Origin of the sequence: Aliivibrio finisterrensis (assembly GCF_008933155.1) — a bacterium.
GTDB classification, from domain to species: domain Bacteria; phylum Pseudomonadota; class Gammaproteobacteria; order Enterobacterales; family Vibrionaceae; genus Aliivibrio; species Aliivibrio finisterrensis.
Genome location: NZ_WBVP01000014.1, coordinates 1 through 57,671, shown reverse-complemented (window position 1 = coordinate 57,671; position 57,671 = coordinate 1). Strand labels below are relative to the sequence as shown.

General features: G+C 39.1%; 52 protein-coding genes (1 of these 52 running past the window's edge). 36 read left to right on the top strand and 16 right to left on the bottom strand.

The annotated features are described in order from the left end of the window. The 4 genes from lon to F8B77_RS12620 form a co-directional block, all read left to right on the top strand. Window positions 1-245, top strand: partial view of an endopeptidase La gene (lon, locus tag F8B77_RS12635; protein WP_151655606.1) — the final stretch only. It extends 2,107 nt beyond the left edge of the window; the window shows 245 of its 2,352 coding nt (coding positions 2,108-2,352); its start codon lies beyond the left edge, outside the window; it ends in the stop codon at window positions 243-245. 173 nt (window positions 246-418) lie between these two features. Next, on the top strand, window positions 419-691 hold the full coding sequence (locus tag F8B77_RS12630; protein ID WP_165366788.1) for an HU family DNA-binding protein: 273 nt from the start codon (window positions 419-421) through the stop codon (window positions 689-691). 203 nt (window positions 692-894) lie between these two features. Next, entirely contained in the window at window positions 895-2,751 is a 1,857-nt protein-coding gene (gene ppiD, locus F8B77_RS12625; protein ID WP_151655605.1) for a peptidylprolyl isomerase, read from the top strand. A gap of 179 nt (window positions 2,752-2,930) precedes the next feature. Then, window positions 2,931-3,236, top strand: coding sequence for a ComEA family DNA-binding protein (locus F8B77_RS12620; protein WP_151655604.1), 306 nt, complete (start codon window positions 2,931-2,933; stop codon window positions 3,234-3,236). A 116-nt stretch (window positions 3,237-3,352) separates the two neighbouring features. Here F8B77_RS12620 and F8B77_RS12615 read toward each other — a convergent pair whose 3' ends face one another. Further along, the gene (locus tag F8B77_RS12615) at window positions 3,353-4,705 is read right to left on the bottom strand and encodes a peptide MFS transporter (protein ID WP_151655603.1); all 1,353 of its coding nucleotides are present in this window, start codon (window positions 4,703-4,705) and stop codon (window positions 3,353-3,355) included. 381 nt (window positions 4,706-5,086) lie between these two features. On the opposite strand from F8B77_RS12615, the gene rfaH reads away from it, so the two are divergent. Then, entirely contained in the window at window positions 5,087-5,578 is a 492-nt protein-coding gene (rfaH, locus tag F8B77_RS12610) for a transcription/translation regulatory transformer protein RfaH (RefSeq protein ID WP_151655602.1), read from the top strand. Between the two features lie 49 nt (window positions 5,579-5,627). Here the strand turns inward: rfaH and asnB are convergent, their stop codons facing one another. From asnB to nagA, 4 genes are all read right to left on the bottom strand, one after another. After that, a complete protein-coding gene (gene asnB, locus F8B77_RS12605; RefSeq protein WP_151655601.1) occupies window positions 5,628-7,295 on the bottom strand; it encodes an asparagine synthase B in 1,668 nt (555 codons plus the stop codon). Between the two features lie 283 nt (window positions 7,296-7,578). Beyond that, on the bottom strand, window positions 7,579-9,183 hold the full coding sequence (locus tag F8B77_RS12600) for a cation:proton antiporter family protein (protein WP_151655600.1): 1,605 nt from the start codon (window positions 9,181-9,183) through the stop codon (window positions 7,579-7,581). Window positions 9,184-9,267: 84 nt separating this feature from the next. Further along, window positions 9,268-10,482, bottom strand: a complete 1,215-nt coding sequence (nagC, locus tag F8B77_RS12595; RefSeq protein ID WP_151655599.1) for a DNA-binding transcriptional regulator NagC — start codon at window positions 10,480-10,482, stop codon at window positions 9,268-9,270. Between the two features lies 1 nt (window position 10,483). Further along, a complete protein-coding gene (gene nagA / locus F8B77_RS12590) occupies window positions 10,484-11,620 on the bottom strand; it encodes an N-acetylglucosamine-6-phosphate deacetylase (protein ID WP_151655598.1) in 1,137 nt (378 codons plus the stop codon). A gap of 398 nt (window positions 11,621-12,018) precedes the next feature. Between nagA and nagE the strand changes: the two genes are divergently transcribed. Both nagE and glnS read left to right on the top strand, forming a co-directional pair. Continuing rightward, on the top strand, window positions 12,019-13,509 hold the full coding sequence (gene nagE / locus F8B77_RS12585) for an N-acetylglucosamine-specific PTS transporter subunit IIBC (protein ID WP_151655597.1): 1,491 nt from the start codon (window positions 12,019-12,021) through the stop codon (window positions 13,507-13,509). A gap of 175 nt (window positions 13,510-13,684) precedes the next feature. Continuing rightward, window positions 13,685-15,343 carry a glutamine--tRNA ligase gene (gene glnS, locus F8B77_RS12580; protein ID WP_151655596.1) on the top strand — a complete coding sequence of 553 codons (1,659 nt, stop codon included), beginning with the start codon at window positions 13,685-13,687 and terminating at the stop codon, window positions 15,341-15,343. A gap of 71 nt (window positions 15,344-15,414) precedes the next feature. Here the strand turns inward: glnS and fcrX are convergent, their stop codons facing one another. Beyond that, window positions 15,415-15,861 carry a ferric iron uptake transcriptional regulator FcrX gene (fcrX, locus tag F8B77_RS12575; RefSeq protein WP_151655595.1) on the bottom strand — a complete coding sequence of 149 codons (447 nt, stop codon included), beginning with the start codon at window positions 15,859-15,861 and terminating at the stop codon, window positions 15,415-15,417. 181 nt (window positions 15,862-16,042) lie between these two features. Between fcrX and F8B77_RS12570 the strand changes: the two genes are divergently transcribed. Beyond that, on the top strand, window positions 16,043-16,507 hold the full coding sequence (locus F8B77_RS12570) for a hotdog fold domain-containing protein (protein WP_151655594.1): 465 nt from the start codon (window positions 16,043-16,045) through the stop codon (window positions 16,505-16,507). A gap of 53 nt (window positions 16,508-16,560) precedes the next feature. Here the strand turns inward: F8B77_RS12570 and fldA are convergent, their stop codons facing one another. The 3 genes from fldA to F8B77_RS12555 form a co-directional block, all read right to left on the bottom strand. Continuing rightward, complete coding sequence (fldA, locus tag F8B77_RS12565; RefSeq protein WP_130043115.1) at window positions 16,561-17,088, bottom strand: flavodoxin FldA; 528 nt, start codon at window positions 17,086-17,088, stop codon at window positions 16,561-16,563. 58 nt (window positions 17,089-17,146) lie between these two features. Next, window positions 17,147-17,368: a DUF2788 domain-containing protein gene (locus tag F8B77_RS12560; protein ID WP_130048072.1), complete on the bottom strand. Its 222-nt coding sequence runs from the start codon at window positions 17,366-17,368 to the stop codon at window positions 17,147-17,149. Window positions 17,369-17,455: 87 nt separating this feature from the next. Then, window positions 17,456-18,232 carry an alpha/beta fold hydrolase gene (locus F8B77_RS12555; protein WP_130048071.1) on the bottom strand — a complete coding sequence of 259 codons (777 nt, stop codon included), beginning with the start codon at window positions 18,230-18,232 and terminating at the stop codon, window positions 17,456-17,458. A 94-nt stretch (window positions 18,233-18,326) separates the two neighbouring features. Between F8B77_RS12555 and seqA the strand changes: the two genes are divergently transcribed. The 3 genes from seqA (at window position 18,327) to F8B77_RS12540 (ending at window position 21,407) form a co-directional block, all read left to right on the top strand. Continuing rightward, window positions 18,327-18,875, top strand: coding sequence for a replication initiation negative regulator SeqA (gene seqA, locus F8B77_RS12550; RefSeq protein ID WP_130043118.1), 549 nt, complete (start codon window positions 18,327-18,329; stop codon window positions 18,873-18,875). A 36-nt stretch (window positions 18,876-18,911) separates the two neighbouring features. Then, window positions 18,912-20,558 (top strand): phosphoglucomutase (alpha-D-glucose-1,6-bisphosphate-dependent), encoded by a 1,647-nt coding sequence (gene pgm / locus F8B77_RS12545; RefSeq protein WP_151655593.1) that lies wholly within the window; start codon window positions 18,912-18,914, stop codon window positions 20,556-20,558. A gap of 93 nt (window positions 20,559-20,651) precedes the next feature. Continuing rightward, window positions 20,652-21,407: a Nif3-like dinuclear metal center hexameric protein gene (locus F8B77_RS12540; protein ID WP_151655592.1), complete on the top strand. Its 756-nt coding sequence runs from the start codon at window positions 20,652-20,654 to the stop codon at window positions 21,405-21,407. A gap of 111 nt (window positions 21,408-21,518) precedes the next feature. On the opposite strand, the gene F8B77_RS12535 is transcribed toward F8B77_RS12540, so the two are convergent. After that, window positions 21,519-22,808 carry a citrate synthase gene (locus F8B77_RS12535; RefSeq protein ID WP_151655591.1) on the bottom strand — a complete coding sequence of 430 codons (1,290 nt, stop codon included), beginning with the start codon at window positions 22,806-22,808 and terminating at the stop codon, window positions 21,519-21,521. Window positions 22,809-23,199: 391 nt separating this feature from the next. Between F8B77_RS12535 and sdhC the strand changes: the two genes are divergently transcribed. The 9 genes from sdhC to F8B77_RS12490 all read left to right on the top strand — a co-directional run bounded on the left by sdhC (window position 23,200) and on the right by F8B77_RS12490 (window position 33,276). Further along, window positions 23,200-23,595, top strand: a complete 396-nt coding sequence (sdhC, locus tag F8B77_RS12530; protein ID WP_208846144.1) for a succinate dehydrogenase cytochrome b556 subunit — start codon at window positions 23,200-23,202, stop codon at window positions 23,593-23,595. Continuing rightward, entirely contained in the window at window positions 23,589-23,936 is a 348-nt protein-coding gene (gene sdhD, locus F8B77_RS12525) for a succinate dehydrogenase, hydrophobic membrane anchor protein (RefSeq protein WP_130043122.1), read from the top strand. Before sdhC ends, sdhD begins: the two co-directional genes overlap by 7 nt. Continuing rightward, entirely contained in the window at window positions 23,936-25,702 is a 1,767-nt protein-coding gene (sdhA, locus tag F8B77_RS12520; protein WP_151655590.1) for a succinate dehydrogenase flavoprotein subunit, read from the top strand. The genes sdhD and sdhA overlap by 1 nt, the downstream gene beginning before the upstream one ends. A 14-nt stretch (window positions 25,703-25,716) precedes the next feature. Beyond that, window positions 25,717-26,430, top strand: a complete 714-nt coding sequence (locus F8B77_RS12515) for a succinate dehydrogenase iron-sulfur subunit (protein ID WP_151655589.1) — start codon at window positions 25,717-25,719, stop codon at window positions 26,428-26,430. Between the two features lie 110 nt (window positions 26,431-26,540). Next, window positions 26,541-29,357, top strand: coding sequence for a 2-oxoglutarate dehydrogenase E1 component (sucA, locus tag F8B77_RS12510; protein ID WP_151655588.1), 2,817 nt, complete (start codon window positions 26,541-26,543; stop codon window positions 29,355-29,357). Between the two features lie 19 nt (window positions 29,358-29,376). Continuing rightward, window positions 29,377-30,588 carry a 2-oxoglutarate dehydrogenase complex dihydrolipoyllysine-residue succinyltransferase gene (odhB, locus tag F8B77_RS12505; protein ID WP_151655587.1) on the top strand — a complete coding sequence of 404 codons (1,212 nt, stop codon included), beginning with the start codon at window positions 29,377-29,379 and terminating at the stop codon, window positions 30,586-30,588. A 151-nt stretch (window positions 30,589-30,739) separates the two neighbouring features. Then, window positions 30,740-31,906, top strand: a complete 1,167-nt coding sequence (gene sucC, locus F8B77_RS12500) for an ADP-forming succinate--CoA ligase subunit beta (protein WP_130043127.1) — start codon at window positions 30,740-30,742, stop codon at window positions 31,904-31,906. Beyond that, window positions 31,906-32,778: a succinate--CoA ligase subunit alpha gene (sucD, locus tag F8B77_RS12495; protein WP_130043128.1), complete on the top strand. Its 873-nt coding sequence runs from the start codon at window positions 31,906-31,908 to the stop codon at window positions 32,776-32,778. The genes sucC and sucD overlap by 1 nt, the downstream gene beginning before the upstream one ends. A gap of 99 nt (window positions 32,779-32,877) precedes the next feature. Continuing rightward, window positions 32,878-33,276, top strand: a complete 399-nt coding sequence (locus F8B77_RS12490; protein WP_151655586.1) for a hypothetical protein — start codon at window positions 32,878-32,880, stop codon at window positions 33,274-33,276. Window positions 33,277-33,340: 64 nt separating this feature from the next. On the opposite strand, the gene znuB is transcribed toward F8B77_RS12490, so the two are convergent. Beyond that, window positions 33,341-34,126 carry a zinc ABC transporter permease subunit ZnuB gene (znuB, locus tag F8B77_RS12485; protein ID WP_151655585.1) on the bottom strand — a complete coding sequence of 262 codons (786 nt, stop codon included), beginning with the start codon at window positions 34,124-34,126 and terminating at the stop codon, window positions 33,341-33,343. Further along, window positions 34,123-34,893 (bottom strand): zinc ABC transporter ATP-binding protein ZnuC, encoded by a 771-nt coding sequence (znuC, locus tag F8B77_RS12480; RefSeq protein ID WP_151655584.1) that lies wholly within the window; start codon window positions 34,891-34,893, stop codon window positions 34,123-34,125. Before znuC ends, znuB begins: the two co-directional genes overlap by 4 nt. An 88-nt stretch (window positions 34,894-34,981) precedes the next feature. On the opposite strand from znuC, the gene znuA reads away from it, so the two are divergent. From znuA to F8B77_RS12445, 7 genes are all read left to right on the top strand, one after another. Beyond that, window positions 34,982-35,875: a zinc ABC transporter substrate-binding protein ZnuA gene (gene znuA / locus F8B77_RS12475; protein ID WP_151655583.1), complete on the top strand. Its 894-nt coding sequence runs from the start codon at window positions 34,982-34,984 to the stop codon at window positions 35,873-35,875. Then, window positions 35,860-37,212 carry a murein DD-endopeptidase MepM gene (gene mepM / locus F8B77_RS12470; protein ID WP_425277990.1) on the top strand — a complete coding sequence of 451 codons (1,353 nt, stop codon included), beginning with the start codon at window positions 35,860-35,862 and terminating at the stop codon, window positions 37,210-37,212. Before znuA ends, mepM begins: the two co-directional genes overlap by 16 nt. 341 nt (window positions 37,213-37,553) lie before the next feature. Continuing rightward, window positions 37,554-40,796 carry an AraC family transcriptional regulator gene (locus F8B77_RS12465; RefSeq protein ID WP_244298260.1) on the top strand — a complete coding sequence of 1,081 codons (3,243 nt, stop codon included), beginning with the start codon at window positions 37,554-37,556 and terminating at the stop codon, window positions 40,794-40,796. A 605-nt stretch (window positions 40,797-41,401) separates the two neighbouring features. Further along, complete coding sequence (locus tag F8B77_RS12460) at window positions 41,402-41,629, top strand: FeoA family protein (RefSeq protein ID WP_151655581.1); 228 nt, start codon at window positions 41,402-41,404, stop codon at window positions 41,627-41,629. 1 nt (window position 41,630) lies between these two features. Next, window positions 41,631-43,907: a Fe(2+) transporter permease subunit FeoB gene (feoB, locus tag F8B77_RS12455; RefSeq protein ID WP_151655580.1), complete on the top strand. Its 2,277-nt coding sequence runs from the start codon at window positions 41,631-41,633 to the stop codon at window positions 43,905-43,907. After that, the gene (locus tag F8B77_RS12450) at window positions 43,904-44,146 is read left to right on the top strand and encodes a FeoC-like transcriptional regulator (RefSeq protein ID WP_151655579.1); all 243 of its coding nucleotides are present in this window, start codon (window positions 43,904-43,906) and stop codon (window positions 44,144-44,146) included. Before feoB ends, F8B77_RS12450 begins: the two co-directional genes overlap by 4 nt. A gap of 601 nt (window positions 44,147-44,747) precedes the next feature. Next, complete coding sequence (locus F8B77_RS12445; RefSeq protein WP_151655578.1) at window positions 44,748-45,545, top strand: alpha/beta fold hydrolase; 798 nt, start codon at window positions 44,748-44,750, stop codon at window positions 45,543-45,545. A 69-nt stretch (window positions 45,546-45,614) separates the two neighbouring features. On the opposite strand, the gene purU is transcribed toward F8B77_RS12445, so the two are convergent. Continuing rightward, window positions 45,615-46,448, bottom strand: coding sequence for a formyltetrahydrofolate deformylase (gene purU / locus F8B77_RS12440; RefSeq protein ID WP_151655577.1), 834 nt, complete (start codon window positions 46,446-46,448; stop codon window positions 45,615-45,617). Window positions 46,449-46,697: 249 nt separating this feature from the next. On the opposite strand from purU, the gene yoaA reads away from it, so the two are divergent. The 7 genes from yoaA to rnd all read left to right on the top strand — a co-directional run bounded on the left by yoaA (window position 46,698) and on the right by rnd (window position 54,302). Beyond that, on the top strand, window positions 46,698-48,659 hold the full coding sequence (yoaA, locus tag F8B77_RS12435) for a DNA repair helicase YoaA (RefSeq protein ID WP_151655576.1): 1,962 nt from the start codon (window positions 46,698-46,700) through the stop codon (window positions 48,657-48,659). A 7-nt stretch (window positions 48,660-48,666) separates the two neighbouring features. Further along, window positions 48,667-49,368: a tRNA (adenosine(37)-N6)-threonylcarbamoyltransferase complex dimerization subunit type 1 TsaB gene (gene tsaB / locus F8B77_RS12430; protein WP_130045505.1), complete on the top strand. Its 702-nt coding sequence runs from the start codon at window positions 48,667-48,669 to the stop codon at window positions 49,366-49,368. A 59-nt stretch (window positions 49,369-49,427) separates the two neighbouring features. Further along, window positions 49,428-49,727: a chromosome partitioning protein ParA gene (locus F8B77_RS12425; RefSeq protein WP_151655575.1), complete on the top strand. Its 300-nt coding sequence runs from the start codon at window positions 49,428-49,430 to the stop codon at window positions 49,725-49,727. A 20-nt stretch (window positions 49,728-49,747) separates the two neighbouring features. Beyond that, a complete protein-coding gene (locus F8B77_RS12420) occupies window positions 49,748-50,299 on the top strand; it encodes a Slp family lipoprotein (protein ID WP_151655574.1) in 552 nt (183 codons plus the stop codon). A 5-nt stretch (window positions 50,300-50,304) separates the two neighbouring features. Then, on the top strand, window positions 50,305-51,174 hold the full coding sequence (locus tag F8B77_RS12415; protein WP_151655573.1) for an alpha/beta fold hydrolase: 870 nt from the start codon (window positions 50,305-50,307) through the stop codon (window positions 51,172-51,174). 182 nt (window positions 51,175-51,356) lie between these two features. Then, window positions 51,357-53,039: a long-chain-fatty-acid--CoA ligase FadD gene (gene fadD, locus F8B77_RS12410; protein ID WP_151655572.1), complete on the top strand. Its 1,683-nt coding sequence runs from the start codon at window positions 51,357-51,359 to the stop codon at window positions 53,037-53,039. A gap of 141 nt (window positions 53,040-53,180) precedes the next feature. Continuing rightward, on the top strand, window positions 53,181-54,302 hold the full coding sequence (gene rnd / locus F8B77_RS12405) for a ribonuclease D (protein WP_151655571.1): 1,122 nt from the start codon (window positions 53,181-53,183) through the stop codon (window positions 54,300-54,302). Between the two features lie 85 nt (window positions 54,303-54,387). Here rnd and minE read toward each other — a convergent pair whose 3' ends face one another. The 3 genes from minE to minC are packed head-to-tail and all read right to left on the bottom strand — an operon-like array spanning window position 54,388 to window position 56,153. Then, window positions 54,388-54,648: a cell division topological specificity factor MinE gene (gene minE, locus F8B77_RS12400; protein WP_130086093.1), complete on the bottom strand. Its 261-nt coding sequence runs from the start codon at window positions 54,646-54,648 to the stop codon at window positions 54,388-54,390. A gap of 2 nt (window positions 54,649-54,650) precedes the next feature. After that, the gene (minD, locus tag F8B77_RS12395) at window positions 54,651-55,463 is read right to left on the bottom strand and encodes a septum site-determining protein MinD (RefSeq protein ID WP_130048201.1); all 813 of its coding nucleotides are present in this window, start codon (window positions 55,461-55,463) and stop codon (window positions 54,651-54,653) included. Window positions 55,464-55,487: 24 nt separating this feature from the next. Then, window positions 55,488-56,153, bottom strand: a complete 666-nt coding sequence (gene minC, locus F8B77_RS12390; RefSeq protein WP_130086094.1) for a septum site-determining protein MinC — start codon at window positions 56,151-56,153, stop codon at window positions 55,488-55,490. A gap of 183 nt (window positions 56,154-56,336) precedes the next feature. Between minC and F8B77_RS12385 the strand changes: the two genes are divergently transcribed. Next, entirely contained in the window at window positions 56,337-56,618 is a 282-nt protein-coding gene (locus F8B77_RS12385; protein ID WP_151655570.1) for a YcgL domain-containing protein, read from the top strand. A 3-nt stretch (window positions 56,619-56,621) separates the two neighbouring features. Beyond that, window positions 56,622-57,596, top strand: a complete 975-nt coding sequence (locus F8B77_RS12380; protein ID WP_151655569.1) for a lytic murein transglycosylase — start codon at window positions 56,622-56,624, stop codon at window positions 57,594-57,596. Window positions 57,597-57,671: the final 75 nt, after the last annotated feature.

The following is a 57,671-nucleotide window of genomic DNA, read 5'->3' as shown; positions in this document are numbered from 1 at the left end:
CAGGTGAAATTACCCTACGTGGCGAAGTACTGCCGATTGGTGGCTTGAAAGAAAAATTGCTTGCAGCACATCGTGGTGGTATTAAAACTGTCATTATTCCAAAGGATAATGCACGTGATTTAGAAGAAATTCCAGCAAATGTAATTGCTGATCTTTCTGTGCATCCAGTTAAGTGGATTGATGAAGTATTAACCTTGGCGCTTAAAAATGATCCTCAAGGTTTTAGTGTTGAAGCATCTAAATAGTGATGTGCAGCAAAAAACGTTGATATAACAGGGCTGACGAGCCGAAATGACTTGTCAGCTTATATTGATATCGCTAAGTTAAGCCTAATTGTGTGAAGATTAATTCACTCATCAAATATCTAAATATGGACTCGTTCATTAATCATTGAATGAATAATTTAAAGGGGAATACCGTGAATAAATCTCAATTAGTAGATCAAATTGCTGATAATGCTGACATCTCAAAAGCTGCGGCTGGTCGCGCTTTAGACGCTTTAGTTGAAACAGTAACAGAGACACTAAAAAGTGGCGAGCAAGTAACGCTTGTTGGCTTTGGTTCGTTTCTTGTTCGTGAGCGTGCAGCGCGTACAGGCCGTAACCCTAAAACTGGCGAAGCAATTGAGATTTCTGCTGCAAAAGTACCTGCATTTAAAGCGGGTAAAGCATTGAAAGATGCGTGTAACTAATCGAAAAAAAAGATAAAAGTCTACACAAGCTAGCGTAACGCTAGTAGACTAGAGATAGAGTCATAGGCGCATCCAATGATGCGCTTTTTTATAGTTAAATTTTTCTTTTGTTGAACTATTTTTTATTTTCACTATCAATAGAAATTGAAACACTTTCTTAGGAATAGAGTATTCCGCTCAGTGATTAGGAGTTAAGACATATTATGATGGATCGAATTCGCGAAGGTTCAACAGGCCTTGCAGTTAAGATCATTCTCGGTCTAATTATTTTCTCATTTGTATTTGCAGGTGTAGGTAGTTATTTAGTCGGTGGCAGCCAACCAATAGCAGCAAAGGTTGGTGAACGAGAAATTACTCGAAACGAGTTTGAACAAGTTTATCAAAATGAGCGTAACCGTATGCAATCACAGTTGGGTGACTACTTCTCAGCTCTGCTAGGTGATCCTGCTTATGTTGAACAATTCCGTAAATCAGTATTAGACCGCATGGTTAATGATGCATTACTAGATAACCAAGCTCAAGATCTAGGTTTACGTGTTAGTGATGAACAAATTCGTCAAGCGATCCTTTCAATGCCTCAATTTCAAAAAGACGGCAAGTTTGATGAAGAGATTTATAACATAGCACTTCGTCGTGCAGGTTTTAGCTCTGATAGTTTTGCAGAATATTTACGCCAAGACTTAGTCCGTAATCAACTAATGTTAGCTTTAGAGTCAACAGAGTTTACGTTGCCAAGTGAAGTTAATGCGCAAAATGCATTAGAAACTCAACAGCGTGAAATCAGAACGATTACTTTGAATACGGCTGAATTTGCTCAAAAAGCAGCGGTATCAGAAGAGGAAGTTAAAGAATTTTATAATGCTAATCAACAACAATTTGTTCGACCAGAGCAAGTTAAAGTTGCTTACATTGAATTATCTGGCGCTTCACTAAAAGCTCAAGCTCCAATTTCTGATGATGAAGTTAAAGAGTATTATCAAGCAAATCAAGATAAGTATTCTACGCAAGAGAAACGTGAAGTTAGCCACATTCTAATTAACGGTGATGAAGCAGATGCTGAAGCGGTTCTTGCTCGTTTAGATGCGGGTGAAGATTTTGCGGCTGTTGCTAAAGATGCATCTCAAGATATCCCGACAGCAAAAGAAGGTGGTTCTTTAGGTTGGATTGAACGTGGTGTTATCGATCCTGAATTTGAAGATGCCGCTTTCCAATTAGTTAATGTTGGTGACCACTCTGGCGTGGTTAAATCTGCATTTGGTTATCACATTATTCAATTGACTGGTGTTGAAAAGCCAACAACAAAACCTCTGGCAGAAGTAAGTGCTGAAATCAAAGCTTTCCTTGTTGATGAGCATGCAGCAGATGCATTCTATAGCTTACAAACAGAGCTAGCAGAGAAGGCATTTGAATCACCGGATTCTTTAGATGATGCTGCTGAAGCGGTAAATGTGAAAATTATAACAACTGATTTCTTCTCTCAGGTTGATGCACCAGAAGCCTTATCAAGCCAAGCGGTTTTGCAAGCAATCTACAGTGCTGAAGTGAAAGAAGATGGTCTGAACTCTGATGTGATTGAAATTTCACCTGAACATATTATTGTTGTTCGAGTTGAGGACGTCCGTGATGAAGCCGTCTTGCCTTTAGAAGATGTGAAACAAAACGTTGTAGCTCGTTTATCACAATCAAAAGGTGAACAAAAAGCATTAGAGCTTGCTCAAGGTGTGATTGCTGCTCTTAATAAGGGTGAAACAAATTACTTAGCTGATAATGAATTAAATTTCACTGAAGCAAGAATGATCACTCGTGCGGATGAATTAGCAAATGACGTATATCGTTTGCAGAAACCTGAGCAAGGCACATCAACCTATGCGCAAGTCATGGATCGTCAAGATAATCATGTCATTGTTGCGTTGGATGGTGTATTAGAGTTGGGTAATGATGCGATGATTGAGCAAGTAGCGACACGTTTACTAAGAACTCAAACTCAGCAAGATTTAACGGCAACATTAGATACCTTAAAAGCTAACTCTGATATCAGCTATCCATTATTAGAGCAGTAATCAATTTATTTGTAATTGATAAATAACACAGACGGGCCCCTTAATGGGGCCCGTCGTGTTTTTGCAACCCTCTAATGGGATTTACTATTCATATTATTTATTCTTTTTGTGATGACAGATGGAAATCGACTTTCTGAAGTATCTGATATCGATCATTTAATCAATAAAAAGGAATGCAAATGAAACGTATAATATCTTTAATCAATTCTTTCTTTCTCGTTATTATTTTATTTTCAAGCGGAACTGCCCTTGCTGAAGTCAAAGACTCAGGTAAGCACGAAGGGATAGATGTCGTCATTAATATCAACGAGGCTGAAGCAGAGGAGCTTAAAACGCTATTAATAGGAATTGGAGATTCAAAAGCTCAAGCCATTGTTGATTATAGAAAATCAAATGGAAAGTTTGTTACGGTAGATGATTTATCGAAGGTAAAAGGGATAGGCGATAAATTAGTAGAGAAGAATCGAAATCGAATCATACTGTAATAATAAAGTAAAAAGGCGACCTTAATAATTTAAGGTCGCCTTTATTTTTAATGTAATAAGAAATTATTCAAATCTACATAAATACGTGGTCATTCTTGTTTATACCAAAATAGGTATCAGTGTACTTTTTCAGCACCATGCATCCAGCGAATAAGTGGCCCTGAGATTATTAGCAATAATACACCTGAAATAGCAGAAGCAATCGCGATACCAGCGAAGATATCTAATGCACCAAGGCTTTCAACATGCGAGCCGACAACACCAGCAATATAGTTAGAAATAGCATTAAAACCAAACCATATTCCCATCATGAGTGACGCTAAACGCAATGGTGCAAGTTTAGTGACTAATGATAAACCAATTGGAGATAAACATAGCTCACCAAGAGTATGGAAGAAGTAAGCACCGACTAACCAATACATAGATGTTTTAACTGTCAGATCGCCACCTTGCTCCATGACTGCACCGACCATACAAAGAAAACCAATGGCTAGAAAAAATAACGCTAAAGCAAACTTAATTGGTGAGCTTGGCTCCTTTGGCCCCAATTTTACCCATAACATCGCAATAAATGGAGCAAGAATAATAATAAAGAAGGGATTTAAAGATTGAAACCATGCCGCAGGTATTTCAAATGAACCTAGCATACGATCAGTATATTGCTGAGAGTAGATGTTCATTAATCCACCAGCTTGTTCAAAACCAGCCCAGAATACAATGACAAACAATCCCATCACCATAATTACTTTAAGGCGATCGATCTCAATTTTACTGAGTACATGCTGTGATGTACCTGCGGCCTCAGCATTTTCTTTTGCAATGTGAGCTGCAGGACGGATACCTATGTCGCCAAGAAAACGTTGAGCAAATAGAGTCTGAATAATTAAGCTGATTACCATACCAATACCAGCTGCGGCGAACCCTGCTTTCCAGCCCCAGATCCCAGTGACAGAGCCTGAAACCACACCAGCAAGCAATGAGCCTAGGTTAATACCCATATAGAAGATAGTGAAGGCACCGTCACGTCGATTATCTCCATCTTGGTATAAATCACCAACCATGGTGGATACATTTGGTTTAAATAAACCATTACCGGCAATTAAAAAGCCAAGGCCTGTATAAAATAGAGTTTCGATAGAAAGTGGAAGCATGTTATGAGGAAGGGCTAAAGTAAATTGGCCGATAACCATTAGAAAGCCACCGATAAGTAATGATTTACGTTGACCTAAGTAATTATCAGCTAACCAGCCACCAATGAGAGGGGTGATATACATTAATGCAGTATAGGTACCATAAAGGCTTAATGCGTCTTTTACGGTCCAGTCTAAGCCACCATTAATGGTTCTGTCTGTTAAATATAAAACAAGAATGGCTCTCATTGCATAATAAGAGAAACGCTCCCATAATTCGGTTCCAAAAAGCAAGAACAATCCTTTTGGGTGTCCCATGATTAATTTGTTGTTTGGCATAGTGCTCTCTTTTTATAATGAAATTTTATTCTTCTTATATAGTTAAATTTATACGCTTTGATGATTAGGACTGCAACGTTGTACAAATTTATGTGATTTAGTTAACATATTAAGTTATTGAAATATTTAGAAACAAAAATATCATGTTACATCTTTGAGTGCTGGACTTTAAATTAATTTTGAGATTTAATTCTGATTATGTTCTTTATTTTGGTTTAATATCTCTATATATTGATTAATTTTGGTTTTTTAGACTTCTTTGATGGTTTTTTTGTATTTAACATTTCAAACGAAGGTTTTAGCTGTGATGTGCTAGCTATATATTTTTTTGAACTGAGTTGCGTGATATGCTTTATAGCAGGTTGGCTAGGTATAAAGATAATGAAAGAATGGTATTTACTCTACTGCAAGCGTGGAGAACAACAGAGAGCAAAGCAACACCTTGAAAATCAACAGGTGGATTGCTATTACCCTGAAATAGAAGTAGAAAAAATGGTAAGAGGAAAGAAAAAGCTGATTATAGAGCCTCTATTTCCTTGTTATATGTTTGTTCGATTTGATTTTGAGCAAGGACCTTCATTTACAACTGTCCGCTCGACACGGGGTGTGAGTGATTTTATTCGGTTTGGTGCTAAGCCTAAAGTTCTACAAGGTGATCTTATCTATTCACTTAAAAGTGCTGAAAAACCAAAGAATATGAAGGTTGATGAATTCCCCAAAGTTGGGCAATCGGTAGGTATTTGTGATGGTCCTTTTATGGGGGCTGACGCTATATATAAAGAACCTGATGGAGAGAAACGTTCCATCTTGCTGATTACATTAATTAATAAGAAAGTTGAGATTAAAATAGATAATACAAATATGTATTTTTAATTTAAAAAGCGCCCATCTATAAAGGCGCTTTTTAGTTCAGATACAAGGATTAGCTATAAGCTTCATTATGCACAGCTTGTACTGCACGACCTGATGGGTCAACACAATTTTGGAATGATTCATCCCATTCTATTGCTTTTGCTGATGAGCAAGCTACTGAGGGACCTCCAGGGACACATTTTGCGGCATCTTCCAGAGGGAATAGATCTTCAAATATCTCGCGGTACGCATAACCTTCTTTTGTAGTTGGCGTATTATAAGGGAAGCGGAATTTAGCTGATTCCATTTGCTGATCGGTGACCTTGGCTTCAGCAGTTTCACGTAATGTATCAATCCAGCTGTAACCCACGCCATCAGAGAACTGCTCTTTTTGTCTCCAAGCAATCGACTCAGGAAGATAATCTTCAAAACATTCACGAAGAATGTGTTTTTCCATTTTACCATTACCACACATTTTATCTTGTGGGTTTAAGCGCATAGCGATATCAATAAATTCTTTATCTAAGAAAGGCACACGACCTTCTACGCCCCAAGCTGCAAGAGATTTGTTTGCACGAGCACAATCAAACATATTTAAAGCAAGCAGTTTACGAACCGTTTCTTCGTGAAATTCTTTTTTGTTGGGTGCCTTATGGAAATATAAGTAACCACCAAAGATTTCATCAGCCCCTTCACCAGAAAGTACCATTTTAATACCCATGGCTTTAATTTTTCGACCCATAAGGAACATAGGTGTTGAAGCTCGGATAGTGGTTACATCGTAAGTTTCGATATGATAAATAACATCACGAATCGCATCTAAACCTTCTTGGATTGTATATGTCATTTCATGGTGTACTGTCCCTAATTTATCAGCAACCTCACGAGCTGCTTTTAAATCAGGAGCGCCTTCTAGACCAACGGCAAAGGAATGCAATTGTGGCCACCAAGCTTCAGATTTCTCGTTATCTTCAATACGCATTGCTGCAAATTTTTTCGCAACAGCTGAAGTAATAGATGAATCCAAACCACCAGATAAAAGAACACCATAAGGAACGTCAGTCATTAATTGGCGCTTAACGGCATCCTCTAGAGCTTGTTTAAGGTCTTCTTTGCTTGTTGGGTTATCTTTAACCGCATCATAATCCATCCAATCACGTACATAATAACGTGTAGGTTCAGCATCTTTTGAAGAGTAGAAGTGACCAGGAGGGAATTCACTAATTGATTTACAGACAGGAACTAAGGCTTTCATTTCTGATGCCACATAATAGTTCCCATGTTCATCATGCCCATGATACATAGGAATGATACCTATATGGTCACGGCCAATTAAATATTCATCTTTTTCTTCATCATAAAGAATAAAGGCAAAAATACCGTTTAAGTCTTCTAAAAGATCGGCACCTTTTTCACGGTATAGTGCTAGGATAACTTCACAATCAGAGTCTGTTTGGAAGGCGTAATCGTCGGCATACTTTTCGCGTAATTCTTTATGGTTATAGATCTCACCATTAACAGCTAAAATGTGTTTTTTATCTTCGCTGTAAAGTGGTTGAGCTCCGCTATTTAAGCCAACAATAGCAAGACGCTCATGTGCTAAAATTGCTTTATCTGATGAATAAATACCTGACCAGTCAGGGCCGCGATGACGTAGTTTTTTTGACATTTCAAGTGCTGCAGTTCGCAATGGGGTTGGATCACTTTTAATATCTAGAATTCCAAAAATCGAGCACATAAGTTCCCTCTATCTCTTCTTAATTTTTATAGTAAATTATTGTCTTGTCTACAATTTGCCATTATCACTAAAAAAAGCAACCCAGAAATACAAATAAAATCACAAATAGATAACCTAATTAAATAATATTTAATATTTTTACTGTTTTGGTGTTGGATCGTTAATTGAAGTTGGCTTTTTAAACAAAATAATGAAGAAGAGGGGGATGTTTATAAAAAATCAGATTAAAGTTTAACGTAACTCTAATCTGATCCTGAGCAATGAGTAAGTTACTATCAAGAAATTAGGATTTCATATATTCTTTTTGTTGATTAAATTGTGGGTTTAATTGTTCACTTACATGTCGAGCAAAACCACTACCAGCTTCATGGTAAATATTAAATGCAGCATCAACACCTTGTTCAATTAAACCATCTATTTGGTCATTATAAGCTGCAATAGCTGCCGTTTGACCTTGGTAATTACGTGATTGTAATTGCTCTAAAGCAAATTGATTACCTTGATGATTTGGCATTGCTAACAGCACTAACTTTACGTGAGATGTTGAAAGGATGCGTTCCCAAAAATCTGGGTCGGTTGCATCGCCAGAAATAACATTTCGACCTAAGCTCTGGTGATGTCTTGCTGATTCTTCACGAAGTTCAATACCTAAAATAATGTCGCCATACTTCTCTTTGAGCTCATCATAAGCTCCACTACCGATACGGCCCATCCCTAAAATCAAAATTTGAGCTCGTCCTGGGTTAATTAATTTATCCATCGGATTTAACCGTTCAGCGGTATGTTCTTTTAGCCAATGACGAGAGCGTTGATAAATGGAATGACCAAAGTTATTTAACGGTGCTGAGATAATGAACGAGATGGATACAGCAATGGCAATGGCCACTAATGTATCTCCAGGTAACCATCCCATTTTAAAGGCAAGACCACCCACGATAAGTCCAAACTCACTGTAATTAAATAATGTAAGAGAAGCGAGAAGTGAGGTCCGTACCCTAAATTTGAACTTATTGATGATAATAAAATACAGAAGTCCTTTAACGGGAAGCAGCAAGATCAAAATCAGCGCTAATCCTAAACCTGAAATAGTAGGGGCAGCAGATAAGCCGATATTTAGGAAGAAACAGATAAGTAAAATTTCTTTTAAATTAAAGAGAGATTTAGATAACTCAGAGGCTTTCGAGTGTCCCGCCAGTAACATGCCCAAAATAAGAGCCCCTAGATCAGGCTTCATGCCAACAAGTTCAAAGGTTCCTGCACCAGCAACAAGCGCTAAGAAAATACCATAAAGAACCAACATTTCGCCGTGACCTGCCCAATCTAATAATTTGAAAAATAGAGGGCGAAGTAGTGGCAGGGCAAATAGAGCTAATGCAGTTATCTCTGGGATTTTTCCTGTTGATGCAGTTAAAAATACAACCGCAAAGATATCTTGCATGACCAGAATACCAATGGCCAGTGTGCCATATGTGGCGTTCATCTCCCCTTTTTCTTGAAGCGCTTTAACCGCAAAAACAGTGCTTGAGAAAGAGAGAGCAAAACCAAAAAGAACTAACTGTGCAGTGCCTATATCAGCAAGCATTGTGATGCCAAGAAGTTTAAGACCTATTAATGCAAAAGTGAAAAAGAGGGTAGAAAAAACATTATGAAGCGTTGCACCTAACCAGATTTCTTTAGCAAGTAAGGTTTTTATATCTAATTTTAATCCAATAGAAAAAAGTAAAAGTGTAACGCCGAGATCTGCAAAAGTTGAAAGCGCATCATTTGATTGGAAGCCAAGAGCATGCAAACCAAAGCCAGCTAATAAAAAACCAACAAGAGGGGGTAAATTAATTTTTAGTGCAATAAAACCCATTACAAAAGCTGCAATGATAAAAAGTAACTCCATATACTTATTTTCCTAGTGGTATTCAAAAAAAAGGGTCGCTATTCGCAACCCTTAGAATGATAACACGTGAAAAGTCAGTCGTGATTATTCATCAAGTAATTTTTGTAACAATACACCATTTAGCATTGCTCGTTTCACCATAGAAAAAGCACCAATAGTTGGTTGGTTATGAAGCTCTGAAGCCACAATTGGCAAATCTTTGTGGAATGCAGTTAGTGATTGATTCTTAATACAGTTATGAATTGCAGAAAATACGATTTTGTCAGCTTGAGTGATAGCACCTGAAATAATAATTTTTTGTGGATTAAACAAGTTGATGGTCATCGCGATGGCTTTACCAAGTTGATTACCAACACGTAATAACGTTTGTGTTGCTAGCTCATCGCCATGATTTGCGGCATGACAAATATCAGACATGGTGATTTTTTCAATTTGCGAAAGACTAGAAGGATAGCCTTGTTCTAATAAGCTATTAATTCTGGCAATAATGGCTGGATTTGCAGCCACGGTTTCTAAGCAGCCGAAATTACCACATTGGCATTTATCACCAATAGGGTCTATTTGAATGTGGCCAATTTCACCAACATTACGGTTATGGCCAAGAAAAACTTTGCCATTTACAATGATCCCAGCGCCAGTACCTCTGTGAACACTGACTAAAATAGAATCATAACAATCGCGTGATGCACCAAAATAATGCTCAGCAAGAGCAAGTCCACGAACATCATTACCAACGAAACATTGGGTTTTAAATGTTTCTTTAATGAAATCAGCCAATGCCAATTTATCAATGTCGGTATTCGGCATGTATTCTACAACACCAGTTTCTGGGTTAACTAAACCTGGTAGCGTAATGCCAATAGCGATTAATTGTTTAATGATGTCTTGATTACGTGTAATAAAGTGTTGGAGTAATTGATTTAAACCATCAAGTAGTTCTTGTTGATGAGAGTAATGAAACTCGTGATATTCAGAGGCCAATTCTTTTGTTGAAAGGTCAAAAAGGCTCAGTTGAATATAGTCTCGCCCTAAACGTATTGCAATTGAATGGAAAGGGTCTGTTTCGGTAGTCAAAGAGATAGCTCTTCTACCACCGGTTGATGCTTGTTGCGCGACCTCTTTAATTAAGCCGCGCTCTAATAATTGACGGGTTATTTTGGTAACACTTGCCGGAGCAAGCTGGCTAACATCTGCGATTTGAATTCGAGAAATCGGGCCTTTTTGGTCGATTAAACGATAAACAGCCGCACTGTTTAATTGTTTTACTAGATCTACATTACCAATTTGTCCGTCAGTCATATTAACTTTGCTCGTATTGTCCGTTAACAACAGTCGCTTTTACATTGAAGTCACGATCAAAGATAGCAAGGTTAGCAACCATGTTCTTTTTGATTCGGCCAAGTTTATTATCCACACCAATTGCTTGAGCTGGGTATAACGTTGCCATACGTAAAGCTTCATCTAAAGCGATTCCAACGTGCTCAACTGTATTCTGAACTGCTTCAATCATAGTCAGAGCTGAGCCGCCTAATGTGCCATTTTCATCAACACATTTACCATCCTTGTAATATACTTTCTTACCAACAAAAATAAAGTATTCCATGTCAGCGCCTGCAGGAGCTGTGGCATCGGTCACTAATACAAGCTTTTCTTTCTTTATTTTGTGTGCAATACGGATGTTTGCATAGTCAACATGGAAGCCATCAGCGATGATCCCAGCATAAACTTCTGGTGTATCATAGATAGCGCCGACAACACCAGGTTCACGACCCACCATTGGCGTCATCGCATTAAATAAGTGTGTAGCAAATGTGATGCCTGATTCAAACCCTTGGCGAGCTTCTGCATAAGTTGCATTAGTGTGGCCTATTGAAACTACGATACCTGCTTTATGAAGGCGTTCAATATGTTCAGGGTCGTTTTGCTCTGGTGCCAGTGTTACTTTTGCGATTAGATCAGCGTTATCACACATTAATTGAATCATGTCTGTGTCTGAATGACGAATATGATCAACGCTATGAATGCCTTTTTTCATTACGTTTAGGTATGGACCTTCAAGGTGTAGACCTAATGATTGATTTTGATATTTGTTGTGGTATTCACGAGCGGCTTGGATTGATGCTCTCATGTCTTCATCAGATGATGTGATTAGAGTTGGCAGGAAGCTTGTACAGCCTGATTTTAAGTTTGCTTCGTGCATGATTTGTATGGTTTCGGCTGTGATTTGATCATTCAGCATTACACCGCCACAGCCATTAAGCTGAAGGTCAATAAATCCTGGGCTTAAAATTGCGCCATCAAGATCTTTTAATTCGATACCTTCAGGCAATTCTGTCGTTGGGCAAACGGCTTCGATCTCTGTTCCATTGATAATAACAGAGTGGTCAACAAGAACGTCGTTACCAGTATAAACTTTACAGTTTGTTAGCGCATACATAGTTGAATCCTTTGGTTATAATTTATAGTATGAAAAAATAATCACTTTTTTCGCCGAAATTTTTAAGCAAGTGAAAATAGAACTGCTTACTGAGCGGTACACTCAAGTTATTTAAATGTTACGTTCAGTAATAACAAAGTTTGGCATTTAATTAGCCAAATTTTATTCCTAATCTTTTATTCTTTTGAATGATAAAATAAGTTTTATGATCTCGCTAGCAAAAACCCCTAAATATTCCCTCCACAGGTGATAGTGATCACAATTAGCTTGCTTTTAATTTGCGGAGCGAAATTAATCCCTTACACTGACCCTGTTTATAACGAGTAGCGAAATAAGTTTATAGTAAACAAACTGCGCTGTTCAAAAAAATCTAAAATCCTTATAGGGGGAAACTAAAGGTGAATATTTTAGGATATTTTCAAAAAGTAGGTAAAGCACTGATGGTACCAGTTGCTACATTACCTGCAGCAGCAATTTTAATGGGTGTTGGTTACTGGATTGACCCGGTAGCTTGGGGCGGCAACAGTGCACTAGCAGCGTTTTTAATTAAAGCTGGTGCGGCTATCATCGATAACATGTCTGTACTGTTCGCAGTCGGTGTTGCTTATGGTATGTCTAAAGATAAAGATGGTGCAGCAGCACTTTCTGGTTTTGTTGGTTTCCTAGTTGTTACTACACTTCTTTCACCAGGAGCAGTAGCTCAAATTCAGGGTATTGATCCTTCTGCAGTTCCTGCTGCATTTAGCAAAATCAATAACCAATTTGTTGGTATCCTAGTTGGTATCGTATCTGCTGAGATCTACAACCGTTTCTCTACGGTAGAACTGCATAAAGCACTTGCATTCTTCTCTGGTAAACGTCTTGTACCTATCCTAACTTCTTTTGCTGGTATTTTAATTGCATTCATTCTTATGTACATTTGGCCTTCAATTTACGGTGGTCTAGTACAGTTCGGTGAATCAATTCAAGACATGGGTTCTGTTGGTGCTGGTATCTATGCATTCTTCAACCGCCTGCTAATTCCTGTTGGTCTTCACCATGCACTTAACTCAGTGTTTTGGTTCGATGTTGCCGGTATTAACGATATTCCTAACTTCCTAGGTGGCGCTAAGTCTATCGCTGAAGGTACGGCAACTGTAGGTGTTACTGGTATGTATCAAGCTGGTTTCTTCCCAATCATGATGTTTGGTCTACCAGGTGCAGCACTAGCTATTTACCATACAGCTAAAGTCGAGAACAAAGAAAAAGTAGCAGGCATTATGATTGCTGCTGGTTTCGCATCATTCTTTACGGGTGTTACAGAGCCACTAGAGTTCTCATTCATGTTCCTCGCTCCAGGGCTTTACGTACTCCACGCAGCATTAACAGGTATCTCAGTATTCATCGCATCATCGATGCAGTGGATTGCAGGTTTCGGTTTCTCAGCAGGTCTAGTAGATATGGTTCTTTCTACTCGTAACCCACTAGCTGTTAATTGGTATATGCTAATTATCCAAGGTATTGTATTCTTTGCAGTATACTACTTCACATTCCGCGCTGTAATCGTTAAGTTTAATCTTAAGACTCCAGGCCGTGAAGATGATGATGAAGAAGAAAGCTCAGTTCGTGGTTCAAAAGAAACTGGTGAACTAGCGAAACAATACCTTAAAGCTCTAGGTGGTCACGAAAACCTAGAAAACATCGATGCTTGTATCACTCGTTTACGTCTAACTCTTAAAGACACTAGCGTAATTAGCGAGAAGCAACTTAAAGCTCTAGGTGCAATGGGTGTGGTTAAACTTGGTTCAAACAACGTTCAAGTTATCCTTGGTCCTCTTGCTGAAATCGTAGCTGGCGAAATGAAAAAAATCCCAGCTTCTGAAGACCTAACAGCAGTTGCATTACCATAATTATTGAGTAATTAGCTCAAAATAGACAAGCCGCTCTCCTTAGAGCGGCTTTTTTTATGGAAATAAAGAAACTATTTGATTCTATATATTGAGTATTGGCGCATAATTGTGGATCATAGGGAGATATGAACAATCTGTTCTTTCTAACAATACTAATACCAATGAGGTGCTTTAGATGAGTGAAACTGAAACTCGTCCTACCAACTTTATCCGTCAAATCATTGATGAAGACTTAAAGTCAGGTAAACATTCCAGTGTCCATACTCGTTTCCCGCCAGAGCCAAATGGCTATCTGCATATCGGACACGCAAAATCTATCTGTTTGAATTTTGGTATTGCACAAGATTACCAGGGACAGTGTAATCTACGATTTGATGACACTAACCCTGAAAAAGAAGATATTGAGTACGTTGAGTCTATTAAGAACGACGTAAAATGGTTAGGCTTTGATTGGAGTGGTGATATTCACTATTCTTCAAATTATTTTGATAAATTATACGATTACGCTGTAGAACTTATTGAAAAAGGTTTGGCTTATGTTGATGAGCTAACATCAGATCAAATTCGTGAATACCGTGGTACGTTAAAAGAGCCAGGTAAAAACAGTCCATACCGTGACCGTAGTGTAGAAGATAACCTTGCGTTATTTGAACAAATGCGTGATGGTAAATTTAAAGAAGGTACGATTTGCCTTCGTGCAAAAATCGATATGGCTTCTTCATTTATCGTAATGCGTGATCCCGTTATTTATCGTATTCGTTTCGCTTCTCATCATCAAACGGGTGATAAGTGGTGTATCTACCCAATGTACGATTTTACACATTGTATCTCGGATGCGCTTGAAGGCATTACCCATTCAATCTGTACGTTAGAATTCCAAGATAACCGTCGTTTATACGACTGGGTATTGGAAAATATCACTATTGACTGTCAGCCTCGTCAGTATGAGTTTAGTCGCCTAAACCTAGAATATACGATCATGTCTAAGCGTAAGCTAAACGAGCTGGTAACTGAGAAATTGGTTAATGGTTGGGATGATCCTCGTATGCCTACGGTTTCTGGTTTACGCCGTCGTGGCTTTACTGCTGCCTCTATTCGTGAGTTCTGTAAGCGAATTGGTGTAACTAAGCAAGAGAATATGATCGAGTTTGGTTCATTAGAATCGTGTATTCGTGATGATTTAAATGAGAACGCACCTCGCGCAATGGCGGTACTTGAGCCTGTTAAAATCGTAATTGAAAACTACGAAGAAGGTAAAGTTGAGACGCTTAGTATTGCTAATCATCCTAATAAACCTGAAATGGGCAAGCGTGATGTTCCATTCACACGTGAAGTATACATCGAACAAGATGACTTCCGTGAAGAAGCAAATAAAAAGTACAAGCGTTTAGTTCTTGGTAAAGAAGTGCGTCTACGTGGTGCTTATGTTATTCAAGCGAATCGTATTGAAAAAGATGAAGCGGGTAATGTGACGACGATCTTCTGTAGCTACGATGATGAAACGCTAGGCAAGAATCCAGCTGATGGCCGTAAGGTTAAAGGGGTGATTCACTGGGTATCAGCAGATAAAGCGTTACCAGCAGAAATTCGTTTGTATGATCGTCTGTTTAATGTACCAAACCCTGCAGCGCTAGAAGATTTTTCAGAGAGTATTAATCCTGAATCATTAGTTGTAATGAGCGGTTTTGTTGAACCGAGCTTAGCAACGGCAGAAGCAGAGGCTGGTTATCAGTTTGAGCGTACAGGCTATTTCTGTATTGATAACAAAGATTCTAAGCCTGAAGCTCTTGTATTCAACCGTACAGTAGGTTTACGTGATACTTGGGAAGGTTAATGCTGACTAAGTGATTAATTGATAATAAAAAACCAGCAGAAATGCTGGTTTTTTTATGACTAAAATTTATGCTAGTAACCGTTATGAGCGTCATCATTATCAATACAATCACTAGTAATGCAGTGGCCGTATAGATATAAACTGTGGTTAGTTAATCGAACATTGTATTTTTTTGCGATCTCTTTTTGACGCTCTTCAATCATTTCATCAGAGAATTCGATCACTTTACCGCAATCTAGGCAAACTAAATGATCATGATGATGTTGAGTTGCTAATTCAAATACAGATTTACCACCTTCGAAGTGGTGACGAGTAACAATACCTGCGTCATCGAATTGGTTTAATACGCGGTATACGGTAGCAAGCCCAATCTCTTCACCAATATCGATTAATTTTTTGTATAAATCTTCTGCACTAATGTGTTGGCAATCTGGTTGTTGTAGCACTTCTAAAATTTTAAGGCGCGGTAGAGTGACTTTTAAACCGGCTTTTTTTAGTGCTTGGTTGTTATCTGACATCGACTTTTCCTGTATTGACATTCTGCATCGATTTTTTGTGCAGTTTTAATAACTTAATTATAGGGAACATTCGATCCAGTTGATACCTTATCTGTACGATCTCTTACAAAAAAATAGATGTTGATCTTTTGTTAATAATTAAATTATGATGAGGTCCGACCAGAATTAAGGATTGATCAATATGTATAAGTACTTTACCCCAAAAATTGTTAGAAGGGCACTTAATATTTGGCCACCATTTTGGGGGGCTGGGATCTCAATCGCAAATATTTCACCAAACTTTCAAGAGGTTAGTGTTATTTTGAAAGACCGATTTTGGAATAGAAATGCGAATAGAACTCAATATGGAGGTAGCATTTTTTCGATGACCGATCCTGTGTTTTCACTCATGTTAATGGGGATTCTAAGAGAAGAGTATTTTGTATGGGATAAGCAGTCAGAGATTGATTTTATTTCACCAGGAACTACCGACTTATACGCACATTTTGTGATATCGGATGGGCAGTTAGCAGAAATAAAACAAGCGACAAAAGAGGGGGAGAAGCATTTTCCACAATTTGAGGTGTGTGTATATGATAAAAAAGGAAAGGTGGTAGCAAGAGTGAATAGAACGTTATATGTGAGAAAAAAAACACAATTTAGATAATGCTCTCTATCTATTTTAAAAGATAACTAGAGAGCATTATAAGATCTAGGATATTAGTCTTCTAGCTCAGCAAGACACATTTCTTCATGGATTTGATTTACCCATGCAGTTACACGTGCTTCAGTCAGCTCTGGTTGGCGATCTTCATCAATGCATAAGCCTACGAAGTTATTTTCATCAACAAGTGCTTTTGATGCTTCAAATTCATAACCTTCTGTTGGCCAGTAACCGATGATAGTACCGCCTTTTGCCTCTACGATATCACGGATATTACCCATCGCATCACAGAAGTATTCAGCGTAATCTTCTTGATCACCGCAGCCAAAGATGGCTACCAGCTTAGTCGAAAAATCAATACCTTCTAGTTCTGGGAAGAAATCATCCCAATCACACTGAGCTTCACCGTAGTACCATGTAGGGATACCTAAAAGAAGAAGATCGAAATTATCAATATCTTCTTTACTACTTTTTGCAATATCTTGAACATGAACTAGCTTTTTACCAAGCTGTTTTTGAATCATCTTGCCAATAGCTTCAGTGTTGCCTGTATCGCTACCAAAGAAGAGTCCTACACTTGCCATATAATAAATACCTGTATTTGTCTGTATTAATTAAAAAGAGATGTTATTAAATCAGTACTTAACTAAGGCCTGTGCCTTCCCAGCTTAGCTGAATAATTCCTTTCGCAACAAAACCTGCGCACCCTAAAAAGAGAACAAGCCAAACAATTTTTCGGCCAAAAGGAGGGACATTTGCTTGTTTAAGAACATCTTTGATAGCCATACCAATAAAAAAAAATATTGAGGCAAACAGTAAATCTAAACCAATAGACTCAATGAGGTCAAAATGTTCATATAGCATGAATCACCTTTATTCTAGGTTAGCGATCGAAATCTGATCGAATAATTTGGCAAAACTATACCATAGCTTTGCTTTGGTTGGTATGGATTATCTTTTACCAACTTTTTCAATAAATCGATTTATGATTCGGTAAATGGTTTCTGGTTTTTCTGCATGTAACCAATGACCGGTACCGCTTACTATATGGGCCTTAGCATTTGGAAATTGTGCCATTATGTTATTTTGGTGCTCGGGGAGAATGTAGTCAGAATTCTCTCCTTTTACAAATAGGACATTGCCTGTGAATGGAGTGATGTTATTCCAACCAATTATATGATGATAGTTTTCCAATAAAGCAGCAACATTAAAACGAAGAGATAGAAACTCGTCTCTTTTATATAACGATTTACTTAAAAATTGACGAACACCTGGCTCTATAATGGAAGTAGCAAGTAGTGCATCGGCTTCTTTTCTCGTTTTAGGTGGCGATTGAATAACTTGGTGTAACCCAGCAAATACAGCATCGTGTTTTCGTTCAGGGTAAGAGATAGGAGCCATATCTAATACAATTAGCGACTTAATTAGATCTGGTTTTTGATCTGCTATAGCCATTGCTACTTTTCCGCCCATAGAATGACCAATAATATGAGCTGATGAGATTGATAAATGAGCGAGTAATTGGATAACATCAGATGCAAGCAAAGGGTAAGAGTGATCTTCTGAGTGGAAAGAAAGTCCATGATTACGAAGATCAATGCTGATCACTCGATATTGATTTTCGAGCTGTCGAGCAAGTAAACCAAGGTTATCTAAGTTACCAAATAAGCCATGTATTAGGATCAAAGGATCCCCATTTCCTTGTTCTTTATAGTTAAGCTGCTTCATTTTTCTTTTTTGTGATAGGTTTGTCGTAGAGTATCACGATTATACAATGTATAATCGTGCCTTCATAAATAGATTATAGAATACGAACCATATAATGAAGACAATTGAAGTAGACGAAGAACTATACCGCTTTATTGCGAGCCAAACTCAACACATCGGTGAAAGTGCCTCTGATATTTTACGTCGCCTCTTAATGCAATCATCTCCTTTAGACTCTGTTATTTCTGTATCAACACCTGTTGAAGTTCAGAAAAAAGGCATTGTAGTCAGTAAAGATGCAGGTAAAGAGACATCAGTAGATCGCGTTAAAGCGGTACGTACCTTATTAATCTCTGATGAATTTTCAGCATTAGATAAAGCAATTGATCGTTTCTTAACGGTGCTTTCAGAATTATATAAAATTGACTCAAAAGCTTTCTCTGAAGCGACAGAGGTTAAGGGAAGGACTCGAGTTTATTTTGCAGACAATCAAGACACATTGATTGCAAGTGGTAAAACAACCAAGCCTCGTGAAATTAACGGCACTCCATTTTGGGTTATCACAAATACCAATACTAATCGCAAGCGCCACATGGTTGAATTGTTGATGGAGCGTATGGGTTTCCATCATGATTTGACAGAAAAAGTGTGTGCGGCGATTTAATTTTTTGAGTCATAATTTGTCACAAGGAATCGTCAAATGGCTATACATCGTCGCGCTGGGCAAAAAGCTCAGCAAGAAGATTTACACAATATCCCAGCATTAGTTTCTAATTATTTTTTACTAGAGCCTAATGCATCTAATCCAGAACAAAAAGTGCAATTTGGTACTTCTGGTCACCGCGGTACATCTGATAAAGCAAGTTTTAATCAGCATCATATTTGGGCTATTGCTCAGGCTGTTGCTGATGTACGTAAAGAAAATGGCGTAACAGGGCCGCTTTTTTTAGGTAAAGATACACACGCTCTATCTGAACCTGCATTTACCTCTACCATTGAAGTGCTTGTGGCTAATGGTGTTGAAGTTATTATTCAAGAAGATAATGGTTATACTCCAACTCCAGGTATCTCTCATGCAATTTTAACTCATAATATTCAATCTGATAAAAAAGCAGACGGTATTGTAATCACCCCTTCGCATAATCCTCCTCAAGATGGTGGGATCAAATATAATCCGACGCATGGTGGTCCAGCTGAAGGCGAGTTAACTACGGCTATTGAAGACCAAGCAAATGCTTATATCGCGAATGAGTTGAATGGTGTGAAACGCATTGCGATCAATGAAGCAATGAAATCTGATCTGGTTAAGCAGGTGGATTTAGTGAAGCCATATATTGATGATCTTAAAAATGTTATCAATATTGATGCGATTCAAAAAGCGAATCTAAAATTAGGTGTAGATCCATTAGGTGGCTCAGGCATTGAATACTGGCGTCAAATTGGCCAAGCATTTGAGTTGAACTTAACACTCGTAAGTGAAGTCATTGATCCATCATTCCAGTTTATGTCGTTAGATAAAGACGGTGTAGTGCGCATGGATTGTTCTTCGCCTTATGCAATGGCGGGTTTGTTATCATTAAAAGATGATTACGATTTAGCGTTTGGTAATGATCCTGATTATGATCGCCATGGTATTGTAACGCCATCAGGCTTAATGAATCCAAATCATTATTTAGCGGTATGCATTGATTATTTATACCGTAATCGACCAGAGTGGAAGCCAGAAGTTGCTGTTGGTAAAACATTAGTATCTTCAGCGATTATTGATAAAGTCGTTGCTGATCTTGGACGTAATTTATGCGAAGTTCCAGTAGGCTTTAAGTGGTTTGTTGATGGGCTGTACAATGGCAGTTTAGGCTTTGGTGGAGAAGAGAGTGCAGGAGCATCTTTCTTACGATTTGATGGTACACCTTGGTCAACAGATAAAGATGGTATTCTTTTATGTTTACTTGCGGCTGAAATTACCGCGGTAACAGGCATGAACCCACAAGAATATTACAATAAACTTGCAGCTCAACACGGTGAATCAAGTTACAACCGCATTCAAGCAGTAGCAAATAAAGCGCAAAAAGCAGTATTAAGCAAATTATCTCCAGAGATGGTTTCTGCTACAACGCTTGCTGGTGATGAAATTACGGCTCGATTAACGCATGCTTCAGGTAATGGTGCAGCGATTGGCGGGTTAAAAGTGACAACTGAACATGGTTGGTTTGCTGCTCGTCCATCAGGCACAGAAGAGGTCTATAAGATTTACTGTGAAAGCTTTAAAGGTGCAGAGCATTTAGCATTGATTGAGCAAGAAGCTCAAGAAATTGTAAGCAACGTATTTAAAGACGCAGGCTTGTAATTTTTTAACATTATTAGGTTAATGGTACTTAGAGCAGCGCATGTCGCTGCTTTTTTATTATTGTCAGAATTTAAGATAAACAGGTAGGTAGTAGTGAATAATTTTCAGTTAGAGCAGCTATTAAATAAAGAACTTAACCCTCAGTTAATTAAAGATTATTGCCCAAATGGATTACAAGTCGAAGGCAAACCTGAAGTAAAAAAAATAATTACAGGTGTAACCGCTTCACAAGCATTAATTGATGCTGCAATCGAAAAAAATGCTGATGTATTGTTAGTTCATCATGGTTATTTTTGGAAGGGTGAAAGCGAGTCAATTAAAGGAATGAAAGGTAATCGTATTCGTTCGTTAATTAAAAATGATATTAATCTATTGGCTTATCATCTTCCTTTAGATATTCACCCGACACTTGGTAATAATGCTGAATTAGCACGTTTATTTTCGATTGTAAATGTAGAAGGCCTAGAGCCAACTCCTCAATCTATTTCAATGAAAGGAGAGTTTGAGGTTGCATTATCTGGTAAAGAATTAAGTTTACGAATAGAACAAGTATTGAATAGAACCCCTTTACATATCACCCCTGATGTTGATAAAGAAATAAAAACAGTCGCTTGGTGTTCAGGTGGTGGGCAGGACTATATTGAGCTCGCAGCGCAGCAAGGTATTGATGCATTTATTTCAGGTGAAATTTCAGAAAGAACAACCTATATAGCTCGAGAATTAGGAATTCATTATTTTGCCGCGGGTCATCACGCGACTGAGCGCTATGGTGTAAAAGCCTTGGGTGAATGGTTAGCGAAAGAGTACGGTTTTGATGTTGAATTTATTGATATCGATAATCCAGTGTAGATTGATATGAATAGAAATACGTTTTTTTAGCGTCGTAATAAAAAAGGTTGATGCATTAGCACCAACCTTTTTTGTTTATAAGACTAATTAATTTCAGTGTTTAAGAATTAATTATTCACGTTCATGAAGAGGTTTAAACTCACGAAGTTCTTCACCGGTGTAAAGCTGGCGAGGGCGACCGATACGGTTGCTTGGGTCACTGTGCATTTCACTCCAGTGAGCAATCCAGCCAACTGTACGAGACATAGCAAAGATAACGGTAAACATAGACACAGGAATACCAATCGCTTTTAGGATGATACCAGAGTAGAAATCTACGTTTGGATACAGTTTCTTCGATACAAAATAATCATCCGAAAGTGCAATTCGCTCTAGTTCCATCGCGACATCTAATAGAGGATCTTTGATGTTTAGCTCTTTCAGTACTTCGTGGCACGCTTCACGCATTACCGTTGCGCGTGGATCGTAGTTTTTGTAAACACGATGACCAAAGCCCATTAGACGGAATGGGTCTTCTTTATCTTTTGCTTTTGCAACGTATTCATCAATGTTATCAAGAGAGCCAATCTCTTCAAGCATACGTAAACATGCTTCGTTTGCACCACCGTGAGCAGGCCCCCATAGAGAAGCGATACCAGCAGCAATACATGCGAACGGATTAGCACCAGATGAGCCCGCTAATCGCACTGTTGATGTTGAAGCATTTTGTTCGTGATCAGCATGCAGAGTAAAGATTTTATCCATAGCGCGAGCAACAACAGGGTTTACTTCGTATTCTTCACATGGGTTTGCAAACATCATGTGTAAGAAATTTTCGGCGTAAGTCAGGTCGTTACGTGGATAAATAAACGGCTGACCGATTGAGTACTTGTAACACATTGCTGAAAGTGTTGGCATTTTTGACAGAAGTCTAAATGCCGCAATTTCACGGTGCTCGTCATTATTAATATCTAGTGAGTCGTGATAGAAGGCAGCGAGTGCACCAACCACACCACACATTACTGCCATTGGGTGAGCATCACGACGGAAACCATGGAAGAAACTTGAAATTTGCTCATGTACCATAGTATGGCGAGTCACAATATCTTTAAATGTTTCGTATTCTTCACGGTTTGGTGCCTGACCATTTAAAAGGATGTAACAGACTTCTAAATAATCAGCATTATTGGCTAATTGATCGATAGGAAAACCACGGTGTAATAAAACACCTTTATCACCGTCGATATAAGTTATTTGAGACTCACAAGATGCAGTGGCAAGGAAACCAGGGTCAAAGGTAAAGTAACCATTGGATCCTAATGTACGCACATCGATCACTTCTGGACCAATGGTTCCATCCATGATCGGCATGTCGATAGGCGCTTGTCCTTCAATGTGAAGAGTTGCCTTTTTATCTGCCATAACATTCTCCTTTTGTTATATTTTTATTCTATCCCGGATATGAGAGTGACAACTTTGTACCCATTACACGGGCTAATGTCAATTATTGTGCGCTTATGTGTGCACTTGTTTATATTTTTAATGAAAAAAAAGTTAATTTTCTGTGGTGTGATGTAGGTATTATTTATAGGTTTGTAATCAGATGTTTCACATCGTATACTGCGGCAGAGTTTCTGGTCTGTCCCTTATTCTATATAGGGTTAGCGTGATTTACATCTACTTATAAATAGAGTGCGGTTTAGTAAGTAAGCAGCATAAAGAGATGTCGCTCACAACGAAAGTTGCGAAAGTGTTAAATTTCATGTTTTTTGATAGAACAGAGGTATCTATAACAATAAAATGCTCAATGGAGCTGAGTGAGCCCCTTGTGAAAGTTAAAAAGTCAAGACCTGTCAACCTAGATCTACAAACGATCCGTTTTCCGATAACGGCTATCGCCTCAATTGTGCACCGTGTAAGTGGTGTGATTACTTTTGTTTCTGTTGGAATATTGCTTTGGTTGCTCAACCTATCGCTTTCTTCTCCTATTGGATTCGCACAAGCTGCTGATTATATCGATGGCTTTTTTGTGACATTCATTATGTGGGGAATTCTAACAGCCCTTGCTTACCATATTGTGGTAGGCGTCCGTCACTTATTGATGGACATGGGATATTTTGAAGAGCTTGAGTCTGGTACTCAAAGTGCTAAGGTTGCGTTTGCAATTACGGCGATATTATCTCTTTTAGCAGGAGTATTGGTATGGTAGCTAACGTATCTTCATTTGGTCGTAATGGCGTACACGATTTTATCTTAATTCGTGCTAGTGCGATTATTCTAACCCTCTACACCTTATACATTGTTGGCTTCTGTGCTTTTGGCCCAGATCTGACTTACCTATCATGGACAAACTTTTTTGGTAGTCTGTTCACTAAAGTATTTACGATGCTTGCTCTTTTTTCAATCTTGATTCATGCATGGATTGGTTTATGGCAAGTTCTGACTGATTACATTAAACCTGTGATGTTGCGTGCTCTGCTTCAGCTTGGTTTGGTATCAGTATTATTAGGATATTTCTTCTCTGGTTTAATTATTGTGTGGGGTGTGTAGTGAGTATTCCTGTTAGAGAGTTTGATGCCGTTGTAATCGGTGCTGGTGGTGCAGGTATGCGAGCTGCACTGCAAATTTCTGAACAAGGCCTATCGTGTGCTTTGTTATCAAAAGTATTTCCAACTCGTTCTCACACAGTGTCTGCACAAGGTGGTATTACCGTTGCTCTTGGTAATGCACACGAGGATCACTGGGAACAACATATGTACGATACGGTAAAGGGCTCTGATTATATTGGAGACCAAGACGCAATCGAATACATGTGTAAGAATGGTCCTGAGTCTGTTATTGAATTAGAAAAAATGGGTTTGCCTTTTTCTCGTTTTGAAAATGGAACAATTTATCAGCGCCCATTTGGTGGGCAGTCTAAGAATTTTGGTGGTGAACAAGCTGCACGAACAGCAGCAGCAGCGGACCGTACTGGTCACGCGCTTCTTCATACGCTTTATCAGCAAAATATTAAGCATAAGACGACGATCTTTTCTGAGTGGTATGCACTTGATTTGGTAAAAAATGAAGACGGTGCAATTTTGGGCTGTACTGCGCTTTGTATGGAAACGGGTGAAGTTTGTTACTTTAAATCTAAAGCAACCATCCTTGCTACTGGTGGTGCGGGTCGTATTTACGCATCAACAACGAATGCACACATCAATACTGGTGACGGTGTAGGTATGGCGATTCGTGCTGGTGTTCCAATGCAAGACATTGAAATGTGGCAGTTCCACCCAACAGGCATTGCAGGTGCAGGTGTACTTGTAACGGAAGGTTGTCGTGGTGAAGGTGGCTACCTATTAAATAAAGATGGTGAACGCTTCATGGAGCGTTACGCACCAAATGCGAAAGACTTAGCGGGTCGTGATGTTGTTGCTCGTTCAATGATGGTTGAAATTCGTGAAGGTCGTGGTTGTGATGGACCTTGGGGTCCACACATTAAATTGAAATTGGATCACCTAGGTAAAGAGACGCTTGAATCACGTCTACCGGGTGTATGTGAATTGTCTCGTACCTTTGCTCATGTCGACCCAGTGAAAGAGCCTATCCCTGTAATCCCAACTTGTCATTACATGATGGGTGGTGTACCAACACAAGTTTCTGGCCAAGCTATTAAGCAAGATGAGAGCGGCGCTGATGTCGAAGTTCAAGGCCTGTTTGCTTGTGGAGAAATCGCATCCGTATCTGTGCATGGTGCAAACCGTTTAGGTGGTAATTCGCTGCTAGATTTAGTGGTGTTTGGTCGTGCAACAGGGCTGCATTTGGGGGAAACTCTGAAGAAACAAGCAGAAGCTAAACCAGCAACTGAAGCAGATATTGAAGCGTCACTTGAGCGTTATAATCGCTGGGAAAATAGCACTGGCGGTGAAGATCCTGTTCAAATTCGTAAAGATTTACAGCAATGTATGCAAAATAACTTCTCGGTATTCCGTGAAGGTGATGCAATGGCAAAAGGGCTTGAAGAGCTTAAAGCAATTCGTGAGCGCCTGAAAAATGCTTACCTTGCTGATAAATCAACAGAGTTTAATACGCAGCGTATTGAGTGTTTAGAGCTTGAAAACTTAATGGAAACTGCATTCGCGACAGCGGTAGCAGCAAACTATCGAACAGAGAGCCGTGGTGCTCATGCTCGATTTGACTTCCCTGAACGTGATGATGCGAATTGGCTATGTCACTCAGTATATAATCCTGAGACAGAGTCAATGAGTAAACGTGGTGTAAACATGGAGCCAATCCATCGTGAAGCATTCCCACCTAAAGCACGTACGTACTAAAAGAGGGCAGAAAGATGAAATTAAGTTTTTCAATCTACCGTTACAATCCTGATGTAGATAATGCGCCTCATATGAAGGCGTACACATTAGAAGTGGATGAAGGCTCTGATATGATGGTGCTTGATGCACTTATCTTATTAAAAGAACAAGATCCTACGTTATCATTCCGTCGTTCATGCCGCGAAGGCGTATGTGGCTCTGATGGTTTGAATATGAATGGTAAGAATGGATTAGCGTGTATTACTCCATTATCTGAATTAACAGGTAAGAGTGATATTGTTATTCGTCCATTACCTGGTTTACCTGTAGTTCGTGATTTGATCGTCGATATGGCGCAGTTCTACGAGAATTACGAAAAAGTTAAACCATTCTTAATCAGTGATGGTGCAACGCCACCTTCAAGAGAAAACCTACAATCTCCAGAGGAACGTGAACATTTAGATGGTTTATATGAATGTATCATGTGTGCATGTTGTACGACATCATGTCCATCATTTTGGTGGAATCCTGACAAGTTCATCGGACCAGCAGGGCTTCTTGCGGCTTATCGTTGGTTAATTGATAGCCGTGATACGGCGACAAATGAACGTTTGTCTAATTTAGACGATGCTTTCAGTGTTTTTCGTTGCCATGGCATAATGAATTGTGTAAGTGTATGTCCTAAAGGGTTAAACCCAACAAAAGCAATTGGTCATATTAAGACCATGCTATTGAAAAAAGCGGTATAACTATTATCTCCTCAACGTTACGCATTGGTTTATTCAAGCGTAAGTTGAGGCTTATAAGCCCGGCACAAAAGACCGGGATAGACGTGAAACTACTGGATTAAGGGAAAATAATGCAGAATAGCGTGATGAAGGCATGGTTTGAGTCTTCACATTTAGCTGGCGCTAATGCAACGTACGTAGAAGATCTCTACGAACTCTATCTCAGTGACCCGGAAATCGTTAGCGATGAATGGAGAGACGTTTTTGATACGCTTCCAGTTGAAAGTACTGGCGCATCAGAACAAGCCCATTCCCCTGTACGAGAATATTTCCGTCGTCTTGCGAAAGAAACAAAGCAAGTTAGTGCTCAAGTTAATGATCCAGATGTAGATGCTAAGCAAGTAAGAGTATTGCAATTAATTAATGCGTACCGTTTCCGTGGTCATCAAAATGCCAATTTAGACCCATTAGCATTACAGCAACATGAATATGTTGCAGAATTAGAGCCTTCTTTTCATAATTTAACTACTGATGATTTTTCAGAAACATTTAATGTAGGTTCTTTTGCTTCAGGGCAAGAGACCATGAAACTTTCTGATCTATATGAAGCACTACGTGGCACTTATTGTGGCTCTGTCGGTGCTGAATATATGCATATCACGAATACGGAAGAGAAACGTTGGATTCAGCAACGCTTAGAGTCTGTGGCAGGCAAGCCAACTTTTACTGATCAAGAAAAGCTGACCTTTCTTGAAGAGTTAACCGCTGCCGAAGGGCTAGAACGATACCTAGGCGCTAAATTCCCAGGAGCGAAGCGATTTTCATTGGAAGGTGGCGATGCCATGGTTCCTATGGTGAAAGAAATTATTCGTCGCGCTGGTGAAAATGGTGGACGTGAAGTCGTTATTGGCATGGCTCACCGTGGTCGATTAAATATGCTTATCAACGTTCTTGGGAAGAAGCCTCAAGATCTTTTCGATGAATTTGCTGGTAAGCATGGCGACTCATGGGGTACGGGTGATGTTAAGTATCACCAAGGTTTCTCTTCAGACTTTGCAACGGCAGGTGGTAATGTCCACTTAGCATTAGCATTTAACCCATCTCATCTAGAGATTGTTAACCCTGTGGTTATTGGTTCTGTCCGTGCTCGTCAAGACCGCCTAAATGATACCGCGGGTGATAAAGTTATCCCAATTACTATTCATGGTGATTCAGCAATAGCTGGGCAGGGTGTGGTAGCTGAAACATTCAATATGTCTCAGGCTCGTGCATTCCAAGTGGGTGGTACGGTTCGAATAGTTATCAATAACCAAGTGGGTTTCACAACGTCAAACCCAAAAGATACACGCTCAACTCAATATTGTACTGACATTGCAAAAATGGTTCAGGCGCCAATTTTCCACGTGAATGCTGATGATCCAGAAGCGGTTGCTTTCGTAACTCGTATCGCTCTTGATTATCGTAATGAGTTCAAACGTGATGTGGTGATTGATTTAGTGTGTTATCGCCGTCATGGTCACAATGAAGCTGATGAGCCAAATGCTACACAGCCTTTGATGTACCAAAAAATCAAAAAGCATCCTACACCTCGTAAGATTTACGCAGATATGTTGGTTGCACGCCAAGAACTTGAGCTAGAAACAACGACGCAATTGATCAATGAGTATCGTGATGCACTTGATCATGGTGAAGTAGTAGTGAAAGAGTGGCGACCAATGCAACTACATAATGTAGATTGGACACCTTTCATCGGTCATGACTGGAATATGGAATGGGCGAGTGAATTTGATAAAACGCGCCTAGTTGAGCTTGGTCAACGTGTTTGCCAATACCCAGAAAGTCATAAGTTGCACAGTCGTGTGAATAAGATGTGTAATGACCGTATTTCAATGGTTTCTGGTGAAAAAGCCATTGATTGGGGCATGGCTGAAACACTCGCTTATGCAACGCTGGTTGATGAAGGTAAGCGTATTCGTATTACTGGTCAAGATTCTGGTCGTGGTACATTCTTCCATCGTCATGCTGTATTGCATAACCAATCAGATGCGAGCACTTACGTACCACTAGCGAATATCCATGATAAGCAGGGCCCATTTGAAGTACATGACTCTGTACTATCAGAAGCGGCAGTACTTGCTTTTGAATATGGTTATGCAACGGCTGAACCAGGTGGCTTAACGATTTGGGAAGCACAATTTGGTGATTTTGCTAACTGTGCGCAAGTGGTTATTGACCAGTTTATCTCATCAGGTGAGCAAAAGTGGGGCAGAATGTGTGGTTTAACCATGCTGTTACCTCATGGTTATGAAGGTCAAGGCCCTGAGCATTCATCGGCTCGACTTGAGCGTTTCTTACAGATGTGTGCTGAGCAAAATATGCAAGTGGTGGTTCCATCGACACCTGCTCAGGTATACCACATGCTAAGACGTCAAGTTGTTCGCCCAATGCGGCGTCCATTAATCGTAATGTCGCCAAAGTCACTATTACGTCATCCTTTATGTACATCATCACTTGAAGAGCTTGCTGAGGGTAACTTCCAGTCAGCAATTCCAGAGATTGACGCCTTGGATCCAGCACAAGTGAAACGCGTCGTATTTTGTTCTGGTAAAGTGTATTTTGACTTGTTAGAGCAACGTCGCCTAAATGAACAAACAGACGTCGCTATTGTACGTATTGAACAGCTTTACCCATTCCCTAAAGAAGACGTAGAAGCTGCAATTGTACAATATACCAATGCAGAAGATTATGTTTGGTGTCAAGAAGAGCCGCAAAACCAAGGCGCTTGGTACTCAAGTCAACATAACTTCCGCTCGGCGTTACCTGATGGTTCCATTTTACATTATGCAGGACGTCCAGCGTCTGCCTCTCCGGCAGTAGGCTATATGTCGGTGCACGTGAAACAACAAAAAGCGTTAGTTGAAGACGCTCTGACCCTAGATAAGAACTAGAAAGTATAGGAAAACGGATATGACAATCGAAATTCTGGTTCCAGATTTACCTGAATCTGTAGCAGACGCTACTGTAGCAACATGGCATAAACAACCTGGTGATGCAGTTGAGCGTGATGAAATACTTGTAGATATTGAAACAGATAAAGTGGTTCTTGAAGTACCAGCGCCTGAAGCTGGTGTGTTAGAAGCGATTTTAGAAGATGATGGTGCAACGGTTCTTTCTAAGCAATTAATTGCACGCCTTAAACCGGGTGCGGTAGTTGGAGAGCCAACAAAAGACGTGGCAACGGAGACTGAATCATCACCAGATAAGCGTCATACTGCTTCTTTATCAGAAGAAAGTAATGATGCGCTAAGCCCAGCGGTTCGTCGTCTACTAGGTGAGCATGATATTGCGCCATCTGATGTGAAAGGCACAGGTGTTGGTGGTCGTATTACACGTGAAGACGTTGATGCGCATATTGCAGCATTGAAAGCGGCACCAAAAGCGGAAAAAGCAGCGGAAGCACCTGCAGAAGCATTAGCACACCGTAGTCAAAAACGTGTTCCTATGACACGTCTTCGTAAAACAGTAGCAAAACGTCTACTTGAAGCGAAGAATAACACGGCGATGCTAACGACATTCAATGAAGTCAACATGAAACCAATCATGGAACTTCGTAAGCAATATCAAGAGCAATTTGAAAAACGCCATGGTACACGTCTAGGCTTTATGTCTTTCTATGTGAAAGCCGTAACTGAAGCACTTAAGCGTTACCCTGAAGTGAATGCATCAATTGACGGTGATGATATTGTTTATCATAACTACTTTGATATCAGCATGGCGGTTTCGACACCACGTGGCCTAGTAACTCCAGTACTAAAAGACTGTGATGCACTGGGTTTTGCAGATATTGAAAAAGGCATTAAAGAGCTTGCAATCAAAGGTCGTGATGGAAAATTAGCGGTTGAAGATTTGATTGGTGGTAACTTTACTATCACCAATGGTGGTGTGTTCGGTTCATTAATGTCTACTCCAATTATTAACCCGCCACAAGCTGCAATTTTAGGTATGCATAAAATCCAAGAGCGCCCAATGGCGGTTGATGGAAAGGTAGAGATCCTGCCAATGATGTACCTTGCACTATCTTATGACCACCGTTTAATTGATGGTCGTGAATCTGTTGGCTTCTTAGTTACTGTAAAAGAATTACTAGAAGATCCAGCTCGTTTACTACTTGATATTTAAGAGTAGCGATAGCAACACCAAAGGCTGCCATGCTCACGGCAGCCTCTTATTCAACTTCATTATTGGATAAAAAATAGAAAGATGCCTTAGAGCATCTTAGGACATTAAAAATTCCCACAAAAAGGGAATAACATAAAATGGATAGAACATAATGAACTTACATGAATATCAAGCAAAGCAACTCTTTGCAGAATATGGCCTTCCTGTACCTGAGGGTTATGCTTGCGATACACCTCAAGAGGCTTTTGAAGCCGCAGGCCGTATTAGTACCGCTAAAAAAGTAGTTAAGTGTCAAGTACACGCTGGTGGCCGTGGTAAAGCGGGCGGTGTTGAACTGCACGATACCAAAGAGGGCGTAAAAGAGTTCGCTCAAAAGTGGCTAGGTAAAAATCTAGTAACTTTCCAAACGGATGCTAACGGACAACCAGTAACGAAAGTTTTGGTTGAAGAAGCATCAAACATTGCAAACGAATTATATTTAGGTGCGGTTGTTGACCGTGCTACGCGTCGTATCGTTTTCATGGCATCTACTGAAGGTGGTGTGGATATCGAGAAGATTGCTGAAGAAACGCCAGAGTTAATTCACCAAGCAGCGATTGATCCATTAGTCGGTCCTCAAGCTTTCCAAGGTCGTGAATTAGCATTTAAGCTTGGTCTTGAAGGCGATCAAATTAAGCAATTTGTGAAGATCTTTTTAGGTCTTGGCAATATGTTCGCTGAGTACGACTTAGCGCTACTGGAAATTAACCCTCTTGTTGTGACAGCAGAAGGCAACCTTTTGTGCCTAGATGGTAAAATTAACATTGATTCAAATGCTATGTACCGTCAACCAAAGCTGCGTGAAATGCACGATCCATCTCAAGAAGATGAACGCGAAGCACATGCTGCACAGTGGGAACTAAACTACGTTGCTCTAGATGGCAGCATTGGCTGTATGGTTAACGGTGCTGGTCTTGCTATGGGCACAATGGACATCGTAAACCTGCACGGTGGTCAACCTGCTAACTTCCTTGATGTTGGCGGCGGTGCAACAAAAGAACGTGTAACAGAAGCGTTCAAAATTATTCTATCAGACAGCAATGTTAAAGCGGTTCTAGTAAATATCTTTGGTGGTATTGTACGTTGTGACCTAATTGCCGATGGCATCATTGGTGCTGTTGAAGAAGTGGGTGTAGAAGTTCCTGTTGTTGTTCGCCTTGAAGGTAACAATGCACCACTAGGTTCACAAAAACTGGCTGAAAGTGGCCTTAATATCATTGCAGCGACGTCATTAACTGAAGCTGCTGAAAAAGTTGTTGCTGCTGCGGAGGGCAAATAATGTCTGTACTAATTAATAAAGATACAAAAGTTATCTGCCAAGGATTCACAGGTGGTCAAGGTACGTTCCATTCAGAGCAAGCACTTGAGTACGGAACAAAAATGGTTGGTGGTGTATCACCAGGTAAAGGCGGTCAAGTTCACCTTGGTCTTCCTGTATTTAACACCGTTCGTGATGCTGTAGAAGCAACTGGCGCAACGGCTTCTGTTATTTATGTACCAGCTCCTTTTTGTAAAGACGCAATTCTTGAAGCAATCGATGCGGGCATTAAGCTTATCGTAACGATTACAGAAGGCATTCCAACTCTTGATCTTCTTGACGTGAAAGTTCGTCTAGATGCTGAAGGTGTAGTCATGATTGGTCCTAACTGTCCGGGTGTTATCACTCCTGACGAATGTAAGATTGGTATCATGCCTGGACACATTCATAAGAAAGGTAAAGTTGGTATTGTATCTCGTTCAGGTACGCTGACTTATGAAGCAGTTAAGCAAACAACAGACGAAGGCTTTGGTCAATCAACGTGTGTTGGTATCGGTGGAGACCCAATTCCTGGTTCAAACTTCATTGATATATTAAAACTGTTCCAAGAAGATCCAGAAACAGAAGCAATTGTAATGATTGGCGAGATCGGTGGAACAGCGGAAGAAGAAGCCGCTGAGTTTATTAAGCACAATGTTACAAAACCAGTTGTATCTTATATTGCGGGTGTTACTGCTCCTCCTGGTAAGCGTATGGGGCATGCCGGCGCAATTATTTCTGGTGGTAAAGGTACGGCTGAAGATAAGTTTGCAGCACTAGAAGAAGCAGGCGTTAAAACAGTAAAAAGTCTTGCTGATATCGGTAAAGCACTACGCGAAGTGACTGGTTGGTAATAACTTAAACCAATACTTGAATAACTCAAAAGCCATTTATAGAAATATGAATGGTTTTTTGTATTTATTACTTTCGAAATATGTACTTAGAAATGTAGTGTGCTAAACAATAATCAATCCTCTGATAAGATGCAGCGCTTTTCTTTCTCAGGATTATCTTCGCTAGCTAATACAATGAACATCAGGATAAAAACTCAAATGGTTCAATTAGGGCAAGCGGCTGTAGCGACAGACGAAATTGTAGTTAGTGTTGATGATGTTACTAAAAGTGCGATTCAGGCTTCTGATTCAGCTTTAGAAGTTAATCAGACTTCAAGCCATAGCATTAATACTATTGGGGATATGAATAGTGATATGCAAACATTAGCGGTTAATATCCAATTAATTTCAGAAATTAATATTGTTGCAAAAGGAAATGCATCAGATGTCGATGCGACAGAAAAAGAGTCGGGGCGCTTAGGTGAAATGGCCGATAATTTAACGGCAATAGTGAGTTGATTTAAACGCTAAGAAAGTTAAATAAAAGCAATACGTATCATGTCGTATTGCTTTTATTATGATGTTAGCTATGCGCCTTTTTTAATTGGCTTAGCATAAATATAGCAGCACCAGAAACGACAATAGAGGGCCCTGCAGGGGTGTCATAATGCCAAGATAAAGCTAAGCCTGCCATTACTGCTATACAACCAAAGATAGAAGCAAGTACTACCATTTGCTCTGGAGAGCGTGAAAATCGGCGAGCAGTTGCCGCTGGAATGATAAGTAAAGACGTAATAATTAACGCGCCGACAAACTTCATCGAAATCGCAATCACTAAACCAACCATTAACATTAAAACTAAACGCATTAGTTCCACATTAACGCCTTCGACCTGAGCTAATTCTTCGCTGATTGTTGATGAAAGTAATGGACGCCATACTAAAAGTATTAAACCAAGAACAATAAACACACCAGTATAAATATAGAGTAAATCATCGTAAGTGACCGCTAGCAGATCCCCGAATAAATAAGACATTAAGTCGACGCGAACATTATCTAAAAAACTAACAGCGACTAGTCCTAATGAAAGCGAACTATGAGCCAATATTCCAAGTAATGTATCGGTTGCCACTAAACGTTGTTTTTGTAAGGTAACCAATAACAAAGCAATAGCAACACAACAAACGACTAAAGCTAGGTTTAAATTAATATCAAATAAAAAACCAAGAGATAAACCAAGTAGAGAGGCGTGAGCTAACGTATCACCAAAATAAGCCATTTTTCGCCATACAACGAAAGAGCCTAAAGGGCCAGCAAGTAATGCGATACCTAAGCCTGCTAACAGTGCAGGAAGTAAAAATTCAATCATGAAGAGGCCTTTTTATTCTTACTGCAGCACGAGCCATCAGCAGGTTCACCGGCTAGATTATGATCATGATGGTGGTTATGATGATAAAACGCCAATTGTTGATCTCGTTGTTGACCAAATAATGCAATGTATTTGGGGTGCTTAGAGATGGATTCTGGAGCACCAGAGCAGCAGATGTGATGCTGAAGACAAATAACTTCATCTGTTTTTGCCATAACCAGATGCAAATCGTGTGACACCATAAATACAGCACAATTAAAGCGGTGACGAATAGATTCAATTAAAGCGTACAGGCTAATTTGCCCTTGAACATCAACACCTTGAGCTGGTTCATCCAGAACAAGAAGATCAGGGCGTTGTAATAATGCTCTTGCTAGTAATACCCGTTGAGATTCACCACCTGACAGCTTGTGCATGTTTGAATTGAGTAGATGTTCAGCCTCAACTAATTTTAAGGCATCAAGATGCTCTTGTTGGCTGTATTTTCCTGCTAATTTTAAGAAACCACTAACCGTTAAAGGTAAAGAATCATTTAAATGCAGTTTTTGAGGAACGTAACCAATACGAAGTTTTTTATTTCGATTTATTGTCCCACTGGTTGGTTTCTGCAAGCCAAGAATGGTTTTTACTAACGTAGACTTTCCTGCACCATTAGGGCCTATAAGAGTAATGATCTTGTTTGGCTCGATAGTTAAAGAAACGTTATCGATCACATGGCGCCCATCAAAGACCACACAAACATCTTGTAAATTGAGTAAAGAAGTCATTTTTAAATAAGAGTCGTTTGCAATTAGTAAGTGTTATAATGTAACATTTTAGAAATCCAATCGCCATCACATTTTTTAAGAGAAGCAGATGAGAAGAAATATTCAATTAACCTTGCTGTGTATGTTTACCTTTTTGAGCGGAACAACACAAGCCATGACAGTATTATCGTCAGTAAAGCCAATTAATCTTATTGTTCAGGAATTAACAAACGGCATTTCTGACACTTCTTATCTTGTACCAAGCGGGGCATCACCACACGATTATGCTTTGCGTCCATCGGATATTAGAAAGGTAAAGCAAGCTGATGTTGTTATTTGGTATGGAAATGACTTAGAGCCTTTTTTAAGCAAAATCATTGCAGATAAAAAAAATGTCATCACGATCAGTGAATTTCCTTCAGTTGATTTTTATCATTTTGATGAGCATGGGGAAGAGGGACACTCTCATGAAGATGGCCATCATCATAGTACCGATCCACATTTTTGGTTGGGCCCAAAGGAATCGTTAGGTGTTGCAAAAGAGATAACTCAACAACTGATCAAAATTGATCCATTGAATAAAGAGCAATATGAGTCTAACCTTACAGCCTTTGAAAATAAGTTAACACAGGCTGTGGAGACTATTTCAAATCAATTAAAACCAGTGCAAGACAAGGGTTACTTTGTTTTTCATGATGCATATGGTTATTTTGAACGTTATTTTGGAATGAATAACTTGGGGCACTTTACGGTGAGTCCGGATAGAAAACCGGGTGCAAAATCTTTGATTAAAATAAAAAAATCGCTTTTAAATCAACAAGCAGTATGTGTATTTTCTGAGCCTCAATTTGAACCTGCAATAGTAACAACTATTACTAGAGGAACAGAAGTTAATAAGGGAGAACTCGATCCTCTAGCCATACAGCAATCAGATGAAGTAGGAGCATACTTTATATTTCTATCAACTATCAGTAATGAGTTATCACGTTGTTTAAGTCAATAAAAAATAAAGAAGCAGTTACATCAAGATTAGGCACGCTATCCAAAAGGCATAAATTCGCGTTATTGTCGTTATCATTGTTTACTTGTGCCATTTTGATCTGGGAGCCTACACATAATCGACACAGCACTTCTTTAGAACCCATTAGAGGTCAGGTTAAGTTATCTAGTGAAAATTTACAGACATTAGCCGATCAAAATAGTGAGCCCGTAGGGACTATTTTTGAACCTGATGATCCGGATTTTAATGCACCAAAAGATGAATTAGATCAGCAAATAGATGCTCAAGATATTGTTCATTCACACACTGTTGCGTCTGGGGAAACTCTAGGAGAGATCTTTAATCAATATGCATTGCCTATATCTGATATGTATGCATTACTTACTGTAAATAAATCGGCAGCAAACATGCGTGTTGGTGTTGATTTAGAGTGGCAGCAAGATGAAAATGGCAAACTTATAGAGTTACAGATCCATCGAAATATTAAAGACACCGATGTATATTCTTGGAGTGATGGTAAATACAGCTTTACTCAAAAGGAAGAGAAAGGAGAGATCAAACCTGTTTTTCTTTCTGGTCGAGTAACCAGTAACTTTTATAACTCTGCGCGTTCAGCAGGGCTTACTCCAGGGCAAATTCAAACATTAGCAAAACAGCTACAATGGAAGTTTGATTTTGGTAAAGAAGCTCGAAAAGGGGATAAATTTGCAGTTGAAATTAATAAAGAGTTTATTGATGGTAAAGCCGTGTCCTCTGGTGATGTAGAAGCTGTCTTGTATCAAAATGGTTCTCGAGAAATTACACTGATTAAACACACCGATGGAAATTATTATGATGTGCAAGGACGTAGCTTAAACCGCGCTTTAGAACGCTATCCCACACATCAGCGTTTTAGAATTAGTTCATCATTTAATCCGTATCGTAAACACCCAGTGACAGGGCGAATTTCTCCACATAATGGTACTGACTTTGCCGCCCCTGTAGGTACATCAGTGTATGCCAGCGGAGACGGTGTTGTGGTAAGAGCGCTAAATCATCCATTGGCTGGTAATTATGTTGTTATTAAACATGGACGAGAATACATGACGCGTTATCTTCACTTGAGTAAAATATTAGTGAAGAAAGGGCAAAAGGTATCCATGGGTGATAAAATTGCATTGAGTGGTAATACAGGTCGCTCGACTGGACCACATTTGCATTATGAATTGATTAAAAATGGTCGTGCAGTGAACTCAATGAAAGTACCACTGCCTCAAGCGTCACCAGTAAAAGAGTCTGAGAGAGCGAAATTCAAACAACAGGCTAGGTTAACGATTGATGCTTTACGAGATCAAGTTTAAGTAACCATATTAATCATACAGCCCTTTCTATTTAAATGAATAGAAAGGGCTTTTTTGTTGTGAGCTGACTAAGCAGTAATTGACTCGACTAGTTAATGAATCATCTTAGTATTCATTGCTATATAGAAAGAGTTTTCCTATCATGTTGATACTTTTTCTTTATACACCAAGGCGAGTAGATGCTTTTATTCAGAATACTTATTTTAAGTATTTTCCTTTCTTTCTCTACTTACTCTTTATCTCGTTCAGATAATACTATTTTTTACCCAATGCCAATTCATAGTGATGGTCAGTACATTACAGCTCAGCAACTGTTCCTTCGCGATGATGGTGCATTATGGATGTATGATGTGTATGGTCAACTTCATCTATTTGATGGACAAAACATGTTTACGTTGGGAGAAAAATCAGACAAAGCATTGCCTCAGCGCATTTCATTTTTTGATCAAAGGTTCTGGTTTATTAAAGAAAATAAAATACAGTCATGGTCTGACGTTGGTGGCTTTTCGATTGAAGCCGTATTACCTCAAGACTTTAATTTTCGAATTTTAGAGCAACAGAGTGGCGCTTTTTGGGGGAGTGATGCGGAGCTTTTCTTTATATATGAACCAGATACCAAGGCACTTTATACATCGGAGATTAATCATTCAAATAGCAGTGTAATTTTTGATGCAATAGAAATTACAGGAGCCATTCAAATTGATAAAAGATGGTTAGTTTCTACTTCTGCAGGAATATTTGAGTTTAGCTTGCTTACAGAGAGCTTTACTCCGTTGCTTTTAGGGCAATATATTGATGCTATCTTTTATTCTCAAGAGAAAAAACAGATAATTTTAGGTGCTCATAACAGCGTTTGGATAACAGAATTAAAAGGCGAATCATTAGAAGTCATTAAAAAAGTACCTACAGAGTTATCACTATTATCTTTTGCAGAAACAACTAATAATTGGTGGTTTGGAACTGAGCAAGGCTTGTATAAGTGGAATATTAACAATGAGCATTTAAAGTACTTTAAAGCGGTAGTCCGTGATGATTATTCACTAGAGGGAAATAAAATATATGCACTCGTTGCAGATAAAAATAATGGGCTTTGGATAGCGACAGATAATGGAGTGAGCTATTACTCTGAGAGTACACAGTTGTTCCCGCGAGTTCGATATAAAGAAGCAAATGGCCAATTAGATATTAATGAGATCACATCTATATTGCAGAGTGACAATAATGAGGCTTGGATTGGTTCATTCTCGGGTCTATATTTATTAAATAGTCAAAGTCCTCAATTACCTATTGCTCAAATTATGTCTAAGCCTATTAATGCCATTTCTTCCGATGACATCAATATTTGGGTTGCGACAAAATCTGGTGTTTATCAGGTAGATCGTAAAACCAAAGCGATAACAAGGCCTTCCTCACTTAAAAGTGTTAACCATCGGAACATTAGTCACATACTTAAAGATTCCACAGGCATGTTATGGTTTTCTAGTGAAAACGGTTTATATAAGTTTAATACAAAAACCAAGCAGTTAATTAACTTGGGTTTTTCTTGGGTTGTTGAACAAAAATACTTAACTCATATAACTCACCTTTATGAGAATAAAAGCGGTGTAATATCTGTGGGTACAAATGTAGGGCTTTATCATTATGATAATGGGGCACTTATCTTTGATTACGCCTATATAAGAGCCGGTAGTATTATTGATATGTCGGATACTGAGTATGATAACACTTGGATTGTCAGTAACTATGGCTTGCAAATAAGAGATAAAAAAGGACTACGAGAAGATGTGACACTTTCGGCCGAATATACGACGCCACATTGCGTAATGCCAACAAGTAATGGGGTTTGGTTGTCCTCAAGTAAAGGGCTGACTTTATACACACATCAAGGGCGAATAATTAAACATTTCGGGAGTCAGATAGGGTTAATTGATAATGAATTGCTTCCCGATTTATGCTCTATATCTACAGATGGAAGCATGATGTTTGCTAGTAAAGATGGCGTAATATTTACGAACGAACTAGCTTTACTTGAGTATCAGATTGCGAAACCAAAGGTAGTACTTGGGAAGATTAACGTTGATCATAGAACGGTCAGCTACGGGGCTGATAAAGAGCTAACATCACCCCTTCCTTATGGCTCTAATATTTCATTTCTTTTTGGGATACTTCCTGAATTTCAAAATACATCGCTTTCTTATCAATTAGTCGGAGGGACTGATGAGGAGTGGCAAGATTTCGATGGTAATTCACTTATTTTTAATTCATTAAACTCAGGTAAATATACATTACGTATCAAGCCTCGTAATAATGGGCAGAGAAGCAGTAATGTTACTGAGTTTCAATTCTATGTTGAAGTCCCTTGGTTTTTTGCTCCTTGGTTTATCGTATTAGTGCTTTCTTTATTAGTATTCACTGTTATTGGTATTTATTCTTGGCGTTCCAAAGAGATAAAGAAGAGTAATGAGAGATTGAAGAAAAGCGTAGAAATTAAAACTCAGCAGTTGAGTAATCAAGGCAAAGTTCTGGTTTCTAGTAACCGCCAACTACAGAAGTTACTTACTGTAAGGCAGCATGTTATTTCTGAAATTTCAGAGCAAGCTCAGCTACCAATTAAAGACATTCAAGCCGATCTCCAGAAAAAGGGCTCATTAATAAATCTTGCTTTAGCTAATCAGTGTGAATACAGCTTAACCCTATTAAAGCAGCTTTCTCATATAGAACCGCTAGATTTACGGCAGAAAAATATGCGAACTAATCAAGTGCTGTCTTTATTACTAAGAGCAGTATCTAAAGGATGGAAAGAGGAGTTCCAAACTAAAGATGTCGATCTTGAGCTAGAGGATAATTCAAAATCTTGTTCAATATACGTTCAGCCGCTATTGATCGATGCCATTTTTAATAATGTACTTTTAAGCTTATTAAAGAGAAGCGAATGTGGGGAGAAGGTTAATATTCGTATTGAATCTGATGATGTACGAGTAACGATTTACTTTATTAGTGTCGGACAATGTATCCCAGAACATGAGCTTAATGAATTAAAGAGGGTTGATTTAACTCAAGCAATTGAAATGTTTAATCAAGCAGTAGGTTTAGTATCGGTTAAACAACTTACTGTACAGAATGGCGGTCATTTTGAAATTGTAAAAAACACCGACAAAGATAATGAAATATTATTATCGTGGCCAATAGCGCTAGATATATTAGCTGATAAAAAACTTAATGAAAGTGTCGATACAAAGAGTAATGAGTTAAAGAGTGTTAACCAAGAATGGTTAATTAGTGTCTATACAGTTGTGGAAGAGAATTACTCTAACCCTGCATTTGGAACCAGGTTAGTTGCAAAAGCATTATTTATCTCAGAGCGAAACTTTCAACGTAAATTTAAGCAGCTCACTCAGCGCTCGTTTATGGAATATCTGATTGAAGTTAAGTTAGAAAAAGCCTGTGAGTTATTAATTGCAGGGAATAAAGTTGCGGATGCAGCATTTGATTCTGGTTTTAATGACCCTTCGTATTTTAGTAAGCGATTTAAGCGACATTATGGTTTATCCCCTACACAATTCGTTAGTGAGAATGAGGAGTGATGTAAACTCATATTAGATAGCCTATTAATGCTATAGATTAGATTTTTCGACTTATAGCTTAAAAATATGAATTGAAAGTAAGGTGCTGATAATTTATAGGTTATTAATTTAAAGAAGAGAAAAAAAGATCGCGACGTAGCCGGGGGGACTACGTCGCGGGCACCAATGGTGCCTTCGCTTGCTGCCGAGGTAATAAGATAAATCTCATTACCTCTATTAGAATAAAAGTTTGAGAAGTTTCCCTCTCGATGTAGAAACTATACGTTGGCTTTCTTTTTTTACATATCAAAATAACGACAATCTACAGGTATAAATCCGCCATCAATTTAAATTAATCACAAGCCGTTGAATGCTAAGGGTTTTTATTTAATGGCGTTTTTGTTGCTATCCTTTCATTATTTTGACGTTGTTTTTTGCTAGAGGTTTTTGACGTAATTGACGTTGCCTTGGAGCGGTATCACAAAAGATATTTTCCGCATAAAAGTTTAAATTTATAGGATTTTTGTCAATTTACTGACAAAAATTGATTTATCGCAAGAAAAATGTAAGCGTAAGTTATAGAATGAAACGAAATAATAATGATTCTCACTATCGTGGAGCTTGAGATGAAACTAACGCAATTAGATAGCGGAAAAAAAGCCGTAGTAACCGATATGTCTTTATTACCAACAGATACAAGAAAGAAGCTAATGGTAATGGGAATGCTACCGCATACGGAAATCTTTATTTTGCGTAAAGCTCCAATGGGCGACCCATTACAAATTAGCGTAAGAGGTACTTCTCTCGCTATTCGTAAAAATTTAGCAGAACAGATCACAGTTAAGGAATTATAAGATGCAGTATCAAGTACTAACTGTAGGTAACCCAAACAGTGGTAAAACAACCTTATTTAATGGCCTAACTGGTGCTAAGCAACAAGTTGGTAACTGGGCGGGTGTAACTGTCGAAAAGAAAACCGGTAAATATACGTGTTCTGGTGATGATTTTTTATTAACGGATTTACCTGGTATCTACGCACTAGACAGTGGTAATGATGTAAATAGCCTTGATGAAACCATCGCCTCAAGAGCGGTTTTAACACATGATGCTGACGTGATTATTAATGTGGTGGATGCCTCTTGTTTAGAACGTAGTTTATACATGACATTACAGTTGCGTGAATTGGGTCGCCCAATGATCGTTGTACTGAATAAAATGGATGTATTAAAGCGTCAACGACAAGTTCTTGATATTAAAGGTTTAGAGAAAAAACTAGGCTGCCCAGTACTTGCACTTTCTGCAAACAACAATGGCAAAGTTCATAAGTTTAAAGAAAAACTTCATAAATCTATTGCTCAAGGCATAAAAATGACCTCGCTTGAGCTGACGTATGGCGAACAAGTTGAGGCGGCAATAGAAGAAGCGTCATCATTATTTACAAGTGATTACGCATCAAGTCGTTCTCTGGCAATTCGAGCATTAGAAAATGACGCATTAGTATTGAATGGATTAGAAGCAGAAAAAAGAAATGCAGTGGCTAATATCGTTAATGTATTAACGACGAAAGTCGAAGCTGATTTTCATATTGCGGATTGTCGATACACATTTTTACATCAATTATGTCAGCAATTACGTCGTCAAGAAGGTGGTTTAAGCCACAGTGTTAGTGAGAAAATTGACCGTGTAATTTTAAATAAATGGATCGGTATTCCTTTCTTTTTCTTGGTCATGTACCTGATGTTTATGTTCTCTATTAACATTGGTAGTGCATTTATTGATTTCTTTGATATTGGTGTTGGGGCATTACTCGTTGATGGTAGCCATTATTTATTAGATGGCCATTTGCCTGTTTGGTTAGTTACACTTATCGCTGATGGTGTTGGTGGTGGTATTCAAACCGTCGCGACATTTATTCCTGTGATCGGTTGTTTATACTTATTCCTATCTCTACTTGAAAGCTCGGGTTATATGGCTCGCGCTGCTTTTGTACTTGATAAAGTAATGCAAAAGATTGGTTTACCTGGTAAAGCGTTTGTTCCTTTGGTTCTAGGTTTTGGTTGTAACGTTCCTGCTATTATGGCGACTCGTACGTTAGAGCAAGAGCGTGAACGTAAACTGGCGGCATCAATGGCTCCATTTATGTCATGTGGCGCACGTCTTCCTGTTTATGCTTTGTTTGCTGCAGCTTTCTTCCCAGAAAATGGTCAGAACGTAGTATTTGGTTTGTATTTCTTAGGTATTTTAGCGGCTGTTTTCACAGGCTTACTATTGAAGCACACAATCTATCCAGGCCGTAGTGATACGTTCATCATGGAAATTCCAGATTATGAATTTCCAACAATACGTAACATCATGATTAAAACATGGCAGAAACTGAAGCGCTTTGTTCTTGGTGCAGGTAAAACGATTGTTGTTGTTGTAACTATTTTAAGCTTCTTTAACTCATTGGGTATGGACGGTTCATTTGGTAACGAAGACAGTGAAAACTCCGTATTATCAAAAGCCGCTCAAATCGTAACTCCAGTATTAGCGCCAATTGGTATTCAAGAAGATAACTGGCCAGCAACCGTGGGTATTATTACCGGTATTTTTGCAAAAGAAGCCGTAGTCGGTACATTAAACAGCTTATATTCAGATCCCGCTGATGAAGGTGCTGAGTTTGATTTAATGGCAAGTCTTGAAGAGGCGGTGATGTCTATTCCTGACAACCTATCAGGTTTAAGCTATTCAGATCCATTAGGTGTTGAAGTCGGTGATTTAACAAATTCTAGTGCTGTTGCAGAAGACCAAGGTGTTGCTGATTCAATCTTTGGTAATTTACAAGCTCACTTTGTGACAAGCGCAAGTGCGATGGCTTACTTAATCTTTATTCTGCTTTACACGCCATGTGTGGCTGCAATGGGGGCGTATATGCGTGAGTTTGGTCGTCAGTACTCTTACTTTATTGCGGGCTGGACAATGCTATTAGCTTACGTATCAGCAACGCTGTACTACCAAATTGCCAATTTCTCTAATACACCAATGACAAGCAGTATGTGGATTGCAATTTCGCTAATCGCAATGGCTGTAACTTATTTGGCCTTGAAACATAAGAGTAAAGAAGTCGAGCAACAAGAGGCTGCCTTAGTATGATTTTAACAGAGCTTAAACAGTACATTGATGAACAAGGCCGTGTAGAGCGTATTGCACTAGCAAAGAAATTCAGCATGAGTGAAGATGGTGTGGATGCAATGCTTGAGCTCTGGGTGAAGAAAGGAAAATTAACCCGTGAGCTTATTGGCTGTGATAAAGCTCAGTGTTGCCAAGAGGCTGAGCGCGTATGGTATCGCCCTGTATATAAAGATGAGTTAATGACGACTTACATACGATAGCCGTCTAGTTTTATTAGCGTGGTAAATAAAAACGAGAATCGGAAGGTACTCGTTTTTTTGTTTGTCCAGCAAAACTGACAAACGGGTCTGTTTGAAAGAAAGCAGAGTCACCCTGACTAAGGGAAATACAATCTGAAAGGTAAGGTCGCCACTTACCAACGGTGGGTTTATAAGGAGCCACAGGAAGTTAGATGTACGCAACTAACCGTAACCTATCTCGGCAGTGTTGGTAAGCAAGGGGCCAAAATAGTGCGAAGCTGCCACCATGCGGTCAATAAAGCATCGATGTTCATGTGACAATATTAACATGCATACGTTGTGGATATGGAACTATCGAAATATTTCGACGTGCTCGATCACAATTTGATTATTGATGGTATAAAGCGGCGAGTGACAGATGGTTGCATTTGAAAGCTCCTCAGGCTGTTTATTGAAAGCGGGTAATGTTCAATAGGAAATACGAGCACAGCACAATAGGCCGTCCGCATCATGGTGTTTAGTCCACTCGGATATAAGTAAGGAGCAAGGCTTCGTGTATATTCATTACTCTTTTGAAATGATATAGTGACTGCAATGTGTATTTTTTATGAAAGTAAAATGAATGACTGATTCTTTATTATTCCACAAAGCTTATGAGCACGAATCAAGTTCTAAATGGGTAGTGTTTGTTCATGGGGCTGGTGGAAGTTCGACAACATGGTTTAAACAAGTTGCTGCTTTTAGAAAAAACTTCAATGTATTACTCATTGATTTACGTGGTCATGGACGCTCGAATAATTTTTCTAAAATTAAAGAATTTATTAATAAACAATACTCTTTCAAAGCAGTTAGCCAAGATATCTTGGATGTGCTAGATCATCTTAATATCAAATCTGCGCATTTTGTTGGTATGTCTTTGGGTACTATTATCGTTCGAAATCTTGCCGAGCTTGCGCAAGAAAGAGTGAGTTCAATGGTGTTGGCAGGTGCGATTACACGCTTTAATTTTCGATCTCAATTTCTGATTAAAATGGGGGATATGACGAAAAATATCATGCCTTATATGTGGTTATATAAATTGTTTTCTTATGTTGTTATGCCGCAGAAGAGTCAAAAAGAATCTCGTCATATTTTTACACGTGAAGCCAAAAAATTATGCCAAAAAGAGTTTAAACGTTGGTTCAAATTAGCGGCTGATGTAAACCCATTAATGCGTTACTTTAAAGATAAAGAACTCGCAATACCTACGCTGTATGTGATGGGGGCAAATGATTATTTGTTTATGAAGCCTGTCGAAGAGATGGTAGCAGTCCATGAACACAGTCAATTATTACAGATCCCTGAGTGTGGACATGTGTGTAATATTGATAAACCAAAAGAATTTAATAAACACGCAATAGAGTTTATAGCTGCACAGTAAGAGCGTTACAGCAACAGATAAAAACAAAAACGGCGATCATTATGAACGCTGTTTTTGTTTTCTGTAAGATTAAAGAATAACGGTTTTGTTACCATACACAAAAACGTGATCATTTAAGACTTTAGTAAGCGCTTTACTGAGTACAGATTTTTCAACATCACGCCCCGCCATTGCCATATCTTCAGCACTAAAGTTGTGATCCACAGGGATAACATCTTGCTTAATAATTGGTCCCTCATCTAAATCATTTGTCACAAAGTGTGCTGTTGCACCAATGATTTTTACGCCGCGATCGTACGCTTGTTGATAGGGTTTAGCACCAATAAATGCAGGCAAGAAGCTGTGGTGAATATTAATGATTTTTTTAGGAAATTGAGCCACAAAGTTTGGCGTTAATACACGCATATATTTTGCTAGAACCACGTATTCAGGCTCATAAGAATGAATGACCTCAAGCATTTTTTCCTCATGCTCTTCGCGCGACAGATCTTCATGAGAGACATAGTGGAATGGGATATCAAATTTTTCGATTAATCCACCTAAAGTATCGTGGTTACCGACAACTGCGGCAATATCAATATTCATTGCACCAGAATAGGCTTTGATAAGAATGTCACCAATACAATGTGCTTCTTTTGTTACCAGAATAACCACTTTCTTTCGCGGTTCTGTCACTAACTTACGATGGCTCCCTGGCGGAAGTGCTTCATCAATATCAGTTAAAAAAGTGACATCATTAAAAATGCCTTCTAGCTCGGTTCTCATAAAGAACTGGCCTGTGACATTATCAACATATTCATTATTATGAATAATATTTAACTGATGTTTGTAACAAATGTTGGTTATTTTCGCTATTAGCCCACGAGAATCAGGGCAATCCGTTAGTAGTATTTTCTTTTCCATTTTATCTCTCGTGTTTGCAATGGTTTTACCTAAATTGGTAATTATAAATAGTATGCTCTCTATTCTTTTACCGATAAATGAAGAGGGCGTAAAGGGGTTTTTACTAAATCAAATCAAAATACTAGCGAAAGTCGTTATCTGGAAGTCGCTGTTTTAGACCGTAACTCTCAAAACTTAGCGTTTAGTTTTTTCCAAAATCTTGGCATAATCTCAACCTTATTTTTAAACTTACAATGAATGCAGGTTGATATGATAGCCAAGATATTTTCTTCTTCAGGCGCGTTAGGTAAAGCCATCCCCGGCTTCCAACCTCGTCAACCCCAGCTTGATATGGCTCATGCCGTTCATGATGCAATTAAAAATGGTACGCAGCTTGTTGTAGAAGCGGGTACGGGTACCGGAAAAACCTTTGCCTATTTGGCTCCTGCATTAGTGAGTGGAAAAAAAACCATCATCAGTACCGGTTCTAAAAACTTACAAGAGCAGCTGTTTCATCGAGACCTACCTTTAATGACGTCATCCTTGGGCTTTTATGGCCAAGTCGCCTTATTAAAAGGGCGCTCAAATTATTTATGTCCTGAACGCTTGAATCAACAATTGGTAGAAAGCCACACGCCTCACGCAGATCCTGAATTATTAACTCAATTAGTAAAGGTACGTTCTTGGTCTTCTGAAACTAAAACCGGCGATTTAGGTGATTGCACTGCAATTGCAGAAGACAGCCCAATTATCCCAAGCATTACATCAACAAATGATAATTGTTTAGGGAAAGAATGCCCAAGCTTTGAAGAGTGTTTTGTGGTTAAAGCGCGTAAAAAAGCGATGGATGCGGATGTCGTGGTGGTAAACCATCATCTATTTTTAGCCGATTTAGCAATTAAAGAAACTGGATTTGGTGAGCTAATTCCAGAAGCAGATATTTTTATCTTTGATGAAGCCCATCAGCTTCCAGATATTGCCAGCCAGTACTTTGGACAGAATTTATCAAGCCGACAATTAACGGAATTAGCCAAAGATATCGAGATTGGTTATCGCACTGAAGCAAAAGACATGCGCCAACTGCAAAAAGTAGCGGAGCGTTTAGCTGGCTCAGCAATGGACTTGCGTATCATTTTAGGTGATACCAATTTTAGAGGTAACTGGCGAGAAGCGATTAAGTCTCAAGCGGTTCAGCGCGAAATTGTAAGAATTAACGATGCCTTCGAGTTAGCACATGATGTATTAAAATTAGCATTAGGTCGTAGTCAACTATTGGATGCCGCCTTTGAGCGTTGCACCTTACTAAAAAATCGACTCGAGCGTGTTTGTGATACAACGATTGGTGGTTATTCATATTGGTATGAATGTACTCCTCGTCATTTTAGTTTGAATATAACCCCTCTTTCTGTTGCTGATAAATTTAAAGAGCATCTCGCCGATAAAGAAGGTGCGTGGATTTTTACGTCAGCAACGTTAGCGGTAAATGATGATTTTTCGCATTTTACTCAGCGTTTAGGGTTAGAGCCTAAGAAGCAGTTTACCTTACCAAGTCCGTTTGATTATCAGACACAGGCGCTATTGTGCGTGCCTCGTTTCTTGCCTGAACCGAACAGTTACGGTATTGCTGAAAAACTAGTCGAGTTATTGCAACCAGTGATTAAGCAAAATAATGGTCGTTGTTTTTTCTTATGCACTTCACATCAAATGATGCGTGACTTAGCTGAGAAATTTAGAGAAACACTCGATCTGCCAGTCTTAGTACAAGGTGAAACCACTAAGCAGCAATTACTGTCTGAGTTTATGGAACTAGGGAATGCTTTATTGGTTGCTACGGGCGCTTTTTGGGAAGGGATTGATGTTAGAGGTGATGCGCTAAGCTGTGTTATCATTGATAAACTTCCTTTTACAGCACCCGATGATCCATTGTTAAAAGCTCGAATTGAAGATTGTCAATTGAGTGGTGGTGATGCATTCTCGCAAGTACAAATTCCAGATGCTGTCATTACGTTGAAGCAGGGTGTTGGTCGTCTTATTCGAGACACTAAAGATAAAGGAGTATTGGTGATTTGTGATAACCGTTTAGTCACACGACCTTATGGTTCAACATTTTTACAGAGTTTACCACCAATACCAAGAACACGAGATTTACGCAATGTGTCTGAATTTTTGGCAAAAGCCAATCAGAGCAGTGAAAATGAATCAGAAAAACAAGAAGCTATTTTAGAAAATTGAGGCATTAATGAGCGCAAAAATTTTAGCGGTAGATACCGCCACTGAAAACTGTTCTGTCGCACTAATTGTTGATGGGAAAGTCTATTCTCGACGTGCAGTGGCACCGCGTGAACACACGATTAAAGTATTGCCATTTGTTGATGAAGTATTAAAAGAAGCGGGTGTGCGCTTACAAGACTTAGACGCATTAGCTTTTGGTCAAGGCCCTGGTAGTTTTACTGGTGTTCGTATTGGTATTGGCATTGCTCAAGGTTTGGCGTTTGGTGCCGATTTACCTATGATAGGTATTTCAACGTTAGAAGCGATGGCTCAAGCTGGTTATAGAGAACATGGTGCAACGCAAGTCGCAGCAGCTATCGACGCTCGTATGGGTGAAGTGTACTTTGGTATGTATCAACGTAATGACGATGCAACATGGACTTATAATGTGGCAGAAACCGTCTTTAAGCCAGAAGCGTTATTAACTTATTTGCCAGAGCAGTCTGGTGAGTGGTTAACAGTAGGCACTGGATGGGATGCATATGCAGAAGCGTTAGCAGAGTTACCATTAGAGCGTAAAGCTTCTGAGGTATTGTACCCTGATGCTGAAGACATGGCGTTTTTAGCACAGCAAAAATTTGAACAAGGATTGGCGTTACCAGCAGAAGAGTCTGCTCCTGTTTATGTTCGTGATACGGTGACATGGAAGAAATTACCGGGTCGAGAATAGTTTTTATAATTAAAGCGAGGAGTTTATACCTCGCTTAGTTGTTTATTTAAAAGGTCATTATGGTATCGATTCAAGGCTTACCGCCCGCGCTGATACAAAAACAGCAAGCGGTTGGAAAAAAGAACCAAGTCAAGAAAACGACGGGAAGTAAATCTTTAGTTGCACAACCATCAAAAGTGGCGACAGCGGTAACAGCACAAGTAAAACAACTGAATGAATCAGAATACGCAAACTCTCGCATTCAATACGATTTGCCTGAAGGGGGAAACCGTAAAGCAATGGAAGAGTATATGGACATCATGTTACAAAAGCGTAGAGAGGAACTTGCTCAACTCGTCGGTGTCGATCTCTATATCTAACCCGATATGTAAGGATTAATATGAAACAGACAGTGTGCTTTTTTTTAGTGTTATTACTTGCTGGTTGTAGTTCATTGCCTCAAGAATTGACTTCTTCTCAAGCTGTCGTTATCACTGAGTACAGTGCTTTTTCTACAGTAGCAGAAAGTAATCGAGAGAGTGACGTGCGCTTAGGTGGTGTGATTGCTCGAATTGATAATTTAACAACAACCACTCGAATTGAAGTGGTTAACCTACCTATTTCTTCTTCTGGGAAGCCAGACATTGCTCAAGAACCAAACGGTCGATTCGTGGTTTATTTTGATGGGTTTATCGATCCGGTTACTTATGCCAAAGGACGATTAATTACTGTCTTAGGGCAATCAAATGGAATTGAAAAAGCCACTGTGGGTGATTATCTTTACTCTTTCCCCATCATTACCGGCGTTGGCATCCATTTATGGCAAGTTCAAGAGTACGTTGTGACTAACGATTTCAATATGAATTATATGCCATGTACTGGTAGTCGATGTTTACATCAGCGTAGCCGCCTTGAAAGCCGTCGTGGAAAAGTGGTACAAGAAGTACAATAATCAGCATGAGCCCATTTCAAGAATCAAGTATTGAACTTCATCATGGCACCATTGCAATGATGGAAATAAAACCCAAAAATACGCACCAAACATTGCTGTTTTTGCATGGCTGGCAAGATAATGCAGCGACGTTTAAAACGACGATGGAAACTTACGCACAAGAAAACCCACATCATCATTTAATTGCTATTGATTGGTTTGGTCATGGACGCTCAAGCCATAAAGGAGGGGATAATTTTTATCACTTCTTTGATTATATCGATGATCTTCACCAAATAGTCTTTCACTTAAAATTAGAGCCTATAGTTATTATTGGTCATTCCTTAGGTGCTTTAGTCGCCAGTGCTTATAGTGCCGTGTTTCCTGAAAAAGTAGCAGCATTGGTGATGATAGAGGCACTTGGCCCTTTAAGTGAGGAAGAAGAGGCCATTTCAGATAGGATCCGACAAGGTATTTTAAGCCGTCAGCGATATCGAAATAAGCCTCAGAGAACCTTAAAAAATACTCAAACAGCCATTGAATTAAGAGCTAGCGTGAATCAACTTGCAGAACGGTTAGTTGAACCAATGGTAATGCGATCATTGAGTATCAATTCAAGCTCGCTTCAATGGACAACCGATGCAAAAGTAAAATGCGATGCTCTGTATCGTATGAGTGAAGTTCACGCTTTGGCATTACTTTCAAAAATAGAGTGCCCTGTCATTGCGATTATTGGCACCGAAGGTTATGGGCATTTGAAAGAGAAAACCCATCGATATGATTATATTTCACACTTTGATTGGTATCAAATTGAAGGTGGTCACCATTGCCATTTAGAAAACCCTATTCAGGTAAGTAGTTACATTAGCGCGTTAGTTAACAAAATAAATACATAACTGCTTCACATATTTAAAAAAACGCTCCGTTCATGGTCAAATATTCATCGAATATACAATTGATAATAAAATAAGTTGACTATAATTGTGGAGTAAATAGTCTACACATAAAAAGTGATAGTGATCACTGTTTGAATTATTGTGAAATACGCAATAAATCGTATATAAAATAGGAGAAAAGCGTGGATAAAGTTTGGCTTTCACGTTACCCAGAAGACGTACCAGCAGAAATTAACCCTGACCAATATAGCTCATTGGTTGATATGTTTGAAAAATCGGTTCATAAATACGCCGATCAACCTGCATTTATCAATATGGGTTCAGTAATGACATTTCGTAAGTTGGAAGAGCGCAGTCGTGCTTTTGCTGCTTATTTACAAAATGAACTGAAGCTTAAAAAAGGTGATCGTGTTGCGTTAATGATGCCAAACTTACTGCAATACCCAATTGCATTATTTGGTGTGTTACGTGCGGGTATGGTAGCGGTAAATGTGAATCCACTATATACGCCACGTGAGTTAGAGCATCAGTTGAATGATGCAGGTGCGGCTGCAATCGTTATTGTTTCAAACTTTGCGAGTACGCTAGAAGAAGTTGTTGAGAACACACCAGTAAAACACGTTATTTTAACGAACTTAGGTGAGCAACTGCCGCGTGCCAAAGGTACGATTGTAAACTTCGTGGTTAAGTACGTGAAGAAAATGGTACCAAAGTACGATCTTCCTCATGCTACCTCTATGCGTAATGCATTACGTAAAGGCCGTAGAATGCAGTACATCAAGCCATTCATTGATAGTGAAGACTTAGCCTTCCTGCAATACACGGGTGGTACTACAGGTGTAGCAAAAGGCGCAATGCTGACTCATCGCAATATGATTGCAAACGTAATGCAAGCAAAAGGCGCTTATGGCCCAGTGTTGACTGAAGGGCGTGAGCTTATTGTTACTGCGCTACCTCTTTACCATGTATTTGCGTTAACGGTTAACTGTTTACTGTTTATTGAAATGGGTGGTCGTAACCTGCTTATCACTAATCCTCGTGATATCCCAGGTTTTATTAAAGAACTACAAAAATACCCATTTACTGCAATTACTGGTGTAAATACGCTGTTTAATGCTCTAGTGAACAACGAAGATTTCCATGAGTTAGATTTCAGTAACCTTCGCCTATCTGTAGGTGGAGGTATGGCTGTGCAACGTGCCGTTGCTGAAAAATGGCAGCAACATACAGGTTGTTACCTACTAGAAGGCTACGGCTTAACTGAGTGTTCTCCATTGGTTGCAGCTTATCCGCATAACCTAACGTCATACAATGGCTCGATTGGCTTACCTGTGCCGTCAACTGAAGTTCGAATGGTTGATGAAGAAGGCAATGTTGTTGCTAACGATCAAATCGGCGAGCTTCAAGTTCGTGGCCCTCAAGTGATGAAAGGTTATTGGAACCGTGTTGAAGCAACTAAAGATATGATCACCGAAGATGGTTGGGTAAGCACTGGTGATATCGTTAAATTTGATGATGAAGGCTTCCTGCATATCGTTGACCGTAAAAAAGACATGATTTTAGTATCAGGTTTTAACGTATACCCAAATGAAATTGAAGATGTTGTTGCGCTTCATGGCAAAGTACTAGAAGTCGCAGCTGTAGGTAAACCACACCCTACATCAGGTGAAGTGGTTCGAATTTGTGTTGTTAAACGTGATCCAAGCCTAACGAAAGATGAACTAATTGCTCATTGTCGTAAGCATCTTACAGGTTATAAAATCCCACGTATTGTTGAGTTTAGAGACGATCTTCCAAAAACAAACGTAGGTAAAATTCTGCGTCGTGAACTGCGTGATGAATATAAAGCAGAAGAAAACGCATAATTTGGTTACAATGTAAAAACACGATAATGCCAGCTTACTCGCTGGCATTATTTCTATTTGTTATGAAATTTTAGAGACAAGATAGCTTAGTTTTTATTGAGGTTAAGCTATCTTGCCTTATCGATCTTTTAAGGAAGAATAGTGAAATTTGAAATCGTCACTCAGAGTCAGCGTTTGGCTGAGATCTGTCAGCAAGCAAGTAGTAAACCATTTTTAATGTTAGATACTGAGTTTGTAAGAACACGAACGCTATATGCTCGCTTAGGTTTAATTCAAATGTTTGATGGCGAGACATTAGCGCTTGTTGACCCCGTTGAAATTGATGATTTAACCCCACTTTGGGATTTATTAAAAAATGAATCGGTAACTAAAGTGCTTCATGCGTGTGGTGAAGATTTAGAAGTATTCCAACATTACGCGGGTTGCATGCCAACGCCTATGATCGATACACAGATCATGGCTGCATTCTTGGGTTATGGTTTATCCACGGGCTTTGCGAAATTGGTTTCTGATTATTTAGGTGTAGATCTAGATAAAGGTGAGGCTCGAACAGATTGGATGGCGCGTCCATTGTCTGAAAAACAGCTTAACTATGCCGCAGCAGATGTGCATTACTTACTGCCTATGTTTGAAAAGCTAAAAGCAGAATTAGCAGAAACACCGTGGGAAGCAGCAGCCTATGAAGAATCTGAATTAGCGGTAAAAAAACGTGAAAAGCAGCCAGATGCAGAAAAAGCGTATTTAGATATTAAAAATGCGTGGCAGTTAAATCCTAAGCAATTAGCGGTACTAAAAATGGCAGCTAAATGGCGTTTAGAAGAAGCAAGAAAGCGTGATCTTGCGGTTAACTTTGTTGCTCATGAATTGAGTTTATGGAAATTGGCACGTTTTAACATTCGCAGTAAAGAGCAAATGTTAAAAGAAGGTTTTGATCCAAGAGAGGTGCAGCGTCATGGTGGAAAATTATTGCGTTTCTCTTATCTAGTAGATGATTTAAACCCTGCTGAATACCCAAAAGAGATCACTCGTTTAATGGACTACCCTGGTTATAAGCAGATCTTCAAATTATTGAAAGATGAAGTGAAGCTAGCATCAGATAAATCAGGATTGATGCCGGAGTTCTTAGCCTCTAAAAAGCAGTTAAATCAGTTATTATCTTGGAAGTGGAAAAAGAACAGCGCGCCAGAACTAAAACCTGACGCATTGAATGGTTGGCGAGGTGACTTACTTGAGACGGGCTTCATGGCGGTACTTGAAAAGTAACAGTAATATTAATACCAATTCCACTTAAGAAAAAAGGTGACTATTAATAGTCACCTTTTTTATCAATATCGAATTTTTTTAGACGTTAATGATCATCTTCAGGAAGAGTAACGTTTAACTCTAATACTGATAAATCTTCCTCTTTTTGTTCAAGAGAAACCGTTACCATATCAGGGTTTACTTCAACATATTTACTGATCACTTTAAGAATATCTTCTTTAAGTTGTGGTAAATAGGATGGAGCAGGTCCGCCATTACGACGTTCTGCAACGATGATCTGTAGCCTTTCCTTAGCTATGTTAGCAGTGGCTTTTTTCTGTGGTCTAAAAAACTCAAGCAATGCCATGCTTAACCTCCAAATAGTCGTTTAAAGATGCCTTTTTTCTCTTCTTCTAAGAAACGGAATGAAACTTCTTTGCCTAATAGACGGTCAACAGCATCTTGGTATGCCGCGCCAGCATTAGACTCCTCATCAAAAATTACAGGCACACCCTTATTCGATGCGTTTAGTACTGATTGACTCTCAGGAATTACCCCTAATAGTGGGATATTCAGGATTTCTTCAACATCACCTACACTCAGCATTTCACCTTGATTTACGCGAGCAGGGCAATAACGAGTAAGTAGCAAATGTTGCTTAACTGGTTCTAATGATTCTTCTGAACGGCGAGACTTAGAATCTAAAATCCCAAGAATACGGTCTGAATCTCGAACAGAAGAAACTTCAGGGTTAGTTGTGATGATCGCTTCATCTGCAAAGTAAAGTGCCATTAAAGCACCTGCTTCGATACCCGCTGGAGAATCACAAATAATGAAATCAAAATTCATTTCGATAAGTTCATCAAGAACTCGACGAACGCCTTCTTTTGTTAGTGCGTCTTTATCACGAGTTTGAGAAGCGGGTAGGATAAATAAATTACCCACACGCTTATCTTTAATTAATGCTTGGTTCAGAGTTGCTTCGCCATTGATTACGTTTACAAAATCGTAAACAACGCGACGTTCGCAGCCCATGATTAAGTCAAGGTTACGCAAACCAATATCAAAATCGATTACCGCGGTTTTTTTGCCAGCTAAAGCAAGTCCGGATGCAATAGCAGAGCTAGAAGTAGTTTTACCTACACCGCCTTTGCCTGAAGTCACAACGACAATACGTGCCATTTTTATTATTCCTTTTCAGTTGTGCTATAACGTTAGGGTATCGATCTGAATACGGTCTTCAACCATAGTGATCATGACATTTTGATGCCAATACTCTTTGTCAATTTGGTCGCTTAACCAATAATTACCCGCAATGGAAATCAGTTCAGCTTGTAAGTTTTTACAGAAGACTTTTGCTTCTGTTTGACCACTCGCGCCAGCAATTGCTCTGCCACGTAATGTGCCGTGAATATGTATACTGCCATCCGCAATCACTTCTGCGCCTGGGCTTACGTGATTTAAAATGACAAGGTCTGCATCTTTTGCATACACTTGCTGGCCTGAACGAATAGGCGTTTTTACCACTTTCGTTGGCTGCATACTGGCTTTTTGTGTTACTTGTTGAGGTGTAAATGAAGTCATAACAGCAAATCCTGCTGCTGTTGCCTGAGCCTGCTTTTCTTTATCTTTACAGCCTGTGATCCCAACAGGGATCATCCCAGTGCGTTCGACACCAGATTTTAGCTCAACAAAGTTAATTTCATTCGATACATTTTCAATATTGACCACGACAGGCGCTGAAGCAAAAAAAGAGGGTGCTTGAGCTACTTTCTGCTCAAGCATACTTAATGCCAAAGCAACGTCATCATTAGGTAAATGTAATACTGAAAGGGTGAAATTACTGCCCTTTAAATCGGCTGTTTTTGTCATACTATTCTGTATCTTGATAAATTTAATACCACAAATCTGATACCATGTTATAGTCAGTTTAAGCGTACAGCAAGTTATCTTATTGTCTTAAGTGTACTTTTTAGTAAGGCTCTCATCAAATAGACATTAAATGAATGTGTGAAGTTGAGAGTAAGATCAATTCTATCAAAAATAGGTTATAAAATGTTCTGTTCAGTTTATAAAAGTACTAAGAAACAAGGTGCTTATCTTTATATAGCAAAAAAAGATGACTTTACTCCCGTTCCGAAAGAATTAATGACAATGTTTGGTACACCAACCATGGTAATGGTCGTAAATTTGGCAGGCAGAACATTAGCTTCAGTTGACGTAGAAAAAGTAAAATCATCAATTCAAAATGAAGGCTTCTTTTTACAGTTACCACCGCCTCCAGAGAATCTGCTTGAGAAATACAAGCAAGAGAAAGCACAAAGAAATGAGAAATAACCCATGAAAAAGAAATTACTGCTAGGGATAGTCAGTTTATTAATGGCAACATCAGTAACTGCGGGCACAGCTGAGGGGGACTTTCAGGACTATATTGTAGAATTAAAAAATGAAGCGAGAGAAATAGGCATTTCAGAACCGATTCTTGAGCGTGCATTTAAAGATATTGCCTTTAAAGAAAAAGCGGTTAAATCAGATCGAAATCAACCAGAAAAAAAATTAACGCTAGATGAGTATATTCCACGAGCTGTGCCAAAATGGAAAATCAAACAAGCAAATGATTTATACCAAAAGCACTATAAAGAATTGACCCGAATTGGTAATGAATATGCGGTTCAACCTCGTTTTATTGTTGCGTTATGGGGTGTTGAAAGTAACTTTGGTAAGCTTACCGGTGGTTATAATGTTATTGAAGCATTGACGACGTTAGCTTATGACGGCCGTCGTGAAGAATTCTTCAAAAAACAAACCATGGCTGCCTTAACGATTTTACAGCAAGGGCACATTACTCCAGAAAATATGAAAGGGTCGTGGGCTGGTGCTATGGGTCAGTGTCAGTTTATGCCAACGTCATTCTTAGCGTATGCGGTTGATGGTAATGATGATGGTCGTAAAGATATTTGGACTACCGAAGCCGATGTATTTGCTTCAGCTGCAAATTATTTAAAACAAGTTGGTTGGGATGATACCTATACGTGGGGTCGTCAAGTTCAGTTACCTGAATCATTAGATGCAGAAAGCTTAAAAGGGTTGTCGGAAGAAAAAAGTAAGACGTTAGCTCAATGGCAAGAATTGGGTGTTCGTCGTTTGACAGGTAAAGCATTACCTGATGTAGATATCGAAGCATGGTTAGTGCAACCCGACGACAAAGATGGCCGTGCGTACCTTGTTTACAATAACTATCAAGTATTAATGGATTGGAACCGTTCGCATTATTTTGCGTTAGCAGTGAGTCACTTGGCTGATTCGATTAAGTAATAGAGCAGGGTTCAGATCGCTTCGCTCAAAGGATTCAGGGGAGTTTGTTGTGAGTTTATCACTTACAGCGAGCCC

What these genes read in the sequence shown, in the direction of transcription:
- F8B77_RS12555 (WP_130048071.1), bottom strand. Translation starts at nt 18,232, where the DNA reads ATGAAGCAGCTTAACTATAAAGAACAAGGAAATGGGGATCCTTTGATC.
- sdhD (WP_130043122.1), top strand. Translation starts at nt 23,589, where the DNA reads ATGGTAGCTAACGTATCTTCATTTGGTCGTAATGGCGTACACGATTTT.
- sucC (WP_130043127.1), top strand. Translation starts at nt 30,740, where the DNA reads ATGAACTTACATGAATATCAAGCAAAGCAACTCTTTGCAGAATATGGC.
- seqA (WP_130043118.1), top strand. Translation starts at nt 18,327, where the DNA reads ATGAAGACAATTGAAGTAGACGAAGAACTATACCGCTTTATTGCGAGC.
- F8B77_RS12425 (WP_151655575.1), top strand. Translation starts at nt 49,428, where the DNA reads ATGGTATCGATTCAAGGCTTACCGCCCGCGCTGATACAAAAACAGCAA.
- F8B77_RS12570 (WP_151655594.1), top strand. Translation starts at nt 16,043, where the DNA reads ATGTATAAGTACTTTACCCCAAAAATTGTTAGAAGGGCACTTAATATT.
- F8B77_RS12615 (WP_151655603.1), bottom strand. Translation starts at nt 4,705, where the DNA reads ATGCCAAACAACAAATTAATCATGGGACACCCAAAAGGATTGTTCTTG.
- F8B77_RS12380 (WP_151655569.1), top strand. Translation starts at nt 56,622, where the DNA reads ATGAAAAAGAAATTACTGCTAGGGATAGTCAGTTTATTAATGGCAACA.
- fldA (WP_130043115.1), bottom strand. Translation starts at nt 17,088, where the DNA reads ATGGCAAGTGTAGGACTCTTCTTTGGTAGCGATACAGGCAACACTGAA.
- minC (WP_130086094.1), bottom strand. Translation starts at nt 56,153, where the DNA reads ATGACAAAAACAGCCGATTTAAAGGGCAGTAATTTCACCCTTTCAGTA.
- ppiD (WP_151655605.1), top strand. Translation starts at nt 895, where the DNA reads ATGATGGATCGAATTCGCGAAGGTTCAACAGGCCTTGCAGTTAAGATC.
- glnS (WP_151655596.1), top strand. Translation starts at nt 13,685, where the DNA reads ATGAGTGAAACTGAAACTCGTCCTACCAACTTTATCCGTCAAATCATT.
- sucA (WP_151655588.1), top strand. Translation starts at nt 26,541, where the DNA reads ATGCAGAATAGCGTGATGAAGGCATGGTTTGAGTCTTCACATTTAGCT.
- F8B77_RS12420 (WP_151655574.1), top strand. Translation starts at nt 49,748, where the DNA reads ATGAAACAGACAGTGTGCTTTTTTTTAGTGTTATTACTTGCTGGTTGT.
- F8B77_RS12535 (WP_151655591.1), bottom strand. Translation starts at nt 22,808, where the DNA reads ATGGCAGATAAAAAGGCAACTCTTCACATTGAAGGACAAGCGCCTATC.
- F8B77_RS12560 (WP_130048072.1), bottom strand. Translation starts at nt 17,368, where the DNA reads ATGCTATATGAACATTTTGACCTCATTGAGTCTATTGGTTTAGATTTA.
- F8B77_RS12385 (WP_151655570.1), top strand. Translation starts at nt 56,337, where the DNA reads ATGTTCTGTTCAGTTTATAAAAGTACTAAGAAACAAGGTGCTTATCTT.
- tsaB (WP_130045505.1), top strand. Translation starts at nt 48,667, where the DNA reads ATGAGCGCAAAAATTTTAGCGGTAGATACCGCCACTGAAAACTGTTCT.
- minD (WP_130048201.1), bottom strand. Translation starts at nt 55,463, where the DNA reads ATGGCACGTATTGTCGTTGTGACTTCAGGCAAAGGCGGTGTAGGTAAA.
- rfaH (WP_151655602.1), top strand. Translation starts at nt 5,087, where the DNA reads ATGAAAGAATGGTATTTACTCTACTGCAAGCGTGGAGAACAACAGAGA.
- sucD (WP_130043128.1), top strand. Translation starts at nt 31,906, where the DNA reads ATGTCTGTACTAATTAATAAAGATACAAAAGTTATCTGCCAAGGATTC.
- nagC (WP_151655599.1), bottom strand. Translation starts at nt 10,482, where the DNA reads ATGACTGACGGACAAATTGGTAATGTAGATCTAGTAAAACAATTAAAC.
- purU (WP_151655577.1), bottom strand. Translation starts at nt 46,448, where the DNA reads ATGGAAAAGAAAATACTACTAACGGATTGCCCTGATTCTCGTGGGCTA.
- F8B77_RS12465 (WP_244298260.1), top strand. Translation starts at nt 37,554, where the DNA reads ATGTATGATGTGTATGGTCAACTTCATCTATTTGATGGACAAAACATG.
- minE (WP_130086093.1), bottom strand. Translation starts at nt 54,648, where the DNA reads ATGGCATTGCTTGAGTTTTTTAGACCACAGAAAAAAGCCACTGCTAAC.
- F8B77_RS12415 (WP_151655573.1), top strand. Translation starts at nt 50,305, where the DNA reads ATGAGCCCATTTCAAGAATCAAGTATTGAACTTCATCATGGCACCATT.
- F8B77_RS12460 (WP_151655581.1), top strand. Translation starts at nt 41,402, where the DNA reads ATGAAACTAACGCAATTAGATAGCGGAAAAAAAGCCGTAGTAACCGAT.
- pgm (WP_151655593.1), top strand. Translation starts at nt 18,912, where the DNA reads ATGGCTATACATCGTCGCGCTGGGCAAAAAGCTCAGCAAGAAGATTTA.
- F8B77_RS12620 (WP_151655604.1), top strand. Translation starts at nt 2,931, where the DNA reads ATGAAACGTATAATATCTTTAATCAATTCTTTCTTTCTCGTTATTATT.
- nagA (WP_151655598.1), bottom strand. Translation starts at nt 11,620, where the DNA reads ATGTATGCGCTAACAAACTGTAAAGTTTATACTGGTAACGACGTTCTT.
- yoaA (WP_151655576.1), top strand. Translation starts at nt 46,698, where the DNA reads ATGATAGCCAAGATATTTTCTTCTTCAGGCGCGTTAGGTAAAGCCATC.
- znuA (WP_151655583.1), top strand. Translation starts at nt 34,982, where the DNA reads ATGAGAAGAAATATTCAATTAACCTTGCTGTGTATGTTTACCTTTTTG.
- F8B77_RS12450 (WP_151655579.1), top strand. Translation starts at nt 43,904, where the DNA reads ATGATTTTAACAGAGCTTAAACAGTACATTGATGAACAAGGCCGTGTA.
- F8B77_RS12445 (WP_151655578.1), top strand. Translation starts at nt 44,748, where the DNA reads ATGACTGATTCTTTATTATTCCACAAAGCTTATGAGCACGAATCAAGT.
- fcrX (WP_151655595.1), bottom strand. Translation starts at nt 15,861, where the DNA reads ATGTCAGATAACAACCAAGCACTAAAAAAAGCCGGTTTAAAAGTCACT.
- F8B77_RS12600 (WP_151655600.1), bottom strand. Translation starts at nt 9,183, where the DNA reads ATGGAGTTACTTTTTATCATTGCAGCTTTTGTAATGGGTTTTATTGCA.
- odhB (WP_151655587.1), top strand. Translation starts at nt 29,377, where the DNA reads ATGACAATCGAAATTCTGGTTCCAGATTTACCTGAATCTGTAGCAGAC.
- asnB (WP_151655601.1), bottom strand. Translation starts at nt 7,295, where the DNA reads ATGTGCTCGATTTTTGGAATTCTAGATATTAAAAGTGATCCAACCCCA.
- F8B77_RS12515 (WP_151655589.1), top strand. Translation starts at nt 25,717, where the DNA reads ATGAAATTAAGTTTTTCAATCTACCGTTACAATCCTGATGTAGATAAT.
- znuB (WP_151655585.1), bottom strand. Translation starts at nt 34,126, where the DNA reads ATGATTGAATTTTTACTTCCTGCACTGTTAGCAGGCTTAGGTATCGCA.
- feoB (WP_151655580.1), top strand. Translation starts at nt 41,631, where the DNA reads ATGCAGTATCAAGTACTAACTGTAGGTAACCCAAACAGTGGTAAAACA.
- znuC (WP_151655584.1), bottom strand. Translation starts at nt 34,893, where the DNA reads ATGACTTCTTTACTCAATTTACAAGATGTTTGTGTGGTCTTTGATGGG.